This is a genomic window from Candidatus Neomarinimicrobiota bacterium, from assembly GCA_036476315.1.
Classification (GTDB): domain Bacteria; phylum Fidelibacterota; class Marinisomatia; order Marinisomatales; family S15-B10; genus JAZGBI01.
Genome location: JAZGBI010000063.1, coordinates 57,672 through 108,041 on the forward strand (window position 1 = coordinate 57,672; position 50,370 = coordinate 108,041).

Below are 50,370 nucleotides of genomic sequence, written 5' to 3' on the forward strand. Positions count from 1 at the left end.
GATCCCCATATCGTTATCATCGCTACGGGTTCAGAAGTCCATACCGCTCTGGAGGCACAAAGGGAGCTGTCCGGTCAAGGGATTGAAGCCCGCGTAGTTTCCATGCCGTCCTGGGAGTTATTTGAAAAACAACCCGTGGAGTACCGGCATGAGGTTCTGCCTTCCCGCATACCTAAGCTGGCTGTGGAGGCAGGGAGTCCTTTGGGATGGCACAAATACGTAGGCGAAACGGGAGTGGTGATTGGACTGGAGCGGTTTGGAGCTTCGGCTCCCGGCAGTGTCGTTCTGGAAAACCTTGGATTCAGTGGCAGTGAAGTCGCCTCCCGGGCCCGGGCACTCCTGGAAAAAACAGAGAAATTGTCAGCTTCCTGATCCCGCATCCCCCAGATCAACGTCTGTTGTCGGGGATCGCGTCGGGACAAATGCTTTTCCCAGTTCTAATAGTTTTCGTAACGTTCCGAAAACGTGAAAGAATTTGTGAAAGCAAGATGAATAAGGAGATATCATGCCCATCAGAAAAGGAACAGCTGTCTGGCGTGGAAACCTGAGGATGGGAAAGGGTACCGTTTGAAGAGGGAACGAGTTTAGAGACACCGTAGAATATGGCGGATATTCTGGCGAAATGGTGGAAGCCTCTGGAGAAGGACAAAGTTCTCTGCACGCTGTGTCCCCGGTATTGCAAGATAGGGGACGGCCAGAATGGATTTTGTTTCATCAGGAAGAACAAAGGCGGACGATTGTATCAGACGGGATACGGTACGTCCACGGGATTCGCCATTGACCCCATCGAGAAGAAACCTCTTAATCACTTCTTGCCCGGGACTCCCGTACTAAGTTTTGGCACGGCAGGATGTAACCTCGGGTGTCGTTTCTGTCAGAATTGGGATACTTCAAAATCACGGTTGGATGAAACACGATCACTCCGGGATTTGACGGCGGAACAGGTCGTCCAACTCGCCGTTGACAAGAAATGCCCCAGCGTTGCCTACACCTATAACGATCCCACCATCTGGGGTGAATGGGTCATCGATATTGCGAAAATTTCGAAGGAGACCGGGATCAAGAATGTGATGGTAACGGCAGGATATATCACGCCGGAGGCGAGGGAAGAAATCTATCCTTTCATCGATGCAGCCAATGTGGATCTGAAGGCGTTCACGGAAACCTTTTATCACAAACTCACCTTCTCTCGCTTGGCGGATGTTTTGGACACCATAAGCTGGCTGGCGAATGAAACGGACGTGTGGATTGAATTGACCAATCTGGTTATTCCTGAACATAACGACAGCACGGACGAAATCGGGAAGATGGTCGATTGGGTTCTGGAAAATGTGGGCGATGAAATCCCCATGCATTTCACGGCATTCCATCCAGATTTCAAGATGATGGATATACCTCCCACTCCCCCTGAAATAGTCACAGAGGCGAGAAATCTAGCCGTTGAGAAGGGATTGAAATACGTTTACGTGGGAAACGTCCACAATCCCCATGGTCAGACGACCTATTGTCCCAGTTGTCACGCGTCGGTTATTGTAAGAAATTGGCATTCGGTCGTCTCCATGAACCTCACAGATGGTCGGTGTGAGTGCGGGCAAAGAATACCCGTGATCCAGGCCTAATCCCATTCAAATCAACCCTCTTTTCAAGAAGAGAATCGATGCAAAACTCCGGTAAGAAAGTATATGACTTGATCATTGTAGGCGGCGGTCCCGCGGGCTCCACCGCAGCGATATATGCTGCCAGAAAGGGCCTGAAAACGCTTCTACTTGAAAAGGAGCGGTTTCCCCGGGACAAGGTATGCGGCGATGCCCTGTCGGGGAAGTCGGTGGCGGTGCTTCGGGACTTGAATCTCATGGAAAGTGTCCGGGAATTACCGGGAGCGCTCATTCGCACGGTTACTTTTGGAAGTCCCAATCACACCGAAGTCAACGTGGAACTGAGGAGTTCCAACCCCGGGGATCCACCCATAGGTTTTGTTATCCGGCGTGAGATTTTTGACAATTTTCTCTTTCAAGAGGCACGGAAGGTGGTTCATAACTGTGTGGAGGAATTCTCTGTGCGTGATATCCTGACGGAGAATGGACAGGTACAGGGTGTGAGGGGAATTGGGCCGGACGGCTCCAAAGGGACTGAATTCAGAGGCCGTATGGTGCTCGGGGCGGATGGCTTCAATTCCGTGGTGGCCAGGAAAATGGGACTTTACAATCATGATCCCCTTCACCAGGTTGTGGCCTTACGATGCTATTTCAGGAAAGTGAGAGGTTTAACCGACCAGATTGAATTACATTATCTCAGGGAAGTTGTGCCCGGGTATTTCTGGATTTTCCCCCTGGAGGACGATTATGCCAATGTTGGCATCGGGATGCTTCACGCATACATTCGCCGCAGGCAGATAAATCTCAAGGTCGCTTTGAACAACGCCATCCACAGTTCAGCGTTTGAACATAGATTCAAGGGATCGGAGCAAGTGGGGACACCCGTGGGATGGAATCTTCCCGTGGGGAGCATGCATCGCAAGATATTTGGAGCCGGTTTTATGTTGCTGGGGGATGCCGCCGGCCTCATCGACCCATTTACGGGCGAAGGGATAGGGAATGCCATGTATTCAGCACGTGTGGCCGTCGAGACGGCAGCGGAAGCCTGCCGGGCAGATGATTTCAGCGAGAACTTTCTGTCCAGATATGATCATCGCCTGTGGGATGCCATCGGGGGCGAATTGAGACTGAGCACAAAATTGCAGCAGCTCGGCCGGTTGAAATTTCTTCTGAATTTCGTTATTGCCAAAGCCGCGCGCAGTGAAGAAGTGAGAAATGTGATTGGAGGGATGATCGTGAATGAGCATCCAAAGGAAAACCTGGTCAATCCCATGTTCTACTTGAAGCTTTTGTTTGCGTGAAGCAGGTTTTTTTGGACTATTCAGCCGGAAGAACTTTCTTGAGAGGATAAAGAGATGACCCTTATTAGCCTCACGGGAAGGCCAAAGGACGAGGGTTTTTCCGAGTTGGAGATCAACGAACAATTGCTGAAAATGTTAGGCAAGGAATGGTTGAAGTCATTGGGCGAAGGGGCTATCATTCTTCCCGGGAAAGTCCTGGGAGTAATTGAAGAATTACAGGGTGGCGACGGGGCGGACTGATCCCTGGAGTCTGCGATGTGGGAGAGTCAATCATGAAACAATTGCTTCAAATGAGATGTGTGGCCTGCCGCAGGGGTGCCCCCACGGTGACCGAGGAAGAAATCGTAGATTTCAAGCCTCAGGTGCCAGACTGGGAGATCATGGACAGAGAGGGCATTCAAAGGCTGGAACGCCTCTTTCCTTTCAATAATTTTTCTGATGCCTTGCGCTTCACTAACACCGTGGGTGAAATCGCCGAGGAAGAGGGCCATCACCCCTCTTTGTTGACCGAGTGGGGAAAGGTGACGGTCATATGGTGGACGCACAAAATTCGTGGTCTGCATCGCAATGATTTTGTCATGGCGGCCAGAACGGATCAATTGTATTCACGTGGCAGGGCGTGATGATCCTTCTGTGGGGTGGGAAGAATCAGCCCCCCCCCCTCGGCCATTTTTGTATCATCTGCACCGCCCGATCTTTCCAGTTTAAAACCGATTGATATTTAAGAAAGTTGGGGGATTCACATAACGGGTGCACGCGGAGTTGATTCCGGCGGAAGAGAGCGGAGTATCTGTTTGGAATCGCTTATGTCTGGTCTTAAATTTGCGCACGCCTTTATGTTCTTCCGTCCTGCGCTTTTCTACGCTGCTCCAACCATCTAATGGACGATTAACGGAATTGTGAGATGACAGACGTTCACATTACCGATCCTGAGCCACGGCCGGAAGAACTCGTCGAGGAACAGACACTTCGTCCCAGCTCTTTTGATGATTTCATCGGTCAGAAGGATGTGGTGGAGAATTTGAAGCTCTTCATTGAAGCTGCTCGCAAAAGGAATGAGGCCTTGGACCACGTTCTTCTTTTCGGGCCTCCTGGATTGGGGAAAACAACTCTGGCACACATTATCTCCAGGGAACTGGATGTCAATCTGAAACAGACCTCCGGGCCGGTATTGGAACGGGCCGCTGATTTGGCCGGGTTGTTGACCAATCTACGCTTTCGGGATGTTCTGTTCATAGATGAGATACACCGCATGAACAGTGTGGTGGAGGAATATCTCTACTCGGCCATGGAAGAATTCAAGATTGACATCATGATCGACCGCGGACCAAGTGCCCGCAGCGTTCGATTAACCCTGGAGCAATTCACTCTGGCAGGAGCCACCACGCGTATGGGGAGCTTAACCTCGCCCATGCGGGACCGTTTCGGGGTCGTCCTGCGCATTGACTTCTACAGCCCGGATGATCTTCGCATGATCATCCTCAGATCGGCAAAGATTCTGGGCGTGGAGATTGATGATCAGGGGGCAGTGGAGCTGGCCAGGCGGTCCCGTGGGACTCCCCGGGTCGCGAACCGGATTCTCCGGCGGGCTCGTGACTATGCCCAGGTAAAGGAAGACGGCCATATATCAAAAGGGGTGGCGAAGAAGTCACTGGACAAGCTGGGCATCGACGCAAAGGGGCTCGATGATCTCGACAGGAAAATACTGGAGGTGCTCGTGGACAAGTTCAACGGCGGTCCCGTGGGAATCAACTCACTCAGTGTCGCTGTGGGGGAGGATGCCCAGACTATCGAAGATGTCTATGAACCGTTTCTCATCAAGGAGGGATTTGTGCAGCGCACGCCCCGGGGAAGAATCGCTCAGGACGTGGCATTTGAGTATTTGAACTTGAAGAAACCCATCAATCAGGAGTCTTTATTCTAGTTCGAGGGATCGCATGTTTCAGAAAAGAGTAAAGCTGAGATTGGCTGATTTTGACTACAATCTGCCAAAGACGCGAATCGCCCAGTATCCCGCAAGGCGGCGTGATTACGCCAAGCTAATGGTCGTTCGCAGAGATGGCAAGACGGTCGAGCACAAAAAGTTTTTTCATATTGTTGACTATCTGAAAAAGAACGATCTGTTAATCCTGAACAAGACAAAGGTGTTCCCCGCCCGCCTGTTTGCTGTGAAGGACCGCACGGACGCAAGGGTGGAGGTATTTCTTCTGCGTGAACTGGAGAATGATCTCTGGGAAGTTCTGGTTAAACCGGCCAGAAAGGTTCGCATCGGTAACAAACTCCATTTCATAGGTAATGTCTACTGTGATGTCATTGACAACACTGTTTCCGGTGGCCGGGTAGTTCGGTTCGAGTACGAGAGTGATGACTTCTACAAGATAATCGATAGGATTGGCCATTCTCCTCTTCCCCCATATATTAACCGGCCGGCGGAACCGCGTGACAAGGAGAGATATCAGACCGTCTTTGCCGAAAGGAGAGGTGCGGTTGCCGCCCCCACCGCAGGACTTCATTTTACCGAGAGCCTTCTTAAAAAGGCGGAGAAGAAGGGCATCAAAATTGGCCATATTATTCTGCATATTGGTCTGGGAACCTTTCGCCCCGTTCAAGTGGAAGATCTGACGCGGCATCAGATGGATTCAGAATACTTTGAAGTCCCCGCTGAAACCGCTATTGCAATTAATGAAGCACGGGCGAAGGGAAAAAGAATTTTTGCGGCGGGCACCTCAACAGTCAGGGCCCTGGAAACGGTGGTTGTTTCTGGATTCCAGGTGACTGCCAAGCGCGGCTGGACAGACAAATTCATTTACCCCCCCTACGACTTCAAGATGACCGATGCTTTGTTGACGAATTTCCATCAGCCCAAATCGACCCTCCTGATGCTCATATGTGCTTTTGCCGACAGGGAATTCATTTTTAAGGCGTACAGGGAGGCACTGAAGAGCGATTACCGGTTCCTAAGCTACGGCGACGCCATGTTGATTCTTTGAGACAAGATTCGAGAACCAAGAACCAAAAACAAGGATCAAGTGTCAAGGAACAAGTATCAAGTATCAAGTGTCAAGGATCAAGTCACCAGTCACCAGTTGGCAGTTTCACGCATTACCCATCATTTTCTCCATTATCAATAATCAATTGTCAATAGTCAATCGTCAATGTTCTCCATCTCTCCGTTCCTCCACTTCCTCAAGTTTCCCGTCTCCCCGTCTCCGGTTTTCAATAATCAATTGTCTTCACGCGTCACGTCGGAGCGCAGTTGAGCGGAGTTGAGCAAAGTTGAGCAAAGCGAAATCCCGACGCTCTCTCGGGGCGTAGATCCCGATGAACATCGGGGCATCACGAGTTAAGATCAATCTATTCCCTGTTGAAACTTTCAACTTTGTCTCTTAGGATGACGCCTAATGTCTGGAGTTGACCGAATGCGTGTTTCGGCCCTTATCGCGGGGGCGGGGAAAAGTGTTCGGTTCGCCGGGGACACGGAGTCATCTTCCGAAGAGCACCGGAAGCAATTTCAGCATCTTGGGCAGGAGCCTCTCATCTTTGTCACTCTGCAGCCGTTTGTGGAATCGAGCTCCATCGATTCTATTCTGGTGGCAGTTCCCCCCAACACGGTTGAATGGATGGAAGAGATGGTGAAGAGTCGTGGTTTCGAGAAAGAGGTCAAAGTAATCCCTGGGGGCAGGGAACGGCAGGACACTGTCTGGCAAGGTCTGAAAGAAGTTGCCCATAGTTGTGATGTGATTGTAGTACATGACGGGGTGCGTCCTTTCTTCAAGGGGCGGTGGATTAGAGAGACTGTAGATCTCTGTTCAAATTTTGACGGGGCCATTGTCGCCGTCCATGCGACGGACACCCTTAAGAGGGTGAAAAATGAAACGATCTTGGAAACCCTGTCTCGTGGTGAAATCTGGCAGGCTCAAACGCCTCAAACGTTCAATGTGGACGTGCTCGTTGCCGGGTATGAACACGCCCTGAGCCTGGGCCTGCGGTGTACAGACGAAGCCCAGCTCGTTGAGCTAAACGGGGGTCGTATCGCCATCGTGGAGGGGAGTCCTCAAAACATCAAAATAACGAGGTCTGAGGATTGGAAGCTGGCCGAATCCATCTGGCACGGGATGAACCGTGATTAGAACCGGTTTTGGATACGACGTTCACCAGTTGAAGGCAGGGGAACAGCTCATTCTTGGGGGCGTGTTGATTCCCTTCTCAAAAGGGTCCGTGGGACATTCGGACGGCGATGTGCTATGTCACGCAGTGGTGGATGCCCTTCTTGGGGCCGCCAACCTGGGAGACATAGGAGACCACTTCCCCAGCGAAGATAGCCGGTGGAAAGGGGCATCAAGCCTGACATTCGTACAAATGGCCGGAGAAAAGATCCAGGCAGAAGGGTTTGACATTCTCCACGTTGACTGCACTGTCATACTGCAGGAAGTGAGGGTCAAACCTCATATCCCGGAGATGAAATCCCTGGTGAGAGACAAGCTTCAGATAGGGGAGGACAGGATTTCCATCAAGGCCACCACAACCGATTTTCTCGGTTTTACCGGTCGCGGGGAGGGCGTTGCTGCTATGGCTTTGGCTACCCTGTCCGCTGTCAAATAGACGCTCTGCACGGGGAATCATTCTGCCACTGATCTCCAGCTGCAAAATCAACGTTGGTCTGAAGGTAACGGGTAAGAGACACGACGGTTATCACACGATTCAGACTATCTTCCAGGAACTCGATCTGACAGATACGGTCATTCTCGAATCCGCGGATGAGGGGTGGGAAATTAGATGCAACTCAAAGAGCGTCCCACGGAATGAGTCAAATTCGTGCGTGCGGGCCTATTTGAGCCTGAAGGAGCTGTTCCCGGATCTTGGGGGCATTCGTATAGGTCTTGAAAAACGTATTCCTGTCGGGTCGGGACTGGGTGGCGGATCCAGTAATGCCGCGACGGTTTTGAGGGGGCTCAACGAACTTTTCGGACTGGCTCTTTCTGACGACCGGTTGGAGGAAATGGGCGGTACTATCGGGGCGGATGTCCCATTTTTCATTCGTGGGGGAACACAATTCGGAGAGGGTTTGGGAGACATCCTTTCCCCCGTGACACTTCCCTACGTGGGTGCAGTGCTGCTCGTGGTGCCTGAAACTTCAGTATCTACAGAATGGGCGTATGACAGAGTCAGAAAGCACTTGACTGGCGGTTTCAAGTCCGGTAAGTTTGGCGCCGTCCTCCAGTCGAGGGGCGAAGAGCGTTTTGTCTCCTCCTGGGCTGTGGCGGACAGGTTTCTTGAGAACGATTTTGAATCTCTGGTGTTTCAGACATATCCAGAGATTGGTGACATCCGGGACCGGTTGCGGGACGCGGGGGCATTGTTCGCCAGTCTGTCGGGTACGGGCTCGACTGTGTTTGGAATCTTTGGAGATGAGATCCGGGCGCGAAGAGCCCAGGCCGTCCTCTCCTCACCTCTCCAAACCTTTATCACCCACCCGATCAGAAAAGTCCATTGACCATTGACGATTGTCTAAGGAATATTGACGCCTGAAGGCTTTCTGCTGAAATCACTGTAAATAGTCAATAATCAATTGAAAATTATCAATTGGATGCCGGGTCGTCCAAGGGCAGGACAGCGGCCTTTGGAGCCGTTAATCGTGGTTCGATTCCACGCCCGGCAGCAATGAGTTTTGTGAAATCCTTCGGGGAAAGGGAGCCATGAAAATATTCAACGGTAGATCGAATCCCACCCTGGCGGGGGAGATTGTGGATCATCTTGGTGTCTCGCTGGGGCAGGTAAAGATCCGTCAGTTCAGTGACGGGGAAATATGGGTCAAGTTCGAGGAAAACATCCGGGGTGAGGATGTGTTTCTCATTCAGTCCACGCACGCCCCGGCGGAGAATATCATGGAGTTGATTCTCATGATAGATGCTGCCGTGCGGGCATCGGCCCAGAGGGTAACGGCGGTTATCCCGTACTACGGATACGGGAGGCAGGACCGGAAGGATCAGCCCCGCGTCCCTATTTCCGGGAGAGTCATGATGGATTTGATTGGCAGTGTGGGGGCTGGCCGGGTCCTTACCATGGATATGCATTCGCCACAGATTCAGGGATTCACGCACATCCCGTTTGATCACCTCTATGCCAGGCAGGTCATTTTTGACAGGTTGAGGCAGTTCGATCTTTCCCGGGAGAGTACCGTCATTCTGGCTCCAGATGTAGGAGGCGCACCCATGGCCCAGGCATTTGCCAAGCATCTTGGAGTGGGCTTTGCTCTTGGGGATAAGCGCAGGCCGGCCCCAAACAAGGCAAAGATTGTTCATCTAATCGGCGACCTGGAAAACAGGGATGTCATCATTGTCGATGACATGATAGATACGGGCGGTACCATTGTAGATGCGGGCAATGCGGCGAAAGATAGCGGAGCGACCTCGGTGATAGCCCTTGCAACTCACGGTCTGTTAACGGGTGACGCGAAGGAAAAAATCATGAATTCAGACCTAGATCGAGTCATTGTATCAAACACGATTCACATTCCACCTGAGCGGAGATTTGAAAAGTTGGAGATTCTGTCCGTTGCGCCCCTGTTTGCTACAGCCATTCGATGTATTCATGATGGCGAGTCTATCAGTGCTCTTTTCGAATTCTGATCTCAGCCATGAATTATCCACAGGATCTTGAGATTAACCACGGAGCCACAGAGGACACAGAGAGTAATTTTGGATAAGAACTTAGGAACTTGATGGAGAACAAGGTTGCAAAGATACAACTCTGGAATACATCACCATTAAAGTATCTTATTTTGAATGGACATGCTCTGTGCTCTCTGTGGCTAACAGGTAGACCAGGGTAGGAGGAAGAAATGACGCACGAATTCAAACTGGACCTGGAGAAGCGGAGTCAACTCGGCAGAAGGGCGGCAAAGAAGTTGAGGGGAGAGGGGAAAATCCCTGGGATATTCTACTCCGGGGGTAGGAAATCCGCCCCCTTCTATATCGATCGACGTCATCTTCATGAGGCTCTTCAGTCTGATTCGCACGTATTCGAAGTAAAAGTTGGCGGGAAAAGGCTCTATGCTATTGTGAGGAAAATGCAGTATCACCCCGTGACGGATGAGATCCTTCATATTGATCTGTTTGGAGTCCGGTTAAAGGATAAGATCGATCTGATGGTACCCATTGTGCTGGAAGGAGAAGCGAAGGGCGTCAAAGAGGGAGGGATTCTAACCCAGAATCTCACCGAACTACAGATTCAATGCCTTGCCACGGAAGTCCCGGATGCGGTGCATCTTGAGGTGTCGGAATTGACCATCGGCGACAGTATTCATGTAGGAGACCTCAAACTGGAAAATGTTGAGGTGTTGACCCATCCGGAAGTCACGGTTGTTACAGTGCAGGCGCCAAAAGAAGAAATTGTGGAAGAAGAGATTGAGGAAGAAGTTGAGATTGAAGGCGAAGAGGAGGAAGAGGCCGAAGTTCCCGACGAGAAAGAGGGAGCCGGTGAGGAGGAGGAACCCTCATCCGGATGATCGCTTTTGTAGGTCTTGGAAATGTCGGTTCAGAATATGCCAGTACCAAACATAATCTCGGCTTCTGGGTGGCGGATGAACTGGCGCAAAGGTGGCGTATTCCCTTCCGTCCAGGGAAGGGGGACTATCTTATGGCGGAAGCCACTCCTGCAGGCTCATCCCGTGTGCTTCTGGTAAAACCCACATGCGGAATGAATCGAAGCGGGAAAGCGCTCAAGGAGATCGAGGAAGGTTGGAGTTTATCGAGCAAGGAGCTACATGTGATTGTCGATGATGTGGATCTTCCTCTAGGCACAATTCGGATTCGTCCCGGTGGGGGCAGCGCATCTCACAAGGGTATGGAATCGATCATCTACACTCTCGGAACCACTCAATTTCCCAGAATCAGGGTGGGCATTGGGACGGACGAACAGATGCGTCCTGCGGAACGCTATGTCCTTAAGCCTTTTCTCAAGAAGGATAAGGCCCTGGCCCAGGAAATGGTCATCCGAGGAGCGGACGCCGCGGAAGCCATTCTGTCTGTTGGCCTGGAGAAAGCCATGGCTGGCTATAATCGAGCTGAAAGGGAAGCATGGAGCTGATGAACAGTTTCTTTTGGATCCCCGCCACGGGATTACTGGCTCTTGTCTATGCAGTGGGAAGGAGTATGTGGGTCAACCGGCAGGATCCCGGAAACGACAGGATGATTCAAATCGGGGCTGCTGTGCGGGAAGGTGCCATGGCGTTTCTCCTGAGGGAATACAAGGTAATCTCGGTATTTGTCGTAGCCGTTACGGTACTCCTCGTGTGGGGAAATGCTTCACGGGGAACGAGTCTTGTGGCCCTTTCCTTTTTTGTGGGTGCCTTCTGCAGTGCTCTGGCAGGGTTTTTCGGAATGTGGGTGGCGACAGCGGCCAATCACCGGACGACACAGGCGGCCAGGACGGGATTGAATTCTGCCCTTCGCGTTGCCTTCGCGGGGGGTTCCGTCATGGGCATGAGTGTTGTGGGTCTCGGCATCATTGGATTGTCCGTCTTGTTTTACCTGTATGGCGGTTTGGATGAGGGTGCAGATCTGAGGAGCGTTATGGCCGTTCTATCGGGATTTGCCATGGGGGCATCCTCCATCGCCCTTTTCGCCCGCGTAGGGGGAGGTATCTTTACCAAGGCAGCGGATGTGGGTGCGGACCTCGTGGGGAAAGTTGAGACCGGTATTCCCGAGGACGACCCAAGAAATCCAGCCACTATTGCGGACAATGTTGGCGACAATGTGGGTGATGTGGCAGGGATGGGCGCTGACCTGTTTGAGTCCTACGTGGGATCCATCATCGGTGCCATGGTCCTGGGCGCGGCAGCGAATCTTGGAAACCTGGTCATTCTTCCCCTGGTTCTGGCGGGAACCGGGATCGTTGTTTCTGTGGTGGGCATGTTCTTTGTAAGCACGAAAGAGGGGGGGAATCCCCAAAATGGACTGAACATTGGTACCTACGGAGCCGGGGCATTGATGGTTATCGCCAGCTATTTCATCATACAGGTATTCGTACCAGAGACCGTGGTCATTGGAAATAAGAATGTGGACGGGCTGCACATATTCCTATCAGTGATTTCAGGACTGGTTGCGGGGACTCTGGTGGGAGGTATGACCGAGTACTACACATCGGAAGGGCGGAGGCCAGCCCGGCGAATTGCCATCGCAAGTGAAACAGGATCTGCCACGAACATCATCGCAGGTCTTGCCAACGGCATGGCATCAACCGCCTTTCCAATCGTGGCAATTGCCGTTGCGATCATTGTCGCTCACCATTTTTCCGGTCTTTATGGTATTGCCGTGGCTGCCCTCGGAATGCTGTCCACCACCGGGATTCAGTTGGCCGTGGACGCCTACGGTCCCATCGCAGACAACGCCGGTGGCTGTGCGGAAATGGCGAAGCTCCCTCCCGAGGTGCGGAGCCGAACCGACAGGCTTGATGCCGTGGGAAACACCACGGCCGCTATCGGGAAAGGATTTGCCATCGGTTCTGCGGCACTCACGGCACTGGCCCTGTTTGCGGCTTACCGGGAGACCGCCGCTGCCGCCCTGGGAATCGATCATCTTTCCCTCAACCTGAATCGACCCGACATCATGGCAGGCCTGTTAATCGGGGGCATGCTTCCTTTTCTGTTTTCCTCTTTTGCTATGAGAGCCGTAGGTCAAGCTGCAATTGAAATGATCGGCGAGGTGAGGAGGCAGTTCAAAGAGATCCCCGGACTGCTGGAGGGGACGGGAAAGGCGGATTACGCCCGGTGCGTCGATATCGCCACCAAAGAGGCGATAAGGCGGATGATTGCTCCCGGTCTCCTGGCTGTGTTGACACCCGTATTCTTTGGACTGGTTCTCGGAAGGCCACATATGTTGGGAGGAGTTCTCGCGGGGGTAACCGTCAGTGGTGTGTCGCTGGCAATCTTTATGGCCAATGCGGGGGGATCGTGGGATAATGCCAAAAAGTATATTGAAGCCGATAACCTTGGGGGCAAAGGTTCCAATACCCACAAAGCAGCCGTGGTGGGTGACACCGTAGGTGATCCATTCAAGGATACGGCGGGCCCGTCCTTGAATATTCTGATCAAATTGATTTCGGTTGTGTCCCTGGTGATTGCCCCCATGTTTTGAGAAATGGAGGACTGGAGCTATGCAGAACTGTCCAAAGGATCCTGCGGGGAGAATTGGGAACAGGACTATCTTCCGGGATAAAGGTGGTTCCATTCTCCACTGCTCTATTTCTCCTATACTACAGTTCATTGTGAGGAGGTGATTGGAATTGAGATACTACGAAACCCTCTATATCGTTCATCCTGATTATGAGGAAGAGAGGCTGATAAATGTGAAGCAGTCCGTGGACCGATGGATATCGGACCGGGGTGCAAGCATCATCAATTCTTACGTCTGGGGGAAGCGAAAACTTGCCTATCCGGTGGATAAGCAGATGTATGGCACATATATGCTTCTGAATTATGGGACAGAGAAGCCGTTTTTTCCAGAGCTAAACGAATGGTTTCAACTCAACGAGGCCGTTCTGGCCTATTTCACCGTCCTGCTGGATCAAGAGCCGGGGGCCAGGGCGGAGGAATCGTGATGGAAAACGAGCACCTGACCAGGAATCGGGTGGGAAGGAGATAGGGATGGCCTTAATGACGAGACGCCGAATCTGTAAGTTCTGTGAGGACAGTGAGCTTGTAATCGATTACAAGAATGTGAAACTCATCCGGAAGTTTGTTACGGACCAGGGGAAGATCATCCCCGGTCGCATAACGGGGACATGCGCGAAACATCAAAGACGACTTACAAGCGCTATCAAGCGGGCAAGAAATATCGCTCTGCTTTCCTATACCGGGGATGAGTTTTATCAGTAAAGCTGAAGGGGTCAGAGACTATGTCCAGGCAATTTTGTGAAGACGTGATTCTACTCCAGGATGTCCAGAAGCTGGGCAGCCAGGGTGACGTGGTGCGGGTGAAACCGGGATACGCCCGGAACTATCTTCTTCCCCAGGGATTGGCCAAGGAGGCTAATGCGCGAAATCTGCGCCTGCTGGAGCTAGAGAAGCAACAGGAGGAGGTTCGCCAGCAAAAGACAGAGGAAGAGGCGAAAGAAATGGCGGAGAAACTGAAGGGAATTTCACTCACGGCACCGGTTCAGGTGGGGGAGGAGGATCGTGTCTTTGGATCCGTCACCAGCATTACAATCTCCAAACTGTTGAAGGAGCAGGGGCATGACATTGACAAGAAAGACGTCTTGTTGCAGGAACCCATCAAGGCTCTGGGCCTTTTTTCCGTTCCGGTGAGAGTTCACGGAGATATTCAGGCAGAAGTTAAGGTTTACGTCATCAAAGAATAGATCGCAACCACGTTCTCTGTAGAGACCTTCATTGGAAGGCCCCACCTGGTGAACACGTGGGTTCCAGATGGGGTTTTTTGTTGCACTTTCATGGGTCCCCGTCTATCTTAACGCAGTATGTTTGCAGATGTATCATTTCCAATTTCTACCTATAGAGTATTTACCTATTCCGTTCCCAGGAATCTTGAAGACAGGGTGAAAATAGGTGTGCGTGTCTCGGCTCCGTTCGGGGCCAGGAAGAAGGTCCAGGGCGTTGTTGTTGACCTGCGCCGGGAAAAGAGATTCAAGGGCAAAACCCATCCCATTTCCGCTGTAGTTGACGAAACACCCATTTTTGACAAAGCGCTCTGGGACTTACTCAACTGGGTAAGCCGTCACTATCTAACCCCAATGGGCCAGGTAATGAGGACGGCTGTCCCATCCCGGCTTACCTCCTCCTATTCACCTCCGGAACAGTTGATGGTAAGAGCCGTGAACGGCTTAGGAGAGAATCTATCCGCGTTGGCTGAAAGCTCCCCCCGGCAGCACAGGGCGATGAAGTTTCTTAAACAACGGAGAGATTCTATTCCCGTCGCCGCCTTGACCAGTGTGATAAAGAACCCATGGGATGCATGCCGGGCTCTGGAGCGGAAGGGATACGTGACTCTCGCCCGGGTGCCCAGAATCCCGGATGTTTCCGATCTTAGTTTTCTTCCGATACAGAGGGAGATACACTTCACCCCTGCTCAGGAAAAGATTATGAAAGGACTTGAGGCCTGGCTTGAGAAAAAGAAGTTTACCCCCTGTCTCCTGCACGGCGTCACGGGAAGCGGCAAAACGGAGATCTATATCCATCTTGCGCGGCGGGCAGAGCTACAGGGCCGGCGGTCCCTGATCCTGTTACCCGAGATCTCATTAACACCGCAGATTGCTGGGCGATTCCGGTCGGTTTTCGGAGATCGAGTGGCCATCTGGCACAGCCGGATGACATCTGCCGAGCGTGCATGGACCTGGAAACAGATTTGTGAAGATCGCTACGGGGTAATCGTGGGCGCCCGCAGCGCCATATTTTCGCCGGTGAGAAGCGTGGGACTCATTGTGGTTGACGAGGAGCAGGAAAGCGCCTTCAAACAGGAAAGTCCAGCGCCCCGGTATCATGCCCGTGATGTGGCCCTCATGAGAGGAAAATTGTGCGGGGCACTCACAATTCTGGCAGGGGCGACGCCAAGTCTTGAATCCTACTACAATCAAGCAGTGGGAAAACTCAGTTCCATCCGGTTGAAAACGCGGTACGGCGGGGCAAGCTATCCCCAGGTAGACGTAGTTAACATGACAGAAGAGAGAGGCGAGACGGGAGACTATGATTCTGTTCTTTCCCGGTTGCTCATTGAAAAAATTGGGGAACGATTGAAAAAGGGTGAACAGGCAATTCTCCTGCAGAACCGCCGCGGGTTCTCGTCTATCCTCTACTGTGGTGACTGTGGGCATGTGGAAATGTGTCGCAATTGTCGCATTTCTCTGACTTTTCACAAGGCGGAGAGCGTACTGAAATGCCACTACTGCAATTTTCAGAAGTCCTTGCCCAGGACGTGCCAGGAATGTGGGGGCACAGAGCTGCTTCTCCTGGGAGCCGGGACGCAGAAGGTGGAAGAAGGATTGAGGGAGCGATTCCCCGGGTTGCGCCTGGTTCGAATGGATCTTGACACTACCAGAAGAAAAGGGGCATACACCAGAATTCTCACGAAATTTGCCGAAGGCGATTATGATATTCTGTTGGGAACACAGATGGTCGCGAAAGGGCTCCATTTCGAGAACGTGACCCTTGTTGGGATCATCAATGCGGATACGGGTCTTTATTTACCCGACTTCCGGGCCGGGGAAAGAACGTTTCAGTTGATCTACCAGGTGGCGGGCCGGTCAGGTCGAGGAGAAAAACCGGGTGAGGTGGTTATCCAGACAAGCAATCCCGACAACCCCGCAATCAGCTGCGCGTCTCGTCTTGATTTGGAACGGTATTATAATATTTGTCTTAGTGAGAGGGAAGAACTAACGTACCCCCCGTTCAGCTGGCTGGCCAAGATTGAGTTCTCCGGGAGGGAAAGAGAGGCGGTAGAGAGAGAGGCCATCCGTTTCGGAGGGAGCATGGTGAATAAGCCGGAGCATATCTCCGCACTGGGGCCAGCTCCCTGTCCCATCGAGCGAATCAAGAACAATTTCCGGTATCAGATCATCTTCAAGTCTCCCAAAAAGAAAGACGAGAACGGAAGCAAGCTCCATCGCTTCCTGGAGAACGTTTTTGTGAATTCTTCCTTCTCTTCCAGAGCCAGGGGAATGGGCACATATGTGGATGTGGATCCGGCATCACTTCTTTAGGACATTCGTAACCCTGTCGGTGATTGTGGCCGTGGGGATGGGTTTGCCATTCCTGCAGGCTGAGGGAAGCTACCCGGGACTGGAGATTCTGTATCATGTCCGTTCGTTGAGTATGGCTTCTGTTGGGACGGCGGACGGGTCGGGGATGGACATGACGGTTACCAATCCGTCGCTGCTTCAATCCGCCAAGGGGGGACTTCTTCTGTCGGTGATGCGATATCCTGCAGATATTCAGACGGAAATGGTGGAATGGCGCATACCGTGGGGAAGGCGAACAACGGCCGTCTCCCTCAGACACCTAGGTTTCGGCACATTTGACGAGCGGGATGAGGAGGGCGTGAAAACGGGACAGTTTTCCGCGTCCGAAACCTGGATGTCCGTCTCATTCGCCCAGTCCCTTTTCCGGTCTTTGGACGTGGGCATGACGGGGGGCCTGTTCTTGAGCAGGGTTCAGGATGTCACGGCAACACTCGGCGTTCTCACGGCAGGGGGGGTGGTTACCCTCAACCGGTATGATATGCGTGTGGGCATCAGCGTTCGCAACCTGGGGGTAACCCTCAATTCCTACACAGAATATGGTGAACCCGTTCCCTCGAGTCTTCATGTGGGGCTGACGAAAAAGCTTGCCTACCTGCCTCTGGAACTTTCCGTTGACGCTGGCTGGTGGGACAAAGGTCACCGGAATATCGTTCGACTGGGAGGCGAATTCACGTTTCCGTACAATCTGAGGTTGAGGTGGGGGACGAGTTCGAATCGGTTTGACCTGGAGTCGAATCGCCTATGGCAAGATATGGCGGCCGGGACGTCTCTAGGTGTCGGTTTTCTGACGCCAAACCTGTCGGTTGATCTGGGCATAGAGTACCGGGGTGTTGGCGGAACGGTCCTGGGTGTCGGGTTTTCAAGCCACCCGTGAAGTATCGTCCACTCGGTAGGTCCGGGCTGTCCGCATCGGAAATCAGTCTAGGGGGTTGGCTGACATTGGGAGGCTCGGTAGATGAAGCCGTGTCGGTCCGGCTCATACAATATGCCTTTTACCGGGGTATCAACCTATTTGACGTGGCAGATGTCTATTCTGATGGACGGGCGGAGGTGGTGTTGGGAAAGGCAGTGAAGGAGCTGCCCCGGGAACAGGTAGTCCTTGCAACAAAAGTTTTTGGACGAATGCATGCGGGGCCCCACGGCTCAGGTCTCTCCAAGAAGCATATCCTTCAGGCCTGCGAGGCAAGTTTGACGCGGCTCAAGGTTGACACCATCGATCTTTACCAGTTTCACGCTCCCCATGAGCGAGTGCACCTGGAAGAAAGCCTTGAGGCCATGGACATTCTTGTGAGGCAGGGAAAAGTCCTTTATGCGGGGTGTTCAAACTTCAGTGCGGAAGATATCCTTCATGCTCTTGATATTGCCACTCGTCTGGGATTTCCGCGATTCATCTCCAATCAGCCGCGCTACAACATGTTGGATCGGACAGTTGAAAATGATCTATTTCCCCTGTGCGAGGCAGAGGGCATAGGGAATATGGTGTATTCACCACTGGCCCATGGGATCCTAACGGGCAAGTATAAGACAGGAGTGGCGCCTCCCGATGGAAGCCGGCTCCGTCGTCTCAACGGAGCTATTCAGTCGAGATATCTGACCGGTGAGAATCTGGGCAAAGTGGAAAAAATAACATCGATTGCGGATCGTTTGGGTACCACGACGGCGGCCATAGCGCTTGCCTGGATCCTCCGGCGATCAGAAGTTTCTTCTGCCATAGTAGGCGCCACATCTATTGAGCAGCTGGATGAAAACATAGAAGCGTCTGATCTTGAACTTTCCGAAGAAGTCATGAGAGAACTTGAACGAATAGTCGCCTGACCTTTTCTATGAATCAGGTCGCCGAAAAAGGACCCCGTGTTGACGAATTCGTGGAGAATCCACGAAAAGCATTGTGGAGTCTTGCCCTTCCCATGATGGTGGGGATGATGGTGCAGACCATCTACAGTGTTGTGGACATGATTTTTGTTGGACGTGTGGGCGGTGATGCTCTGACCGCCCTCGCCTTTAACGTGCCCCTTGTGTTCTTTGGACTGGGTATGGTTTTCGGTCTGGGATCTGGAGTGACTGCGGTGGTGGCGCAGTATATAGGTTCGGGAGACAAGCGGAACGCCGACAACAGTGCCGAACACGGTATTGTCATTGGAGTGATCCTGGGCGTCGTTTTCACGGGAGCAGGATTGACGTGGGGGAAATCTCTTCTGGCCGCTCTCGGTGCCCCTCCTCACATCGTACCCCTTGCCTGGAGCTACTTTCGTGTCATTGCCGTAGGATACATTTTCATGGTGTCATCCATCTTCTTTCGATCAATCTTATCCGGCGAAGGAGACATGAAGACGCCTTTGATTATCCAGGGAGGAGGGACAATTCTCAACATCATCCTCGATCCCATTTTCATTTTTGGACTGGAAATGGGCGTGGAGGGTGCAGCCGTTGCGACGGTTCTGAGTCAAGCGTCGGTGTCGCTTGTTTTTGCTTATTTCATGTTGGTAAAAAAGCGTGCATACATAACATTCGCGCTGAAAGACTTTGCTTTCTCTCGCGTCGTCCTGGGGAAAATACTCAAGGTCGGGATTCCCGCCTCATTTTCTATGCTGATCATGTCCATGGGCGGGGGAGTCTTCAACAAGATCCTCGTTTCGTTTTCAAGTGACGCCGTGGCAGGATATCAAGTGGGAATGCGGATCGACCACGTTTATCTCATGCCTCTCATTTCCATCGCAACGAGCCTTGTGACTCTCGTGGGTATGTTCTATGGCGCGAAAAGGTTGGATTTGGTGCGGGCCATCACTCAATACGCCATATCCCGGGGTATCCTCATCGGACTGGTCGCTGGCTCACTCTTTTTTGCATTTGCCGAACCCCTGGTTTCCGTGTTCACCCAGGACCCTGAGATTTACCAGACTGGGGTCCAGTATCTGAAATATTTCGTCTTTGCGTACCCGTTTATCGCCGTGGGAATGATAGGAGGACGGATGCTTCAGGGACTGGGGTTTGGGATTCCCATGCTGGTTCTTACGTTTTTGAGAGTGGTTCTTATCAGTGTTGTCCTTGCCTATACGTTCGTCTTCGTCGCGGGAAAGCCGGTACAGTGGGTCTGGATTTCGCAGGTCATCGCTGTTATCTGTTCTGCCGGCATCGCTCTTCTCTGGCTCAGGTCAAGTCTCCGAAGACTCGAGAGGGGTGATGTCCGAAAGGTGAAGGGTGTGCCCCATGGTGTGGTTTCATCTGATCCCCTTCGTCAGGCCCAGGAAGTGTAGCATGATGGTCGTCATCGTCATGGTTCTGGCCGTTTCCCTGATGAGTGGCCAGGGAAAGAAGGCGCTGACTCTCGAGGATATCTTTGCATCCGATAAGTTCCGGGGAAAGGGGATCAGTGACATTCAGTGGAGCCGTGACGGTTCCAGCTTCACCTACACCAAGGGAGATGACCGGGAGGAGACTAAGAGGGGAGACACGATTTATCGTCACGATGCGAAAAGGGGAACCGATACAGTGGTCCTGGACGTGTCTGCCCATGAATATGATGGAAAACCGATTGAAATGGGCGGGTACGAAATCGACCATGACCAGAAATACATTCTCGTTACCGGGAAACGTAAGCAGATCTGGCGGCATTCTTTTTCAGCCCCTTATTACCTCTATGATGTGGAAGAGAAGGTATTAACGGCGCTTGAGGATAATAACCCAGGACTGCAAAATACAACGCTTTCTCCGGATGGCCAGCGGGTTGCCTACGTTCTCAACCATAATCTGTTTGTGGCTCCCGTGAAGACGGGAATCCCTCACCCACTGACGGCGGACGGCTCCGATGATCTACTTTACGGACAATTTGACTGGGTGTATGAAGAAGAGTTTGGACGAGCTGACGCCTATCGCTGGTCCCCGGACAGCGAGAAAATCGCCTTCTGGCGTACCGACCAGTCGAGGGTCAAGACCTTTGTATTGCTGGATGAACTGTCGCCCTACAGTGTGCCCATCCGGATTCCTTATCCCAAGGTTGGCGAACAGAATGCCCGGGTAACTATCGGTGTGGTTGATGTGAGAACCGGTGAAACGACCTGGATGGATTTTGGGGATAATGAGGATATTTATGTTCCCAGGATTGATTGGGCAGACTCATCAGAAACAGTCGCAATTCAAAGGCTGAACCGGAAACAGAATCGTTTGGAATTGTTGATTGGCGATGTCGGTACGGGACAGGCAAAGGTGGTTATGACGGATACCGATTCGGCATGGGTGGATGTTACCGATGACATTATCTTTCTGGCAGATGGACAGCAGTTCGTATGGACATCCGAGAAGAGCGGGTTCAGGCATATCTATCTGACAAACCGTGAAAGTGGAGAGACAAGACAGGTAACCCGAGGTGACTGGGAAGTTTCTTCCATCATCGGCCTGGATGAGGTGAGGCAGTGGGTATATTTCTATGGGAAAAAGGATTCACCCTTGGAGCAACACATCTACCGGGTAAAATTGAGTGGAAGGAGACTTAAGAAAATGTCCCGGGAACCGGGGTGGCATACGGGTAAGTTTTCAACTGATTTTGGGTACTTTATCCATTTTCACTCCAGTGTGAGAAGGCCCACCAGGATAGTTCTTCGAGAATCTGACGGTACGGAAGTGCGTGTTCTGGAGGAAAATGTCGTTGAGGCCTTTGAGGAGTACACTATGGTCCATCCCGAATTTGTGATTATCAAGACGGGTGACGGAGTCCACTTGAACGGTTCCATCATGAAGCCTCCTGATTTCGACCCGAACAGGAAATATCCCGTTCTGGTTTACGGCTATGGGGGACCGGGATCCCAGGTGGTGGTCAATCGGTGGGGCGGCAATACGCGACTGTGGTACCAGTTGATGACCGAGAAAGGCTATATTGTCTTCTCCCTTGACAACCGGGGAACAGGCGGAAGGGGGAAAGGGTTTAAGAATCTCGCCTATGGTGATATTTCAAAGTGGGCGGTAGCCGATCAGATTGAGGGGGCGAAATTCCTGGCCAGTTTGCCCTACGTGGATTCAGGCCGGATTGGGTTTTGGGGATGGAGTGGAGGCGGGTACCTTGCGTGTATGCTCATGACCCGTGGCGCTGACAACTTCAGAACGGGCATCGCCGTAGCACCAGTGACCGATTTTCGAAATTACGATACCATCTGGACAGAACGGTATATGGGACTTTTGTGGGAGAACGAAGAGGGATATGACGCGGCAAATGTAATCAACTATGCCGAAAGGCTAAAAGGAAACCTCCTCATCATTCACGGTACGGCAGATGACAATGTACATCCTCTCAATACCATCCAATTTGTGAATGCGCTGATTCAGGAGAACAAGCAGTTCGACCTTATGTTATATCCCAATCGCAGTCACAGCATTAGAGGGGAAGGTACGAGACTTCACCTCTTTACGCTCATTACAGATTATATCTTGGAAAACCTGTAGCCCGTTTACCTCACAAAGACGGTTTTGATATTGACGAACTCCTTGATGCCGTAGTGCGACAACTCACGTCCGTAGCCACTCTCCTTGATCCCTCCAAACGGAAGGCGCGGATCCGATCTTACGAACGCATTCACGAAGCAGCATCCCGCCTCAATGTCTTCGGTCGCAATTCTCTCTCCACGATCGATATCCTCTGTGAAGACCGCAGCTCCCAGCCCAAAAACCGAATCATTGGCCACGCGAATCGCCTCTTTCTCGTCCTTCACGGGGATGATGGCCGCAACAGGTCCGAATAACTCTTCGTCATACGCGGGCATGTTCTTCTTCACATTTGTGAGGATAGTAGGAGGATAGAAGGCTCCTTTGTCTTCGGGAATTTCGCCCCCGAGGAGGCATGTGGCACCCAGGTCGATACTCTTTTGAACCTGACGGTGAAGGTCGTCCCTCAAATCGTGCCGGGCCTGAGGGCCAACCTCCGTGTCCTCTTCCATGGGGTTCCCCATTTTGCGGGCTTTCATCTGTTGTGTGAAAAGCTTTTCAAACTCGCTTTTCACCGATTCGACCACAATGAACCTCTTGGCAGCAATGCAGCTTTGTCCCGCATTGATGAGCCTGCTGGTGACACAGGCGGAAACAGCTTCTCCAATACTCGCGTCTTCAAGAATGACATAGGCATCACTTCCCCCCAACTCCATAACGGTCTTCTTAATCATATCACCTGCTTTTCGAGAAACCGCCCTGCCGGCGCCTGTGCTTCCAGTCAGGGTAGCGGCTCTCACCAGCCCGTTTTCGATGACCGCGTTCACCTGCCCGCTGGCGATGAGGAGAGTGCGGAAGAGATTCTCGGGGAAACCGGCTTTCCTGAACACATCTTCTATCATGAGGGCACAACCAGGAACGTTGGATGCGTGTTTCAAAACACCTGCATTGCCAGCCATGAGAGCTGGCGCAGCAAATCGAAAAACCTGCCAGAACGGGAAATTCCAGGGCATAACGGCCAACACAACCCCAAGAGGTTGAAATGTGACAAAGCTCCTGCTCGCTTCCGTTTCCACAACCTCCGGGCTCAGAAACGTCTCTGCATTGTCGGCATAATAGTCGCACACCCAGGCACACTTCTCAGACTCCGCCCGCCCATCCTTGATGGGCTTGCCCATTTCCTTCGCCATCAACGCACCGGCCTCATTTGCTTCTTCCCTCAGGGTTCTGGCGGCATTTTTCATGAGTTCCGCCCGGTGGCTCATTGCCGTCTGTTTCCAGCTCAAGAATGCTTCGTGGGCTTTCCGGATGATTTCCTGCACCTCTTCTGGGGACATTTCCCTGTACGTTTTTGTCGTTTCCCCCGTTGCGGGATTGATCGATTCAATCGGCATAATGTTTCCCCCAGTGATTCTTGAGTTTGTTGACAAGTTCGTCGTTAACACGCGTATCGACTGGAATTTCAACGACCGCGAGTTCCCTGGACTTAATGGCTCCCTTCAGCTGATCCTGAAGTTCAGCAAGACTCCCGGGTTGATATCCACGGATGCCGAAACTCTCTGCGTAGGCTTTGAAGTCCGGATTGTGGATGCGTGTGCCCACCGACCGGTTCCTCGTCATTCGCTGTTTCCAGCTGATGAGTCCGTAGTCGTTATCGTTAAAGACGATGATGATGAACTTTGTACCGAGACGCTTCGCTGTTTCCAATTCCTGAGAATTCATCAAAAAGCCGCCATCTCCCATTGCAGCCACGATCTGACGGTCTGGATCAACCAGGGAGGCGGCAATCGCCCCGGGGAGTGAAATTCCCATGCTCGCGAGACCGTTGCTCATAATGCAGCCGTTGGGACAGTAGGTGGGGAAATTTCTGGCGATCCACATCTTGTGACTTCCCACGTCGCTAATGAGCAGGCCATCGTCATGCAGGATTTCTCTGATGAGGTTGAGCACTCCTGGAATTGTAAAGGAATCGCCTTCTTTCAATTCATAGCTCCTGATGTCTTCCAGAATCTGCTTCCGGATCGACTCATACCACCGGGTATCGAAAGAAAACTTGGTGTCAGTCAACTGCTGATTCAGTTCCCAGAGTACCGCTGAAATATCGCTCACTACTTCGATCTCGGGATTGTAGTGTGCGTAGACTTCCGCGGGCACAAAGTCGATGTGGATGATTTTCTGATCGCCTTTTGGATTCCACTTTTCCGGGTCGTACTCCGCGATGTCGTATCCCACGGTGATAATGAGATCTGCCTTCTCCACGGCCTCCATGACGAAATCCTTAAAACCGAGTCCTATGCTTAATAAGGAGCAGGGCATGCCGTCGGATACGGCACCTTTTCCCATGAACGTGGAGACCACGGGCAGCTTGTGCCGGTCAGCGAGTCTGGTGAGGTGCTTGCTGGCGAGCTTCCTGATGGCGCCGTTGCCGGCAATGATAAGTGGTCGCTTCGCCTTTTGAAGGAGTTCAATGGTACCGCGGATAGCCTTATAATCGGGCCCCGGCCGCCGTACACGTTTTGGTGGTATGGGGGTGAGTTTCCGCGTTGCGTCCAGTTTTGCCACATCTTCCGAAAGTTCGATGTGGGTCGCCCCCGGTTTTTCAAGTTCCGCGATCTTAAACGCCTTGCGCACGACCTCCGTGACACTGGCCGGGGAAGAAACCGCCGTGTTCCACTTGGTAATGGGTTTGAACATGGTTTCAATGTCCAGATACTGGTGACTCTCGTGATGGAGGCGGCTGGTGCCCCCCTGGGCCGTAATGGCAACAACGGGCGCCTTGTCCAGGTTTGCATCGGCAATGCCAGTAAACAGATTAGTAGCCCCGGGCCCGAGTGTGGATAGGCATACACCCGCCCTGCCCGTCAGCCTTCCCCAGACGTTTGCTATAAAGGCAGCCCCCTGTTCATGCCTCGTGGGGACAAACTGGATGGGAGAATCCTCCAGCGAAAAAAGGAGGTCCTCATTCTCCTCCCCGGGGATACCGAAAACATACTCTACCCCTTCATTTTCCAGGGAGCGAACAAATAGATCCGAAACTTTCATGTAGGGTTTCTCCTGAAATCAGCTGAGACGGTGCTATCCGATTTTAATCGACTATCCGGTCCCAGTTGGGAACGGTTCGGTTAAGATAAACTCCAGGTGAAAACAATACAACGGTGTCTTCGTCTGTGGGGAGAGTTTTCTAGTCTTCAGGTTCGTGGACCATGGGAACAAATCGGACGGGAATGGAATCGCTTTTGGATATGTTCCCTTTTTCATCTTTTTCAATGATGATGAGATCCTGTCCCCACCACTGAGGTCCCACGGGGAGAACCATTCGGCCGCCCGGCTTGAGCTGTTCCACGAGCTTTGGAGGAATTTCTTGGGGAGCCGCGGTCACAATAATCCGGTCGAAAGGAGCTTCCTCCGGCCACCCTTGATATCCGTCTCCCACCCTGACAGTGATGTTATCGTACCCGAGTCTCTTGAGCCTTTTTTCAGCTTCAAGGCCGAGCTCCTCGATGATTTCGATGGTAAAGACGTGATGCACAAGATTGGAGAGGATCGCTGCCTGATACCCGGATCCGGCGCCGATTTCCAGAACGACATGATGAGTGTCTGCCTGGAGCAGTTCCGTCATGAGTGACACGATGTAGGGCTGACTGATGGTCTGGCCATGACCGATGGGCAGGGGGCCGTCTGAATAAGCCACAGGCCAGAGTGATTCGTCTACGAACAGATGACGGGGGATATCCTCCATGGCCTTCAGGACTCTCGGATCTTTCACACCTCGCGGCAGGATCTGGCGATCTATCATGGCTTTCCTCAGGGACCGGAATTCCGGGGGGTCCTGGACCTGGGCTCCACGGGAAGCGGAGGACCACACAATAATGGCCAGGAGCAGGTACCGGCTGGATTGCCACGTATACATGTCATTACCGCTCCGAAAGCGAAGGTAGGACATATTTCAGTCTCCGTCAAGTCTTTCAATCCTCGGTGGTTGGGTGGTTCCTATTGTTCCCGGTGATGAATGGTTCATTGTTTTTCAGCGCGATTGGGTGGCGAGTAAGACGGGCTAATGATTGAAAACAAGACCGAATCATCCTAAGTTTCAGTCGATTATCGGCGTCTTATTTATCCGGTATAGACTTTTATCGGAGTGGACAAAAACTCCAGACAAGCAATCTGAAAGGGAAATAGTCATGCCTGTTGAAGATCAGATCATTGCCATTATTGGCGGAGCCGTTGCAGGGTCGGAGGCTGCACATGAGTTATCGGAGCGCGGGATGCGGTGCGCGGTGATTGAGCAGAATGATCTCCCTTACGGCAAGATAGAGGATGGTCTCCCGAAGTGGCACGAAAAACAGCGCAGGAAGGAAATGGATCTCATCGACTCCAGAATGGGCAGCGATCTGGTGGATTTTGTTCCCCTGACGAAGGTTGGAAAAGACATTTCATTTGAGGAACTCCATGGTATGGATTGGAGTGCCATTCTGTTGGCAAATGGGGCCTGGAAGGACAGGTCCTTTCCCATTCCTGAAGTTGAGGAGTACGAGGGGAAAGGTTTCTGGTATCAAAATCCATTTGTCTACTGGTTCAATCACCACGAGGAGCCTGCTTATGGAGGTGAAGATATTCTCATCCTGGACGACGCCCTCGTCGTAGGGGGTGGATTGGCTTCCATTGATGTGGTTAAGATCCTACAACTTGAGTTGGTAACGCGCACGTTGAATCAGAAGGGCAACGATGTCACGCTCAGAGAAATGGAACACAAGGGGATTCCCAGGATGCTCGAATCGCTCGGTGTTACATGGGATGAACTGGGACTCAAGGGATGTTTTCTTCTTTACAGACGGGACATCACCAACATGCCGCTGGTAACCATCCCTCCCGATGCCGGTGAAAAGAAGGAAAAGGCCATCCGGAATACAAGGCGGAAGATTCTCAATAATGCGATAGAGAAATATCTGTTCAGGTTTCAGGACCATCGCCAGCCCACGGGTATTCTGATGGAAAATGGACGACTCGTGGGTCTTCGGATGATTGAAACGGATGTCATTGACCGGAAGGCTGTGCCAAAAGAAGGAACCGAACACGATGTCCGGGGATCCATGATCATCAGCTCAATCGGGAGTATTCCCGAGCCCATTGAAGGGATTCCCATGCAGTGGAACTGGTATGACATAGAGAGCGAAGAGACGGGAGAGGTCAACAATCTGAAACGTGTCTTTGGCATGGGGAATGCCATTACGGGGAAGGGAAACATCCGTGTATCGCGGGTTAATGCCCGCGGGATCACAAACTATGTTCTGGATAACCATCTCCCGGAAGAAGGAGTAGATGTGGTATCTACCCGGGAGAAGATAAAATCGATGCAGGTCGCGGCTGGCTACGACGGTAACTACAGCAAGTGGGCGAAGGCTCACAGAAGGGGCTGATTGCAGCCACGCCCCAGACTTTCATCTATCCACCTGACGCTGTCGCCACGATTTTCACCAGTCATTGGAGATGCGCATACCAGGGCTAAAGGTGATATGTCCCACTCCTGCCAGTATTCTGAGATTCTTCCGTTGGTTCAGAATGAGGGTGACAGAAAATTCCGTAACTCGGTTTGTTGAGCCCAGCTATTCACAGGAATAGATTGACCGTTTCATACAAGCAAGCCTATTTGAGCCGGCTCATCTATTCTCCGGAAGCAACGAGAGCTCCGTTCCTTTTCATTTCTGTTAATGCCTTTTCGGAATCGCCGGGTTTCACATTCACACCCCGGATTCCATTTTCCACTACTGTGACTTTGAAACCTTCACTGAGTCCATCCGACACTGTCCCTTTCACGCAATAGTCTGTAGCCAGGCCACAGACGGTGACGGTATCCACTTCCGCCAATTTCAAGCGTGAGGCCAGGTCCGTTCCGTCAAAGCCCGAATAGGCCTCCCTCTGAGCTGACGTGGCCTTGCTGATGACAGTAGCGCCCGGTGGAAGTTTCAAATCTGGATGGAATTCAGCGCCTATAGTATTCTGGACACAATGAGGGGGCCAAGGTCCCCCCTGGTCCTGGAAACTACAGTGATTGGCGGGGTGCCAATCCCTGGTAGCGAAGATAGGCTGGCCAGCTTCTTCGAACGTTCGAATCAATCTGTTTACCACGGGAACGATCTTGTCGCCGTCGGTGACAGCGAGCGAACCCCCAGGACAGAAGTCGTTTTGGAGATCGACAATGATCAAAGCATGTTTAGTCATGACTCAACCTCAATACCTGATGCGTGAAGAGAATTGACCATTGATTATTGACCATGGGAGACTGTTCCGCAGGAACTCCTTTGACCCGTAGGGTCTCCTGTGGAGGAGGAGATGGACCCACATTTGTATTGCCAATAACCTCTAACGTCTAACTCCTAACCCCGAACTCTTAACCCATAACTCATAACGCATAACGTCTAACAGCTTCTAGAGTTCGATTCTTTTCATCCGATCGTTGGGCAGATGTTCCCGCCCCACCTTTGCACACGGCTTGCCCTCCACCATCACCACGTCGGCCGTGAAATCGCATTGTCCCGCAAGGAGAGCGGAACCCACTCCGTAGGCGTCGGCAGGAACACGGTCGCGTTCGAACTGAGAAATTCTTTCCGCATTGAATCCTCCAGACACGATAATTCTCACGTGGTTGAAGCCTTCCTTATCGAGAGCTCTCCGCACGTTCCAGACGAGTTTTGGATTAACCCCGGCAGGATTTATCCGTCCCATCTGTGAAACTACCGACTTGTCAACAATGGTACTGGATGTATCGAGGCGGACGCCCCACAGGCGTTCCCGCAGCTCACGAGCAACGGCCAGGGAAGTCCGCACGCTGTCGTTGTCGAAGTCCACGAGGGCGATAAGGTTCGTTTCGGGGAAATTGATATTAAACAATCTCGCGGCCGAGACCGTGTCTCCTCTACACGCAGCAATCAGGGCATGAGGGATCGTTCCAGCCCCGGAAGCACCCCACCATTCGCCCTGGGCGTCGGTGGAGACCGACGTCGCCCCTCCTACCTTGGCAGCGTAGCCATCGCCACCCTGCATGAACCAGTGGTCGAACCGGGCTGGAAAAAAGAGAATGGGTTTTTCACCGGCGGCTTCCGCAACGCTGCGAACATTGGTGGCAACCTTTGTTCGTCGACCGAGCACACCGAGGTAAATCGTTTCGAGGTGAACAAACTGATACAAGGGTCCTTCAATAGTCATCACGGTTTCCCAGGGAGAAATGGTATCCCCGTCCCTTAGAGTATTAACGGAAAGTTCTTTTGACGTGTCTTCCCACAGTTCGTCGAGCGCTCTCTGAAGGTCCAGCCGCCGTCTCTGAGCCTCCAGCATGTCTTCCTTGGAGTCATAGTAGAGGGCGCGAATTCTCTTCTTCAGGTCGATGTACTCATCAAAAAGTTCGTAAGCCTCTTGCCGGTTCTTGTAGTAGCCAGAGCCAAGTTTCAGTATTGCAACAGCTTCATCAACACCACAGAGAACCGCGTCCTTCTTTTGGAAGACCTGCATAAGGCAGGAGGTCCTTTGGTGGGTGTTCTCCAGCGCGACTTTGCCCCGCCAGAAGTAGACGTCACTCCGATAACCCCGCCGGATTTCATGAACGGGTATATCAAAGGTTTCGGGGGGAAGGGGCTTCCATTTCCGCTGACTCATACGTCTATCTCTCCGTACGATTTCTTAATTTACGGGGACTCACGGATATTTCTCAACTTATCACTGATAATGTACAGAAAGTGAAACAATCTCTCGATTCTTCATGACTTCAGGAAGCCACCGTGGGAAAATGTGGTGACCATGAAATGTCATATCATTGAACGCGAGGAAGGATTGGAGATTACCGTTCACGATGCGGGGCCAAACGCGGGGAAGTTGCTCGAAGCATTCGGCGTTTGTCAGGAAAGGAAATGCGAATGCTCCGCAACGCAGCGTGAGAAACTGGCATCTATTGACGTGGCCTCCCACAGAAACAGCGTTGTGCTGACACTCAAACCGAAAGAGGGCGAGACGCTGGATAGAGACGAGATTGAAGACTGCCCGGACTTTACCCTGTCGGCGGTCAACTGACGGATGTTAGAAGGTCAAAGGGAGTAGTTTTCTGAACCCCAATCCGAGGTAGACGGCTCGCACATTCCGAAGATCTGTCTCGAGGTAGAATTCATCTTCATATCCTACCGTTATCAGGAATCGATTTCCCACATCCGTATTCAGTTCCGCTGACAGCTCGTACCTTGTCAGGTTATCCTTTCCAGGGATAACATCGCTGATCTGATAGAAATATTCAAAATCGACGGCGAGGGAGGACCTCTTTATGTCCACGTCCCAGAACAATCCTCCTTTTAGATAGGATGTTTTCTGAGTATCGTGAAGATAATCCGACATGTCGTAGGATAAGGCGAGTTCCGTGGTAAGGTGAGTTTCAGGGACCTGGAACAGGAAAGCACCCACACCCTGATTGTAGTGGTAGCGGATGGTGAGTTTTGACCCGGAACTGTGACGCATAGATACGATGGTAAACGTGTAGAGTCTGGGGAATGCGTCGAATTTACGGCTCGACTTGTACCGAAGGGTGGCAAATGTCTCGCGTCTAATGAAGACTCCGAGAAGCCTCAAGTCATAGAACGTGTTCTCCCGGACCCGTTTTATTCGATAATAGCCCAGTCCACCCCACTCATCCAGGTGAGCCGTTCCGGCCCGACCATAGTGGGTCCAAACCGGCAATTCTTCCGGGATGTTGTGTGGAAATATGACCGCGGGCAGAAATAGAAAGGTGAGAATAAGTTGGCTTCTTTTGGCCAAACGGATACGACGCCTAGCTCTTGATCCGGTATCCTTTGTGAAAGAGAAACACACCCACGGCAGAAAAAAGAATTGTCATGGCCAGTGCAGCCATCAGGGAGACATGAAACGGTGAGTCTCCAACTCCCAGATCTGAATACCGGAGCCCATTGATGACATAATAGATTGGGTTGGCAAGCGAGAGGTTTCTCCAGAACCCTGGAAGCATGTTAATGGAATAGAAGACACCGCCCAGGAAGATAAGAGGTGTGATAAAGAAGTTGCCCATTGACGCAATGTTATCCCAGCTTTCCGCGACGATTCCCAGAATCAATCCGGCGCCGGAGAAGGCCCACGATACCATGAAAATGAAGAGGAATACGTAGATGGGGTGCTTCAGCGGCATCCCCACAATAATGATTCCCAGAAGCATCACCAGAATTCCATTGATAAAACCGCGAACGGCCCCACCGATGATAAAGGATAGGGAAAGCTCAAGACTGCTCAATGGGGTAATGAGGAGGTCCTGCATCTGCTGAAGAAGTTTCATCTGAAGAACGCTGGAGGAAGTGTTGTTGTATGCATTCGTAATGACGTTCATCATGATCAGCCCGGGGAGGATATAGACAGTATACGGAACTCCGTCAATGGATGAAATTCTTCGCTGAAGAGTGAGCCCGAAAATGATGATATAGAGTGACGATGAAATAAGGCCCGGAATCACCGTCTGGCGGTATACGGCAAGAAACCGGGTGATTTCCCTGACCATGAGTGTCCGAAATCCTATCCAGTTGACGTATCCCAGGAAGGATGACATGGTGGCTTTCTTATTCATTAATCGCTCTCCCCGTGAGGCTAACAAAGACGTCCTCAAGACTTGATTTGGCGATCTTTACCTCATGAATATGGCAACCGTCAGCGCTGAGAGCTTCAACGATCCGGGTGAGTTCTTTCGCCGGATTTTCCACGGTGAAAATGAGCCGTCCCCTATCCATTCCCGGCTCGTAGACAAAGTCGAGTTCAGACAGACGTGATTCCTGGTTGGTGTTCCACCCCGAAAGCTCCACTTCAATACTTCCTTTTCCAAGAGACCTGACAAGTCTTTCGGGTGTATCCTCGGCCACGATGGACCCGTCATTGATAATGGCCACCCGTTGGCACAATTGCTCCGCTTCCTCGATGTAGTGTGTGGTGAGGAGAATGGTCTTCCCTTCCTTATGAAGTCGCCTCAGATAGTTCCAGAGCATCCGCCGAAGCTCAACATCGACGCCAGCGGTAGGTTCGTCAAGAATGAGAATTTCGGGGTCGTTCACGAGTGATTTTGCGATCTGGAACCGCCGTTTCATGCCACCGGAGAGATGGCGAATCTTCGAATGACGTTTTCCATCAAGTCCGAATTGTTTCAAGACTTCATCAACTTTAGGCTGTGCCTGCTTTTTGGGAATTCCATAGTAGCCCGCCTGGAAAGAGAGGAGTTTTTCGATAGAGAAGAACCAGTCAGAAGTAAACTCCTGAGGTGATACCCCGATTTTGGATCGCGTGAAACGGTAGTTGCGTACAATATCCTTTCCCAAGACGTTTACCGAGCCCTGTTGGAGTTTCACGAGTCCCGTTATGATTCCAATGGTGGTGGTTTTCCCCGCTCCGTTGGGACCCAGAAGTCCGTAAAACTCTCCCTGTTGAATGGACAGACTGATCCCGCGGAGGGCGACCGTTTCTCCATACGATTTCCGCAGGTCCCGTACTTCTATGGCTGGCAGCATGGGGCCGAATTTAACGGTTACGAGTACGGAAATCAGGAGAAAATTCCCCTGAGGCATTAGGCGTTGCACAAACATGGTGGTGATGGTACATTAAACCTTACAGGTGAAAATCATCGCTGAATGAGAACGCGGTGGTGCTTAGACACGAGGGGTCATAAATGGTGCGAAGGATTGTCAGAACGCGTCTGCCTGCGCGGGGAGGCGCGTTTGAGCTCTACGCTTATGAGGAGGATACCGGTGGAAGAGTTCATCTGGCGTTGGTGAAGGGAGAAATCGGCACGGCTTCTCAAGTTCTTGTTCGAATCCATTCTGAATGTCTCACCGGGGATGTTTTTCACTCACTGAGATGTGATTGCGGGGAACAGTTGGATACCGCCCTGAAGAGGATTCAAGCCGAAGAGGCGGGCATTTTCATCTACCTGAGGCAGGAGGGTAGAGGCATCGGTCTCGTGGAGAAACTCCGGGCATACGAGCTCCAGGACAGGGGACTGGATACCGTTGAAGCGAATGCGGAATTGGGGTTCCAGGCCGATCAGAGAGATTATGAAGCGGCTGTTTCTATTCTCCATGATCTCCAGGTGACCTCTGTACGCCTGTTGACCAATAATCCGATGAAGGTGTCGGAATTGCAGTGTTCCACCATAAAAGTCAGTGAACGGGTTCCCCTGGAAACTCAGCCCAATCACGAAAACGCAAATTATTTACGTACAAAGCGTGACCGGCTGGGTCACCTGTTAGACTTGAGAGACTAATCATTCCGGACTTCCGGTCGGCGCCTTCCGACCTTATCAATAGTTGCTGGCTCTCCCTTCTCAAGCTGAAAAAAGAACTGCGATCCTCGAATGAGCCGGTGGAATTTTGCTCCTTCAGGTTCGGCGCAGACGAATCTGTCCGAATCAATTCTTTTGTCGACCTGCATCCTGACTGTCATCATGTTCTCGTGGTTGGCAGCGAAAGTGACACTCACCCGCCGGAAAGACGAAACAGGTATGAAGCCTGTTTTCAAACAGGCGTTCTCTCGGACCTGGAAGAGAGTGACAGTGGGAATCTTCCCCAGGAACTACTGCAGTTCATCAAGCTCTACGGACCTTACTGCTTTGCGGCCCAATCTTCGAACCGGCTTCGTCGATCTGTCGCCATCGTTCATTTTGCCCAGTCCCTGGACGGCCGGATCGCCACGACGACCGGTGCTTCCCGGTGGATCGGAAACAGGGAGAATCTGCATCACGCTCATCGCATGAGGGCACTCTGCGACGGTGTGCTGGTGGGCTCAGCGACCTTTTCGCGGGATAGGCCCAGGCTGACGGTTCGTCACGTTTCCGGCCGGAACCCCGTGAGAATCGTTGTCGGTTCCTCCCCCAAAGGCTTGAAGGGTGCGATGGATATTTCTCCCGACCCCGTGTGGCTCGTGGGCTACGAAGGAGAACCTATAAACGGGGATATTGAAGCAGTGGACGCCGGGAGATCGAAAAACGGAATCATCCCAGGAAAGGCAATTCTCAGGGCGCTGTACCGGAAAGGGCTCCATTCCGTCTACATTGAAGGGGGTGCCACGACTGCCTCTCACTTTATAAAGGATCATACTGTTGATGTTCTCCAACTGCATATCTCCCCCATGATTGTGGGCTCTGGTAAGGCGTCCTTTTCCCTCCCGGCGATTGAGGAAATTGCCGAAGCAAAGCGGTTTTCCGCCCATCGATGGTTCTCCATGGGTGACCATATCATGTTTGTGGGCTGGTTCCCGCACAATGAAGAGGGAAATTCCGAATGAGGCGGGCACGGGCATTTTGGCACCGGAGTGGCAAGAATTCTGCCATCGTGGAGGAAGATCTGAACGAGCCGGGGAGAGGTTGGTGCGAAATCGCAACTCTCTTTTCGGGTATCAGTCCAGGTACAGAAATGCTGGTTGCCCAGGGTCTCGTTCCTGAGGATCTGCGCGAAGAAATGGCATGTCCTTACATGGGCGGTCAGTTTCCGTTTCCCGTCAAGTATGGTTATTCCCTCGTGGGGGAAATTGTTCGCGGTGCCAAGGATCTCGTGGGCAAGGTTGTACATGTGCACCATCCCCATCAGGACTGGTGTGTTGTCAGGCGGAGCGACACGTTTGTCATCCCCGATGGAGTGCCCCCCAGGCGGGCAGTCCTGGCGAGTAACATGGAAACGGCGGTGAACGCCATATGGGACTCCAGGGTGAGCGTGGGAGATCGCGCTCTGGTGGTCGGCTTTGGGGCTGTCGGATCACTCGTCGCCAGGTTGCTGACTCTCATTGCGGAGGTCAGAGCCCAGATGGTTGACATAGATCCCGCCAAAGTGGATCTTGCAAGAACGATGGGGTTCAACGCACAGGTCCCAGAGGACGTCCACCCGGGTTTCGACGTGGCGTTCCATACGAGTGGAAACGGCGAGGGACTGCAAGTTGCCATTGACAAAACAGATTTCGAAGGTCGCGTAGTGGAAGTGAGCTGGTACGGATCCCGCTCCGTGGCACTCCGCCTCGGTGGAACGTTTCACAGTCAGCGCAAGAGAATAATCAGTTCCCAGGTGTCCGTTATCCCACCAGACCGCCACCGTCGTTGGGACACGCGTAGGCGGAAGAAACTAGTGTTCTCATTACTCGAGAGAGCTGAATTCGATGCTCACATCACTGATTCAGTTCCCTTTGTCGAACTGCCCAAAATCTTCCGGGACCTCCGTGGGGCCTCGCAGGTGGGGCTGGGGTACGCGGTTTGGTATGATCAACAGGAAGGGGTTTAAAGGATGTTCAGTGTAACCGTTCGGGATCAGATGCTGGTGGCTCATTCCCTCAAGGGACAGGTATTTGGAAAGGCCCGAAATCTTCACGGCGCCACCTATGTCGTGGAGGCTGAGTTTAAAAGGTCTGAATTGGACGAAAACAACACGGTCATCGACATGGCTTTGGCTTCGAAGATCCTGAGAGAAGTGATTTCTCCACTCGATTACCAGAATCTGGATGATCTTGACCAATTTCGCTCCCAGACCACCACGGCCGAATTTCTTGCTAGCTATATTCACGATGAGATGGTGGGTCGAACCAGGCTGCATTTTGACGGCAGACTAAAGATTACGCTTCGTGAATCCTCTCAGACCTGGGCCAGTTTTGAAGGAGAAGTCAAATAAGTGGCCGTCAGTTTTCTCGTTCCATATATGCATAAACTTCCGACCGGGGGCAATATCTACAACCGGCGGATCATAGAGTATTTGACTGAACAAAGTGATTTGGATGTGAAAATCGTGAAGCAGAAATCAGGCGGTTCGATTGCCTATGGGCCAGAATCTGGTGCGTCACGAAATTCTCTGAATGTTGTTGATAGCCTTCTCATGAAGGAGGGAGACAGTCTCAAGTTGGCCAGACGGAAGAATGACTATTCAAAATGGATCCTCATGGTTCACTATCTGCATCTTCTGGATCCGTCGAGAGCCGGTTCGCGGCAGGCCAAACGGGAAGAGACCTTTCTCCCCATATTTGACGGGTTTGTGGTTACCAGCCGATACTCCAGGAGACGTCTCGAAGGGGCGGGCATCCCTGAAGAAAAAATCGCCGTGATCCAACCCGGTCTGGAATCCCGATACAGGAATTCCGTAGAATCTCGTGCAAAAACCGGCAGATGCCGTCTCCTCACGGTCTCCAACATTCTGCCTGGGAAAGGACTCGTTGAACTTGTTGGGATTCTCGAAGGCATGACTCGCGTCCCCTGGAGATGGGATCACGTGGGAGACGCCTCACTTTATCCAGAGTATGGGAAAAGCTTTTACCGTCGACTGCAGACTTCGTCGGTCCGGGAACATATTCGACTTCACGGTTCGCTTCCACCCGGCAGGCTTCTGGAAAGATATGACAGGAGCCACCTTTTCGTGGTGCCCTCAACGTTTGAATCCTGCAGCATGGCAACCATGGAAGCTATGGCAAGGGGCCTGCCGGTTATCGCATTCAGGGTGGGGGGCCTTCCGGAGGTTGGGGACGGAGCGGCACGGCTGATTTCCGCAGGTGATCTTTCGGCGTTTTCGCATGCTGTGTGTGAACTGATAAAGAATGAGGACGCACGCCGCAGTCTGAGCCGGAAAGGGTTGAACGCCAGCAAGGATTTCCCTTCGTGGCGGGAGACAGGAGAGAAGTTTGTGGAGTTCATCTCAACGTTTCAGTAACCGGATTCCTGCGCTGGGGCGGGAGTCATATGATGGACGCAGGTGTGGAACGGGAGCGGATCAAGAAGTGGTTTGACCGCAGATATGCCGAAAAAGGTTTACGGAGCATGCGGTCCTATGAGGCGTATCCTGTATTCCTGGATCATTTAAGCGTGCAAAGTGAGGAAAGACTTCTGGACATGGGTTGTGGAACGGGTTTTCTTCTCAAGGAGGCGTGCGACAGGGGACTGGAAAGCTACGGTGTCGATCTTTCCCCCGAAGCCATTAGGCTCTCAAAGGGAGTTTCCCCCCGGGCACACCTTTCCCTTGGCATGGGAGAACACCTCTGTTTTGAAGACAAATCCTTTGACTATGTGACCTGTATCGGCACTCTGGAGCATTTCGTGGATATGGAGAAAGGTCTTCGGGAGATAAGGCGGGTGGCAGGAGAAAATGCCAGGTTTTGTTTCATGATTCCCAACAGCGATTCACTGCTATGGCGGATTTCATCGTTCCTGGGAACTTTGAACGATGACAGTAACGAAAATGGTTGCTCCCTGAAGAGCTGGAGCAAGTTGTTCTCCGATAACGGTTTTGAGATAATCGTCGTACATCGCGATCGATGGTACATAAGGAAAATATTGAGTCTCATGTCTCCCGCGTCCTTCTCAAGGTTTGAGGAAATACTCCTGCGCCTGTTCAAGTTGTCCGTACCTCTGAAATTTGCGAATCAGCTGGTGTTTCTTCTCAAGAAGAAGAATGTCCGTATGCGGCTGAGACCTGCAAAACAACCGGACGGCATTAATGAGATTGGCCGGATGTACGACCGTCTGACTCGATTCACACTGTTGACAAACCTGGTGAGATCCGGCGACCTTTACGCAGGATTCGGCATGCACAAGATCCTGCGACCGCTCCGTGATTTTCTACAGGGTGGGGGTAAAACGTCAAGACTCACCTATCTTGAAGATCTCGCGCTGTCTCTCGTTGATTTGCCACCCGACCCTACTGTACTCGATGCGGGGTGCGGTTTCGGTGGAACTATATTTCGCTGGCATGAGCAGGTAGGAGGTGAATACGACGGGATCACGTTGAGCCCGGTCCAGGTGTCCATTGCCAGAAGGGAGGCTCGTCGCAGGGGCATCGATTCAAGTTGTCGATTTTACCTGAGAGATTTCGATGATCCGCTTCGGTCTCAATATGACGCCGTTATTGCGATTGAATCACTGATACACAGTCCGAACTTCGAAAGAACAATCGGATCAATCACGGGAGAATTGAAACCTGGAGGATACCTGGTGGCCGTTGATGACGTGCAGGCAGACGGTGGAGAAACCGGTTCCCACGGCGACGTGGATGCGCTGAAACAGTACTGGCAGCTTTCTGAGATACCTTCTGAGAAGGAATACCGGAGGGCATTTGATGAGAACGATCTGCGCCTGGTTCATGAGTTCGATCTGTCGGAACAGATTGAATTCACGGGCCCCCGATTAGTTTCAATTATTGATGCCATCTGTCGATTCCTGCACGCGACTGTTCCTGTCCTCTCAGTGCGATCGGTGCTGTCGGCCCAACTTGGGGGGTTCGCCCTCCAGCGTCTGTATGGGAGAAAGTTCATGCACTACAAACTCTTTGTGGGTGAAAAGCTGTCTGGTGTGTCGACGTCCGGGTAAGGTTTGCTGCCAGAGGCGAGAAGACCCCCCCGGAGGGCATTCAGATTGAAGATTCTTCCTATGGCGTCAGCTACCTGAAGTCCCATTCCTGTCAGCAGATGCATATCTCCCTTTGGAATGAATGTCCAGCAAGCGATGGAGACGCGCTCGAATCCTGCGTTGAGGAGAAAGAGCAGAAGTTCCTCACGGGTGAGAAATCTGTCGGTAGACAGGTGTCGCGTCTCTTTTCCCAATGCCGGAGCAATCCGGCTATACCAGACGTAGTCGCTGTTTGGCGTAAGGCAGAGAAATCTCCCGCCGGGCTTCAGTACCCTGTGAACATTCTTCAAAACCTTTGACTGGTCAACCATATGTTCCAGGGCTCCGACACACAATGCCACGTTAACAGATTGATCCGGAACCGTTCTCAACTCTTCACTATTGTCGAGTTGAAAAGTAACGTTCGGTCTGGGAAAAGAGGCAGCCAATCGCCGGTTTGCCGCTTCAATCATCGCGGGTGAAAAATCGATTCCCACACCTTTAGCCATGCCGTTACAGATGGCAAGGAGATGATGACCGGGACCACAACCAATATCCAGAACCACCCTCCCCGGGCGGATATTGGCTGCGGACTTGATGAGGGTTATGCGGTACCTGAGCAATTTCTCAGCATCCCCGTGTTGTTCCGTATAATTCCGGGCAGTGCTATCGAAGAAGGCACGTATGTCGGCTGGCGTATGGGCCGGCGTGGTTTTCAGTCGGTGCCGCCTACCGTTCATTGGCGAAGGACGGAGAGGGGAAGACCGTCGGGGAGATACTCAACGGTGCCGTTATGATTGACGAGCGATCGAATCACCATTGAGAAGACCGCTTCATGCTTGATGGACCCTGCCTGGTGAGGATCTTTGTAACCGCCGGGCACAAATCCGTAAGCCCCAAAAGAATTGATGAATCCCCGGTCCCTGGAAATAATGTGTATCGGGGTTTTGTGCCCGCTATCCGTCCCGGTTAATACGGGGGGCTGGTGATCTCCCATGATAAGGACAATGCTATTTTCTGGCGCCTTCTCCACCACGTAGTTGCCTATGACCTGGAATTGATAGCTTATGTGATCCACATAGTCCTCAGGCTCGAAGAGATCTTTGACCTTCAGAGTTTTCTTCACGTGACGCGCAACGCCTCTCCAGGTTCTCGGCCATTCGTAGTCGAGATTTGGAAATGGAACGTAATCACTGTAGCGAAATTCGGAATCGTTCAACACCGTCCAGTCGTCGAGATACGGGGGCAGGTCATACCATGGGGCGTGGGAGGTAACTGTCATGAAGGAAAAGAAGTAAGGCTGTTGAACTTCTCTCAGGTACTGTTCATGGGCGTAATTCAGGCTGTACTGGTCCGGAATCATTCCCCAGCCGTACTCCTCCGCGCCATAATTCAGGCTATCGTAGTATATCCACCTGTCGTAATCATAGAAGTTCTCATACATGTCAAATGAAAATCCCGGCCGGGGGCGCATGGTGGGTTGAAGGACAAGGGTCTGGTATCCCTGGTGTCTCAAAAAGCGAACGAGATGGTGATAATCAGGAATCCGGCGAATCAGTAGCCGGTAGAGAGCTTCACTGTCTATCCTGATCCCGCTTAGTACGGTTGCCATGCTGAGCCAGGATCTGCCCCCGCTGACGGGAGCGGCACTGTAGTTGGTGGTTGTGTACCATCCGTTTTCTGAAAGTTGTGTTTCCATACTTTTCATGAGTTCCAAGTATATGTTCCGGAGATCCGGGTGACTGGCCAGAATCTTGCCGTACGATTCCACCATAAAGAGATAAACATTTGGCTTTTCTTTTAATTCAAGTGCTTCAAAATGATAACCATCTGGTACCAGTGAATCACCCGACAATGGACTCAGCCCCCTTTTCGATTCCCAGACGTTCTGGACCGCACCTGGGGTGATGTACCGTGCAATGGGCCTGGGATCCTGAAAATCGTATCTGAAACCCATGAGGAAGATAAGGACCCAGAGCAACACCCCAGGGATGAGTGCTGGATATCTCAAAGGGAAACGGCTCAGGTTCTCACCTATCGATTTGAACGCGTGGTGAATGAGGGTTATCAAAAGCGATCCCCAGAATAGTGTTCGTACCATGGAATCGAAAAGCTTCCAGGACCAGATATCTGACACGAGATAAATGCCATCCTTGAGGAGCAATATGTCGCTGTAGATGACAGGCTCCTGACCGAAAATTACCAGGGACGCGGCTGCATAAACCTGATATGCAAGAAGCAAGAAATACCAGACGGTAAACATCCTTCTGATGGGATGATACCATCGTGTACGCGCAAGCAGGGCCAGAACTGTTATCATGAAGTAGAAATCCACGGAAACACGAAAAAAATCCGGATTCTCTCTGATCAAGAAAAACACGAGGAGATCGTACCACCCTCTTGGCCGGTCGGAAGGAAGAGCGGGGATAACGGTCCCACTTTTTGCGATGAGCAAGGGCAAGAACAGGAGCGTATTGAGAAGAATGACAGATCCCCAGAACGCCGCCCCACGATTCCTATACCGCCCAAGCCTTTTCCCTTGATCCCGTATCCATCCCAAAAAGCGGCCGAGCGGCGTGTTCTTCAGAGTTACAGAGGGATTTACGGTCTTTCCCAGAAGGATAAAGACGGCGGTGAACAGGATGGGATTGCGTAACTGTGTGGCGGAGACTTGCAGCTCACCAAGGTGGAAACGAAAGCCACCCAGAAGAAGGATGTGGACAAAGACCGCGAAGTAAAGAAGCGCGAGAATATGGAAGACGGCTGCGACCCGCTGTCTCATTTGTTGCTGCGGACTGCTCGTGCTATTCCGGTGAGAAGACCTGCCTGAAATCGCCTGCAAAAGAATAGATAAGGATGAGTGTAGCCAGTCCGGCAATGGGATCCCTTATGGGGGGAAGGGGGAGGAAACAAATGAGCAGTCCCACCATGGCCATAATGTAGATGACGCGGGCCGTCTGGGATTTACGTGCTGTGAGAATCTCGGGCCTGACCAACCACCGCAGGACAACCAGAGCGTAGCGAAGCATTCCCGCCACCAGGATCCAGGGTGCAAGCAATCCGTGAGATATGGCCAGCAGACAGAGGATCAAGAGAAAGAAGGCATCTGTCTCCTTATCGAAGTAGTCGCCGAAATGGGACCTCCGGTCGAGGCGTCTGGCAATCCACCCATCAAAGCCGTCTGCCCCCACCAGCAGGAGGCCGATTACGGTGATCAATGAGGTGGGAACCATCGATAAGAGTAATATCCCAATGAGGCGGAGGAGGGTCACCGCGTTGGCCATGCCCAGAGATTTCCTTTCGGTCCATCTGTTCCAGTGCAAAAGGATTAACGCAAAAAAGGAAACACCCCCGGCGGCAAATACGAGCCACGGTTGATGGATCGACAGCGCAAGCAGTGCGGTCAGCGAGAGAAGTGCAGCATGGTAGTTGGTCCATCGTAGGAGGAGATCACGTTCCCTGGACGTGGCGAACCCAGCCTCGGAATTGTGAGTAGTCTCCAAACCTGTCTTATGGTGTCACTGTCGACGGGTTACTGGCTGGGAGGTAAGGGGTTCGAGGTAGGCGGCACCGAAAACGCCCGCGGAGTCTCCCAGTTCGTTTTTTACAATAGGCGTCTTAAGAGTCTCGTTAAAACAGTACTTTTCCACATATTTGGGACCTTCAGAATAGAGAAAATCGATATTGGAAACACCCCCACCAAGAACGATAATATCCGGATCCAGGATATTAACGACATTGGATACCGCCATGCCGAAGTCGTCCAGGAATTCTTCTTTCCACTGTCGTGGAGGATCTTGTGCAATTTCTTTCAGGGGCTTCTTTTCTCCTGCTAGTTCGGCATACCGCTTCTCAAGAGCCGGTCCGGATATGTATGTCTCCACACATCCAAGCTTGCCGCAGTAACATAGATTGCCTCCCGGGTGGAGAATAGTATGTCCCCATTCTCCCGCAAGATACTGATGTCCCTTGTGGACTTTCCCATTGAAAGAGATTCCTCCTCCCACGCCTGTTCCCATAATGACTCCGAAGACCACAGAGCAGCCTCTGGCCGCTCCCAGGGTTGCTTCTGCCTGTGCGAAACAGTTGGCGTCGTTACCCAGAAGGACCGGTCGACCTACAATGGCTTCGATGTCCTCCTTGATGGGTTGACCGACGAGGCAGGGCGTGTTACTGTTTTTCAATCTGTCCGTGGCGGCTGAGAGCGCCCCCGGCGTACAGACTCCCACGAAGATATCATCGTTGAAGCTGCCGGTTAGTTCGGCGAACAGATGTCTAATCTGATCCATGATATGCTTGTACCCAAGTGAAGCTTCCGTGGGAACTCGCTGGCGCTTCAAGGACTTTCCGTCACGGTCGATGATGACCCCTTCAATCTTGGTCCCACCTATGTCAATACCCATGCGCATCTTCTGCAGGCTGTATCAGCAGGTAGGGAAAATACGGTGACGCCTGTCGTTTGTCAATGATTCCTCCAGCTGGCCGCTGCGCGTAGAATGCTGTGGAGATTGTCAGATCTGAACAATACTTCCGGAACTACCGTTGCTTGCAAACCCGGTCCCTCGAAATTCTCCTCGTGAAATCATCCAGGCCATTTCTTTTATTCTTTGTCTCTTCTTTGTCGCATATTTCATCAGCGACGATTCTCCACAGGATCTTGAGATTTTCGTCTCCCGATCAAATCGGGAAAAGGGACAGTAAGAAAAAATTAAAGTTGTCTCTGACCGTGTTCCCTATTCCCGCGAGGATGAACGAAACTCGCCGCCCATTTTCCGGGTGGCAGTCGTTCTTATTGAAAACTCATGAACAAATTGGGTACTAAACCACAAACTTTTATATGCCTCCCCAGCTGACGCCGGGGGAGTGTGAATACGGGTGGATGGCGATAAATCAAGGAGTGTTCCGCCTGGGTTAGGAGTCGAAAACGGAGGGGATGAGACACCGAACGTTGCAGGAGAGGATTTGAGGGAAAGTCAGTCTTTCTTTTCCTCTGTGGGAAAGCCGATCTTTCGTTCGAATGGGGAGGGGAAATCGAACCCTTCCCTTTTGGGGAAGTGGATAAGGGTGGCCACGTTCCGCCACGGAACGTGAATAGAAGCATCGAATCGCTCTCTCCTGACCTTACTCGCAGGCAGAGGTTTGCCCTTTTGGTCCTCTGAAACTACTATCTCAAAATTGGGATGTTCAAGCCAGACACCGAATTCATCATATCCCAGAATTCTGCTGTAGAACATATTCTTTGAGATTCCCACGTCGGTCAGGAGTCCTTTCTCATTCAGGACCACCAGGACAATGTCATTGATCGTGTCTTCAATCGTCATCACTTCCATGACTTCCTCCGCTGATGGGGCAATTTAGAAATAGATCTCAGGAAGATCAGCTGTTTTCTGATGTGCGACGGGAGGCGTTCCAGACGCCATCCAGGCCAATGCCCCAGCCGCTCCGGTATTCGGTACGGGGCATGCAGAACAACGCTCACCATCAGAGGGACGATTTCATTCCGTCGTCTCATCAAAGAACCAACTTCCCCACGAGGACGCCCAGAAGTATTCCACCCAGCGCGTCGACGACGTAATGATTTCCCACATATACCTGACTGTAGGCAGAGACCAGGCCAAAAACAGCGGCTGGGATGGTCATTTTCGGGTAATGAGTACTCACCCACGTGGCAAAGAGGGCGGAAGATGCAACATGTCCCGATGGGAAGGAGGGCGTTATTCGCGTGTTCCAAAGACGGGGCCGATAGCGCCTCTCCGGACGCTCTCGCCCGATGGTATACTTCAGCACACCGATGGTCGTATAGGTCATGACAGCGGCCAGGGCGGCACGGTTGAGAGACAGGTCACCGGATTTCCCCAGGCCATAGGTTAAGGCATATTCGAAGACAGGAGTGGTTAGGGCGACGGTTTCCATGGCATAGTCGAGCAACGGACGCGTGTTGTCCCCCTGAATTCTCTTCGACATTTGAGCATCCCCGCACTCGATATCTATGGCCGCGCAGAAAGACGTGAAGATCCAGATGAGTGTCATATACTTGGGCAGACTCATTACACCTCTATCATTCTCAAGAAATCTTCTTCTGACAGCACATCAATTCCCAATTCTCCTGCCTTCTTCAGTTTCGTACCGGTACCGGGTCCTGCCACCAGATAGTCGGTTTTCTTGCTCAACGAATTGGATGCTTGTCCTCCCAGTTTCCGGACCCGTTCTTGTGCCTCCTGTCTGGTGAAGTTTTGGAGAGCCCCGGTGAAAACAAACGTTTTGTTCGACAACTGAGCTTTTCTTTCTCGTTGTTCAGGAGGTGCCAGTTGGACTCCTCCATCGAGACAGTCTTGAATCACTTTCCGGTTTTCCTCGTTTGCGAAGAAAGTGAGGATGGATTCCGCCACGATAGGCCCCACCTCGTCAATGGACTCCAACCGGTCAAAATCGGCCTTCATTAGAGCGTCCAGGGTCTTGAATTCCCTGGCGAGTATCCAAGCCAGGTGTTCCCCCACATTGCGGATCCCCAGTCCGTAGACAAAACGGGCCAGTGTGGTTTTACGGCTTAGATCGATGGCGCTGATGAGATTACGCGCAGATTTCTCCGCCATCCGTTCCAGCGAAGCGACATCGTCCAGTTTCAGGTAGAACAGGTTGGCAAAGCTCTCTACCAGTCCCGTCTTTACCATCTGATGAACAAGTTTTGTTCCCAGGCCGTCGATGTCCATGGCCAGTTTGGAGGCGAAGTGCTGGATTCGTCCCCGCACTTGCGCGGGACAGGCGACATTCTGGCAACGCATTGCAGCTTCCTCCTCGAGTCGGACCACCTTCCGTCCGCAGACAGGGCATGCCGTGGGGAGGCGATACCGCTTCGTGCGGTATGGCCGTTTGGACCTGATGACCTTAACCACTTCCGGAATCACGTCTCCCGCCCGTTGAACGAGGACCGTGTCCCCGATGCGGACGTCCTTCCTGTCAATTTCATCCTGATTATGGAGGGTGGCCCGGCTCACCATAACGCCTCCAACATTAGCGGCTCTCAGGTGGGCAACGGGCGTGATCGTCCCCGTTCGCCCCACCGACGCCTCGATACTTTCCACAACGGTAGTGGCCTGTTGAGCCTTGAATTTTCCGGCGATCGCCCACCGGGGGGAGCGACTTCGAATGCCCAGCCGTTCCCGTTGGACGAAACTGTCCACCTTCACCACCACACCATCAATTCCGTATGGAAGTGTTTCCCGTTCTTCCTCCCACTTCCGAAAGTATTGAATCACCTCATCAACGCCGTGTTTAACTTCAATGTTGGGGCTAACGGGCAGCCCCCATGCTCTGACCTCCTGGAGGGCTTTCCAGTGCGTGGAAAATGAAAACTCTTCCATCTGCCCCAGTTCATAGCAGAGGAATCTCAGTGGACGCCTCGCTGTAATGGAGGAGTCGAGCTGACGGAGGCTTCCGGCAGCAGCATTGCGGGGGTTGGCAAAAGGGGGTTCTTCCTTCTTTAACCGCCTTTCGTTAAGTCGGAGAAATCCCCCCTTTTCCATGAAGACCTCCCCTCGGACCTCCACGAGCGGAGGGACAGGAGAGCTGCCAGCGGAAGGAACAAATCCTTCCCTCAACCCGAGTGGTATCGATGGAACGGTGCGAAGATTCTGCGTAATGTCTTCACCCGTGATGCCGTCTCCCCTTGTGGAGCCGGTGGTAAGCAATCCGTCTTCGTACACAAGTTCCACCGCCAGACCATCCAGTTTAGGTTCAGCAACGTAGGATACGTCCCCTTTAATCCCGAGCCCCCTTCGAATTCGGTCATCGAAGGCGCGGAGTTCCTCTTCATTCATAGCATTTTCCAGGCTGAGCATGCGGAGTTGGTGGGTAACGTTTCCGAATTCGTCGAGGGGACGTGCTCCCACCCGCTGGGTTGGGGAATCTGGAGTTATCCACTCCGGGTGCTTCTTCTCGAGCTCCTGGAGAGTTCGGAAAAGTGCATCGTATTCGGAATCGGAAATGTCCGGATCGTCGAGGACGTGGTATTGATAATTATGATACTCAATCTGGCGTTTCAAGTCCTCAATTGTTTTTCTCGTGCGCGTCATCGTTCACGATCCCGCGCTTCGTAGTATTTTATGGGATCCACGAGGCGAAGGGTCACGGGCACGATCTTGCCTGACGTATCCAGAGGAGTGGCATGGAGACCAAAGTTCTTTTCTGTGGCTGTGAAGAAGTATGTGATGGTATTGGAGGGAAGATTCTGGGGATCGTACCGGAAGCGAAACCGTCCCCTGTATTTCTCCAGCGGGAGGGCCTGAAATTGCAGGGAACTGTCCGTTTTGAAAAATATGGAAGCAGATTCCAGTGAATCCGGAGGAATATCGATGAACAATTCAAGGAAATAGGGACGGCCCTGAAAGAAAGGTGAGGGGGCCACGTGAAAAAGCTTGCCTGTCAAAGGAAATGTTCTGAGAAGAAGACTGTCCGTGGATTGGGGAAGAAGTGTGGACAGCAAAAAAATGACGGAAATCAGATATCCTGGCACAACAGCTGGGGAAGAAACTCTACGTTGTCAATTCTGATACGCAATCCTCAATGGAGAAATCGACTCTATGATCAAAGTGAAATGTGTTGTGGACGTAGTCATCATGATCGCCGGCGTGATAAAGGGAGCGGTAATAGTCTTTCCGCCTTGAAATGTCCTCAACGGCTTCAATAAGGGTCACGACATCTTCTGCGGTGGAGTAGATAGCAAAGCTTGCTCTCACCATTCCCCGTTTCCGGTGGAAAACCTTATCCATATCCTCCAGGGCCGTTTCATCAGCCATTTCCAGGAGATCCTCCATGATCATTTCCTTCACGTACGGGTGGGCACAGAAGCAATGATTACGGACAGAGATATTGAAATAGTCATTCAGGATAGCAGCCACAAGACCGTGATCCAGCCCCTTAACGTTGAAAGATACGGACGCCACCCTTGCACACAGGTCAGGATCGGGTTCACCATAGATGCTTACGTCAGGAATCTGCCCCATTTTTTCCAGGACCTCGCATATGATTTTGTCTTCCTCGTTTCGGAGGAGTTCCATTCCGATGCGATCCAGCACATCCACGGCGGCTGCCAGGCCGATGGCTCCCGAAATGTTCGGCGTTCCGGCTTCCTCCCTGTCGGGAAAAGTTTCCTTTACTTCGTACCGATCCACAAAGACATGTTCAACCATTCCTCCCCCCACTTCCTCTGGTTCCGTCTCACTGAGAAGGTCTCTGCGGGCGATGACGACCCCAGGTGATCCCGGCACATATATTTTGTGCCCCGAAAAAACAAGAGCGTCAATGTTCTGACTTGGTTTTCCGGGAATTTCCATTGCAACGGGTGTATGGGCGAGAAGCTGAGCCCCATCCACCAGAATGAGTGCCCCGTAAGTGTGGGCGAGTTCCGCAGCCTCGTGGATAGGATTGATGATACCTGTGACGTTACTGACGCCGGTGAGTGCAACGTAGTTTATCTGCCCTTCGTTTTCTTTGAGAATTCTCTCGAGAGCTTCCAGTGAAAGACATCCCATTCCTCCGGGGCTTTCCTCCACAGGAACGTGAAGGATCTTCTTCATGTGTTTTCGGTGAGGCAGGTCATTGGAATGATGCTCCATAATGGAGACCACAGCCGTATCACGGTCGGGACGAATATCTCTGAACACGCGCGCCATTCGATTAATACCCGCAGTCGTCCCACTGCCGGTAAAAAAGCAGGTGTAGTTGTCTGGACTGGCACCCGCAAACGACAGAATGCGGTCGTGGGCCCAGGCATATTCCCGTGTGGCAATCTTGGCACCGAAGTGCAACAGGCTGTGAGTATTGGCGTAGTGACTATAGAAACGTTCAATGACATCGTGAGCCGTTCTCATCATAAGGGTCGAGGCTGACGAATCGAGATAGATCCGGCGGGACTTTTCTCCTGTCGCCAGGATATAGGCCGTGTCTAGCCCTATGAAATCTTTACGGATCTTCCGGTACAGAGCAGCGCTGGAGAGAGCTGCCTTATTCATGATTTCGCAATTTAAGGGAGAGCCCCGTCAGGAGCAATTCCAAAGGTCCACGATTTTTCAAATGCTATGCACTTCTTGTACCACTGCTCGTAGGTGATGCGACGGTGAAGGTAATGATCGGCGGTGCATTTGGCATTTCCTGTACAGATGACAGGCGACGTGCCGCGGACTGTGGAATGGATGACGGCAACGAAAAGTTCGGGACCTTTCGCAAAATATTGACTCAGGTTGAGCATGGCGCTGAAAGCCAGAGCAAGTCCCTGAGTCTCCTTGTTCCGGTTTACCCGGATATCCACCTGGAATACTTTTCCCCGCTGAGGATGGTGGTAAATGTTAGCTCCAAGGAATTGGGACTGGAGCCCCTCTGAATTGACAGGCTGCATCCGTTTGAAATAGTGTGGAGTCATGGCCATAATCTGTTGGTCGGAAAATCTTGGCCGGCCGGCAGACGCAGGGCATAGACTGACCAAGAGAACCGCGGTGAATATGGAGTCTCTAATGATCGATTCTTGCATCAATCTTCTTCCCCCAGACTAAGAACAACGTTCCGGTAATCACCCCGGAGATGGCGTCAATTACGTAGTTGAAGGTACACAGAACCGTTGAGATTAGAATTACGAAAAGCCATAGCAAGAATACAATCCTCAATTCAGGGAAAAAGCGGATACCGTAACTGGTGGCAATGATGGATGCTGCGGCGTGGGTACTGGGGAAGGCCGCTCCCCCCTGGTCCATCGTTGCGTAAAGAAAGTTCATGAGGGGGATGAAAAGGAATCCGGGAGGTATAACCTGTCCCCTGAGGGATGTGGGTCCCGAAGCAGGGAAGAGGATGGCGATCCAGAAATGGACGAACAGGGTTATCATGAGAACAAAGATGTATTCCCCGACACTTTCTCGATGTTTTGTGTGAGCTATCATGGCAGGGATCCAGAGCAGGAAGAAAAAACTGAAATACGCACCATGCAGGAATTCGAGACTGGGTACGGACAAGCCCAGAGGTACGGTAAAGTAGAATCGTTGAGGAAAGAGGGCTGTTTCCCATAAAATGAGTGAGCCGTCCAGGCCGGTGGGAATAACGCTATGCCGCAGCATCCCTGTTTCCGGATAGAACCACAGAAGCAGGATGAGGGGATACCATCGGTGCAACCACCTCACGTCCCTTGACGACACGAACCAGGTCACGGCAGAAATGAAAAGATGGATCCCGAGGAGTTCCGGCCAGTTCGGGAGTTTTCCATGGGACAGCGCGATGTGAACGGTAATGGTGGTATTGTAGAGGAGCACGACTCGATCCGTGTTGTTGAACGAGGGAGCCATTACTGGATCCACCCCGTCTCCCGATACCATCCAATGGCCTCATGAAAGCCGTGCTCCAGGGTTTTCCCGGGAACGAATCCCAGTTCCTGCTGCGCCTTCGTTCCGTCGCAGAGCCAGGCACGCTGTGACAATTTTTTGTACTCTTCGAGGTTGATCCGAAATTGGCGCTGTGTGAGTCGCTGACTTACTTCCATTGTCAAGGCAACCGGAAACGCGATACTCAAGGGGATCCGGATTCTTAGAGTCTTCCTGTCCAGAATTTCTGCCACCGTATCCTGAAGTTCAAACCACGTTCGTACCGGCGTTCCATCGTCCGCGTAATACAGTTCGCTTGTTCCCGACTCTTTTGTGGCCGAAAGCAGTAATAGTTCAACCAGGTCAGAAACATTGATGACCGTAACATACCGGTCCCTGGATCCCAGATTAATCTCTATCCCTTTTGCCACCAGACGGACAAAGTTGAGCACGCCCCTGTCCCTGGGCCCGTACACCAACGGGGGGCGGATGGCGACAACGTTGAGTTTGTCCTTTGCAGAAAGTACGGACTGTTCCCCGGCGTATTTCGATTTTCCGTAGGCGTTGATGGGGAGACTCGGATCCTCTTCCGTTAGAGGGTG

50 protein-coding genes and 1 tRNA gene (1 of these 51 cut by a window edge) are annotated in these 50,370 nt (G+C 52.1%); 31 read left to right on the forward strand and 20 right to left on the reverse strand.

From position 1 onward, the window contains the following. The 23 genes from tkt to V3U24_06275 form a co-directional block, all read left to right on the forward strand. A protein-coding gene (gene tkt / locus V3U24_06165; protein ID MEE9167027.1) for a transketolase crosses the window boundary here: on the forward strand, positions 1-372 show its 3' portion. It extends 1,647 nt beyond the left edge of the window; 372 of the gene's 2,019 nt are visible here — the last part of the coding sequence; its start codon lies off the left edge, out of view; the stop codon is at positions 370-372. 230 nt (positions 373-602) lie between these two features. Then, positions 603-1,619, forward strand: coding sequence for an AmmeMemoRadiSam system radical SAM enzyme (gene amrS, locus V3U24_06170; GenBank protein MEE9167028.1), 1,017 nt, complete (start codon positions 603-605; stop codon positions 1,617-1,619). A 38-nt stretch (positions 1,620-1,657) separates the two neighbouring features. Then, positions 1,658-2,896 (forward strand): geranylgeranyl reductase family protein, encoded by a 1,239-nt coding sequence (locus V3U24_06175; GenBank protein ID MEE9167029.1) that lies wholly within the window; start codon positions 1,658-1,660, stop codon positions 2,894-2,896. Positions 2,897-2,950: 54 nt separating this feature from the next. Further along, entirely contained in the window at positions 2,951-3,136 is a 186-nt protein-coding gene (locus V3U24_06180) for a hypothetical protein (protein MEE9167030.1), read from the forward strand. Between the two features lie 32 nt (positions 3,137-3,168). Then, a complete protein-coding gene (locus V3U24_06185) occupies positions 3,169-3,519 on the forward strand; it encodes a 4a-hydroxytetrahydrobiopterin dehydratase (GenBank protein ID MEE9167031.1) in 351 nt (116 codons plus the stop codon). A 281-nt stretch (positions 3,520-3,800) separates the two neighbouring features. After that, complete coding sequence (gene ruvB / locus V3U24_06190) at positions 3,801-4,820, forward strand: Holliday junction branch migration DNA helicase RuvB (protein ID MEE9167032.1); 1,020 nt, start codon at positions 3,801-3,803, stop codon at positions 4,818-4,820. Positions 4,821-4,854: 34 nt separating this feature from the next. Then, on the forward strand, positions 4,855-5,886 hold the full coding sequence (queA, locus tag V3U24_06195; GenBank protein ID MEE9167033.1) for a tRNA preQ1(34) S-adenosylmethionine ribosyltransferase-isomerase QueA: 1,032 nt from the start codon (positions 4,855-4,857) through the stop codon (positions 5,884-5,886). Positions 5,887-6,297: 411 nt separating this feature from the next. Beyond that, positions 6,298-7,026 (forward strand): 2-C-methyl-D-erythritol 4-phosphate cytidylyltransferase, encoded by a 729-nt coding sequence (gene ispD / locus V3U24_06200; GenBank protein MEE9167034.1) that lies wholly within the window; start codon positions 6,298-6,300, stop codon positions 7,024-7,026. Then, on the forward strand, positions 7,019-7,498 hold the full coding sequence (gene ispF, locus V3U24_06205; GenBank protein ID MEE9167035.1) for a 2-C-methyl-D-erythritol 2,4-cyclodiphosphate synthase: 480 nt from the start codon (positions 7,019-7,021) through the stop codon (positions 7,496-7,498). The genes ispD and ispF overlap by 8 nt, the downstream gene beginning before the upstream one ends. Further along, on the forward strand, positions 7,458-8,390 hold the full coding sequence (ispE, locus tag V3U24_06210; GenBank protein MEE9167036.1) for a 4-(cytidine 5'-diphospho)-2-C-methyl-D-erythritol kinase: 933 nt from the start codon (positions 7,458-7,460) through the stop codon (positions 8,388-8,390). The genes ispF and ispE overlap by 41 nt, the downstream gene beginning before the upstream one ends. A 94-nt stretch (positions 8,391-8,484) precedes the next feature. Next, positions 8,485-8,555 (forward strand) — tRNA-Gln (locus V3U24_06215). Positions 8,556-8,592: 37 nt separating this feature from the next. Beyond that, positions 8,593-9,525 (forward strand): ribose-phosphate pyrophosphokinase, encoded by a 933-nt coding sequence (locus tag V3U24_06220; GenBank protein MEE9167037.1) that lies wholly within the window; start codon positions 8,593-8,595, stop codon positions 9,523-9,525. Between the two features lie 212 nt (positions 9,526-9,737). Beyond that, positions 9,738-10,403 carry a 50S ribosomal protein L25 gene (locus V3U24_06225; GenBank protein ID MEE9167038.1) on the forward strand — a complete coding sequence of 222 codons (666 nt, stop codon included), beginning with the start codon at positions 9,738-9,740 and terminating at the stop codon, positions 10,401-10,403. Next, positions 10,400-10,984 (forward strand): aminoacyl-tRNA hydrolase, encoded by a 585-nt coding sequence (gene pth, locus V3U24_06230; GenBank protein ID MEE9167039.1) that lies wholly within the window; start codon positions 10,400-10,402, stop codon positions 10,982-10,984. The genes V3U24_06225 and pth overlap by 4 nt, the downstream gene beginning before the upstream one ends. Continuing rightward, complete coding sequence (locus V3U24_06235) at positions 10,975-13,032, forward strand: sodium-translocating pyrophosphatase (GenBank protein MEE9167040.1); 2,058 nt, start codon at positions 10,975-10,977, stop codon at positions 13,030-13,032. The genes pth and V3U24_06235 overlap by 10 nt, the downstream gene beginning before the upstream one ends. 148 nt (positions 13,033-13,180) lie before the next feature. After that, positions 13,181-13,495, forward strand: coding sequence for a 30S ribosomal protein S6 (rpsF, locus tag V3U24_06240; protein ID MEE9167041.1), 315 nt, complete (start codon positions 13,181-13,183; stop codon positions 13,493-13,495). 46 nt (positions 13,496-13,541) lie between these two features. Next, positions 13,542-13,772, forward strand: coding sequence for a 30S ribosomal protein S18 (gene rpsR, locus V3U24_06245; GenBank protein MEE9167042.1), 231 nt, complete (start codon positions 13,542-13,544; stop codon positions 13,770-13,772). 20 nt (positions 13,773-13,792) lie between these two features. After that, positions 13,793-14,254 (forward strand): 50S ribosomal protein L9, encoded by a 462-nt coding sequence (gene rplI, locus V3U24_06250; protein MEE9167043.1) that lies wholly within the window; start codon positions 13,793-13,795, stop codon positions 14,252-14,254. 117 nt (positions 14,255-14,371) lie between these two features. Next, positions 14,372-16,606: a primosomal protein N' gene (gene priA / locus V3U24_06255; protein MEE9167044.1), complete on the forward strand. Its 2,235-nt coding sequence runs from the start codon at positions 14,372-14,374 to the stop codon at positions 16,604-16,606. Continuing rightward, entirely contained in the window at positions 16,581-17,519 is a 939-nt protein-coding gene (locus V3U24_06260) for a hypothetical protein (GenBank protein ID MEE9167045.1), read from the forward strand. Before priA ends, V3U24_06260 begins: the two co-directional genes overlap by 26 nt. Further along, positions 17,516-18,460, forward strand: a complete 945-nt coding sequence (locus V3U24_06265) for an aldo/keto reductase (protein MEE9167046.1) — start codon at positions 17,516-17,518, stop codon at positions 18,458-18,460. Before V3U24_06260 ends, V3U24_06265 begins: the two co-directional genes overlap by 4 nt. An 8-nt stretch (positions 18,461-18,468) precedes the next feature. Then, complete coding sequence (locus tag V3U24_06270; protein ID MEE9167047.1) at positions 18,469-19,899, forward strand: MATE family efflux transporter; 1,431 nt, start codon at positions 18,469-18,471, stop codon at positions 19,897-19,899. 1 nt (position 19,900) lies between these two features. Then, positions 19,901-22,078 carry a DPP IV N-terminal domain-containing protein gene (locus V3U24_06275; protein ID MEE9167048.1) on the forward strand — a complete coding sequence of 726 codons (2,178 nt, stop codon included), beginning with the start codon at positions 19,901-19,903 and terminating at the stop codon, positions 22,076-22,078. Positions 22,079-22,083: 5 nt separating this feature from the next. On the opposite strand, the gene V3U24_06280 is transcribed toward V3U24_06275, so the two are convergent. The 3 genes from V3U24_06280 to V3U24_06290 form a co-directional block, all read right to left on the reverse strand. Next, positions 22,084-23,451 (reverse strand): NAD-dependent succinate-semialdehyde dehydrogenase, encoded by a 1,368-nt coding sequence (locus tag V3U24_06280; protein MEE9167049.1) that lies wholly within the window; start codon positions 23,449-23,451, stop codon positions 22,084-22,086. Continuing rightward, positions 23,441-25,099: an acetolactate synthase large subunit gene (locus tag V3U24_06285; protein MEE9167050.1), complete on the reverse strand. Its 1,659-nt coding sequence runs from the start codon at positions 25,097-25,099 to the stop codon at positions 23,441-23,443. The genes V3U24_06280 and V3U24_06285 overlap by 11 nt, the downstream gene beginning before the upstream one ends. 139 nt (positions 25,100-25,238) lie before the next feature. After that, on the reverse strand, positions 25,239-26,000 hold the full coding sequence (locus V3U24_06290; protein MEE9167051.1) for a protein-L-isoaspartate(D-aspartate) O-methyltransferase: 762 nt from the start codon (positions 25,998-26,000) through the stop codon (positions 25,239-25,241). Between the two features lie 238 nt (positions 26,001-26,238). Here V3U24_06290 and V3U24_06295 point away from each other — a divergent pair, with 238 nt between their 5' ends. Next, positions 26,239-27,474, forward strand: coding sequence for an FAD-dependent oxidoreductase (locus tag V3U24_06295; protein ID MEE9167052.1), 1,236 nt, complete (start codon positions 26,239-26,241; stop codon positions 27,472-27,474). A 244-nt stretch (positions 27,475-27,718) separates the two neighbouring features. Here the strand turns inward: V3U24_06295 and pncA are convergent, their stop codons facing one another. Both pncA and V3U24_06305 read right to left on the reverse strand, forming a co-directional pair. Further along, positions 27,719-28,276: a bifunctional nicotinamidase/pyrazinamidase gene (pncA, locus tag V3U24_06300; GenBank protein ID MEE9167053.1), complete on the reverse strand. Its 558-nt coding sequence runs from the start codon at positions 28,274-28,276 to the stop codon at positions 27,719-27,721. A 207-nt stretch (positions 28,277-28,483) separates the two neighbouring features. Then, positions 28,484-29,707 carry a quinolinate phosphoribosyl transferase gene (locus V3U24_06305; protein ID MEE9167054.1) on the reverse strand — a complete coding sequence of 408 codons (1,224 nt, stop codon included), beginning with the start codon at positions 29,705-29,707 and terminating at the stop codon, positions 28,484-28,486. A gap of 141 nt (positions 29,708-29,848) precedes the next feature. Here V3U24_06305 and V3U24_06310 point away from each other — a divergent pair, with 141 nt between their 5' ends. Then, positions 29,849-30,118: a hypothetical protein gene (locus tag V3U24_06310; protein ID MEE9167055.1), complete on the forward strand. Its 270-nt coding sequence runs from the start codon at positions 29,849-29,851 to the stop codon at positions 30,116-30,118. A gap of 6 nt (positions 30,119-30,124) precedes the next feature. On the opposite strand, the gene V3U24_06315 is transcribed toward V3U24_06310, so the two are convergent. Genes V3U24_06315 through V3U24_06325 form a run of 3 tightly spaced genes read right to left on the reverse strand, consistent with a single transcriptional unit; the run spans position 30,125 to position 32,649 of the window. Next, complete coding sequence (locus V3U24_06315) at positions 30,125-30,850, reverse strand: hypothetical protein (GenBank protein MEE9167056.1); 726 nt, start codon at positions 30,848-30,850, stop codon at positions 30,125-30,127. 13 nt (positions 30,851-30,863) lie between these two features. Beyond that, on the reverse strand, positions 30,864-31,664 hold the full coding sequence (locus tag V3U24_06320) for an ABC transporter permease (protein ID MEE9167057.1): 801 nt from the start codon (positions 31,662-31,664) through the stop codon (positions 30,864-30,866). Then, complete coding sequence (locus tag V3U24_06325) at positions 31,657-32,649, reverse strand: ABC transporter ATP-binding protein (protein ID MEE9167058.1); 993 nt, start codon at positions 32,647-32,649, stop codon at positions 31,657-31,659. The genes V3U24_06320 and V3U24_06325 overlap by 8 nt, the downstream gene beginning before the upstream one ends. Before the next feature lie 101 nt (positions 32,650-32,750). Here V3U24_06325 and ribA point away from each other — a divergent pair, with 101 nt between their 5' ends. The 6 genes from ribA (at position 32,751) to V3U24_06355 (ending at position 38,408) form a co-directional block, all read left to right on the forward strand. Then, positions 32,751-33,344: a GTP cyclohydrolase II gene (gene ribA, locus V3U24_06330; GenBank protein MEE9167059.1), complete on the forward strand. Its 594-nt coding sequence runs from the start codon at positions 32,751-32,753 to the stop codon at positions 33,342-33,344. Between the two features lie 98 nt (positions 33,345-33,442). After that, positions 33,443-34,363, forward strand: coding sequence for a RibD family protein (locus tag V3U24_06335; protein ID MEE9167060.1), 921 nt, complete (start codon positions 33,443-33,445; stop codon positions 34,361-34,363). Continuing rightward, positions 34,360-35,346, forward strand: coding sequence for a zinc-binding alcohol dehydrogenase (locus tag V3U24_06340; GenBank protein ID MEE9167061.1), 987 nt, complete (start codon positions 34,360-34,362; stop codon positions 35,344-35,346). Before V3U24_06335 ends, V3U24_06340 begins: the two co-directional genes overlap by 4 nt. A gap of 3 nt (positions 35,347-35,349) precedes the next feature. Then, positions 35,350-35,730, forward strand: a complete 381-nt coding sequence (locus V3U24_06345) for a 6-carboxytetrahydropterin synthase (protein MEE9167062.1) — start codon at positions 35,350-35,352, stop codon at positions 35,728-35,730. After that, on the forward strand, positions 35,731-36,756 hold the full coding sequence (locus V3U24_06350; GenBank protein ID MEE9167063.1) for a glycosyltransferase family 4 protein: 1,026 nt from the start codon (positions 35,731-35,733) through the stop codon (positions 36,754-36,756). A gap of 29 nt (positions 36,757-36,785) precedes the next feature. Further along, positions 36,786-38,408: a methyltransferase domain-containing protein gene (locus V3U24_06355; protein MEE9167064.1), complete on the forward strand. Its 1,623-nt coding sequence runs from the start codon at positions 36,786-36,788 to the stop codon at positions 38,406-38,408. Here the strand turns inward: V3U24_06355 and V3U24_06360 are convergent. From V3U24_06360 to V3U24_06415, 12 genes are all read right to left on the reverse strand, one after another. Then, positions 38,357-39,166 carry a methyltransferase domain-containing protein gene (locus V3U24_06360; protein MEE9167065.1) on the reverse strand — a complete coding sequence of 270 codons (810 nt, stop codon included), beginning with the start codon at positions 39,164-39,166 and terminating at the stop codon, positions 38,357-38,359. The two genes, V3U24_06355 and V3U24_06360, sit on opposite strands and share 52 nt — an antisense overlap. After that, complete coding sequence (locus tag V3U24_06365; protein MEE9167066.1) at positions 39,163-41,208, reverse strand: sulfatase-like hydrolase/transferase; 2,046 nt, start codon at positions 41,206-41,208, stop codon at positions 39,163-39,165. Before V3U24_06365 ends, V3U24_06360 begins: the two co-directional genes overlap by 4 nt. Positions 41,209-41,230: 22 nt before the next feature. After that, positions 41,231-41,929, reverse strand: coding sequence for a CDP-alcohol phosphatidyltransferase family protein (locus V3U24_06370; GenBank protein ID MEE9167067.1), 699 nt, complete (start codon positions 41,927-41,929; stop codon positions 41,231-41,233). A 15-nt stretch (positions 41,930-41,944) separates the two neighbouring features. Then, complete coding sequence (locus V3U24_06375) at positions 41,945-42,835, reverse strand: ROK family protein (GenBank protein ID MEE9167068.1); 891 nt, start codon at positions 42,833-42,835, stop codon at positions 41,945-41,947. A 564-nt stretch (positions 42,836-43,399) separates the two neighbouring features. After that, the gene (locus tag V3U24_06380; GenBank protein MEE9167069.1) at positions 43,400-43,756 is read right to left on the reverse strand and encodes a hypothetical protein; all 357 of its coding nucleotides are present in this window, start codon (positions 43,754-43,756) and stop codon (positions 43,400-43,402) included. Between the two features lie 181 nt (positions 43,757-43,937). Next, positions 43,938-44,474, reverse strand: coding sequence for a phosphatase PAP2 family protein (locus V3U24_06385; GenBank protein ID MEE9167070.1), 537 nt, complete (start codon positions 44,472-44,474; stop codon positions 43,938-43,940). Continuing rightward, complete coding sequence (gene ligA, locus V3U24_06390; protein MEE9167071.1) at positions 44,474-46,498, reverse strand: NAD-dependent DNA ligase LigA; 2,025 nt, start codon at positions 46,496-46,498, stop codon at positions 44,474-44,476. Before ligA ends, V3U24_06385 begins: the two co-directional genes overlap by 1 nt. Further along, a complete protein-coding gene (locus V3U24_06395) occupies positions 46,495-46,938 on the reverse strand; it encodes a hypothetical protein (protein MEE9167072.1) in 444 nt (147 codons plus the stop codon). The genes ligA and V3U24_06395 overlap by 4 nt, the downstream gene beginning before the upstream one ends. Positions 46,939-46,957: 19 nt before the next feature. Next, positions 46,958-48,436, reverse strand: coding sequence for an aminotransferase class V-fold PLP-dependent enzyme (locus V3U24_06400; GenBank protein ID MEE9167073.1), 1,479 nt, complete (start codon positions 48,434-48,436; stop codon positions 46,958-46,960). A gap of 11 nt (positions 48,437-48,447) precedes the next feature. Next, positions 48,448-48,951 carry a hypothetical protein gene (locus tag V3U24_06405; GenBank protein MEE9167074.1) on the reverse strand — a complete coding sequence of 168 codons (504 nt, stop codon included), beginning with the start codon at positions 48,949-48,951 and terminating at the stop codon, positions 48,448-48,450. Then, complete coding sequence (locus tag V3U24_06410) at positions 48,932-49,765, reverse strand: phosphatase PAP2 family protein (protein ID MEE9167075.1); 834 nt, start codon at positions 49,763-49,765, stop codon at positions 48,932-48,934. The genes V3U24_06405 and V3U24_06410 overlap by 20 nt, the downstream gene beginning before the upstream one ends. After that, positions 49,753-50,370, reverse strand: a 618-nt coding sequence (locus V3U24_06415; GenBank protein ID MEE9167076.1) for a sugar nucleotide-binding protein, incomplete at its 5' end; no start/stop codon positions are given. The genes V3U24_06415 and V3U24_06410, both read right to left, overlap by 13 nt.

What these genes read in the sequence shown, in the direction of transcription:
- V3U24_06275 (MEE9167048.1), top strand. Translation starts at nt 19,901, where the DNA reads ATGATGGTCGTCATCGTCATGGTTCTGGCCGTTTCCCTGATGAGTGGC.
- ruvB (MEE9167032.1), top strand. Translation starts at nt 3,801, where the DNA reads ATGACAGACGTTCACATTACCGATCCTGAGCCACGGCCGGAAGAACTC.
- V3U24_06175 (MEE9167029.1), top strand. Translation starts at nt 1,658, where the DNA reads ATGCAAAACTCCGGTAAGAAAGTATATGACTTGATCATTGTAGGCGGC.
- V3U24_06355 (MEE9167064.1), top strand. Translation starts at nt 36,786, where the DNA reads ATGATGGACGCAGGTGTGGAACGGGAGCGGATCAAGAAGTGGTTTGAC.
- V3U24_06320 (MEE9167057.1), bottom strand. Translation starts at nt 31,664, where the DNA reads ATGAATAAGAAAGCCACCATGTCATCCTTCCTGGGATACGTCAACTGG.
- V3U24_06365 (MEE9167066.1), bottom strand. Translation starts at nt 41,208, where the DNA reads ATGAGACAGCGGGTCGCAGCCGTCTTCCATATTCTCGCGCTTCTTTAC.
- V3U24_06285 (MEE9167050.1), bottom strand. Translation starts at nt 25,099, where the DNA reads ATGAAAGTTTCGGATCTATTTGTTCGCTCCCTGGAAAATGAAGGGGTA.
- ligA (MEE9167071.1), bottom strand. Translation starts at nt 46,498, where the DNA reads ATGACGCGCACGAGAAAAACAATTGAGGACTTGAAACGCCAGATTGAG.
- pth (MEE9167039.1), top strand. Translation starts at nt 10,400, where the DNA reads ATGATCGCTTTTGTAGGTCTTGGAAATGTCGGTTCAGAATATGCCAGT.
- pncA (MEE9167053.1), bottom strand. Translation starts at nt 28,276, where the DNA reads ATGACTAAACATGCTTTGATCATTGTCGATCTCCAAAACGACTTCTGT.
- V3U24_06235 (MEE9167040.1), top strand. Translation starts at nt 10,975, where the DNA reads ATGGAGCTGATGAACAGTTTCTTTTGGATCCCCGCCACGGGATTACTG.
- V3U24_06380 (MEE9167069.1), bottom strand. Translation starts at nt 43,756, where the DNA reads ATGGAAGTGATGACGATTGAAGACACGATCAATGACATTGTCCTGGTG.
- ribA (MEE9167059.1), top strand. Translation starts at nt 32,751, where the DNA reads ATGGTGCGAAGGATTGTCAGAACGCGTCTGCCTGCGCGGGGAGGCGCG.
- V3U24_06400 (MEE9167073.1), bottom strand. Translation starts at nt 48,436, where the DNA reads ATGAATAAGGCAGCTCTCTCCAGCGCTGCTCTGTACCGGAAGATCCGT.
- V3U24_06310 (MEE9167055.1), top strand. Translation starts at nt 29,849, where the DNA reads ATGAAATGTCATATCATTGAACGCGAGGAAGGATTGGAGATTACCGTT.
- V3U24_06270 (MEE9167047.1), top strand. Translation starts at nt 18,469, where the DNA reads ATGAATCAGGTCGCCGAAAAAGGACCCCGTGTTGACGAATTCGTGGAG.
- amrS (MEE9167028.1), top strand. Translation starts at nt 603, where the DNA reads ATGGCGGATATTCTGGCGAAATGGTGGAAGCCTCTGGAGAAGGACAAA.
- V3U24_06295 (MEE9167052.1), top strand. Translation starts at nt 26,239, where the DNA reads ATGCCTGTTGAAGATCAGATCATTGCCATTATTGGCGGAGCCGTTGCA.
- ispD (MEE9167034.1), top strand. Translation starts at nt 6,298, where the DNA reads ATGTCTGGAGTTGACCGAATGCGTGTTTCGGCCCTTATCGCGGGGGCG.
- V3U24_06305 (MEE9167054.1), bottom strand. Translation starts at nt 29,707, where the DNA reads ATGAGTCAGCGGAAATGGAAGCCCCTTCCCCCCGAAACCTTTGATATA.
- rplI (MEE9167043.1), top strand. Translation starts at nt 13,793, where the DNA reads ATGTCCAGGCAATTTTGTGAAGACGTGATTCTACTCCAGGATGTCCAG.
- V3U24_06340 (MEE9167061.1), top strand. Translation starts at nt 34,360, where the DNA reads ATGAGGCGGGCACGGGCATTTTGGCACCGGAGTGGCAAGAATTCTGCC.
- V3U24_06290 (MEE9167051.1), bottom strand. Translation starts at nt 26,000, where the DNA reads ATGTCCTACCTTCGCTTTCGGAGCGGTAATGACATGTATACGTGGCAA.
- V3U24_06260 (MEE9167045.1), top strand. Translation starts at nt 16,581, where the DNA reads ATGTGGATCCGGCATCACTTCTTTAGGACATTCGTAACCCTGTCGGTG.
- V3U24_06280 (MEE9167049.1), bottom strand. Translation starts at nt 23,451, where the DNA reads ATGCCGATTGAATCGATCAATCCCGCAACGGGGGAAACGACAAAAACG.
- V3U24_06385 (MEE9167070.1), bottom strand. Translation starts at nt 44,474, where the DNA reads ATGAGTCTGCCCAAGTATATGACACTCATCTGGATCTTCACGTCTTTC.
- V3U24_06180 (MEE9167030.1), top strand. Translation starts at nt 2,951, where the DNA reads ATGACCCTTATTAGCCTCACGGGAAGGCCAAAGGACGAGGGTTTTTCC.
- rpsR (MEE9167042.1), top strand. Translation starts at nt 13,542, where the DNA reads ATGGCCTTAATGACGAGACGCCGAATCTGTAAGTTCTGTGAGGACAGT.
- V3U24_06185 (MEE9167031.1), top strand. Translation starts at nt 3,169, where the DNA reads ATGAAACAATTGCTTCAAATGAGATGTGTGGCCTGCCGCAGGGGTGCC.
- V3U24_06360 (MEE9167065.1), bottom strand. Translation starts at nt 39,166, where the DNA reads ATGAACGGTAGGCGGCACCGACTGAAAACCACGCCGGCCCATACGCCA.
- V3U24_06220 (MEE9167037.1), top strand. Translation starts at nt 8,593, where the DNA reads ATGAAAATATTCAACGGTAGATCGAATCCCACCCTGGCGGGGGAGATT.
- priA (MEE9167044.1), top strand. Translation starts at nt 14,372, where the DNA reads ATGTTTGCAGATGTATCATTTCCAATTTCTACCTATAGAGTATTTACC.
- V3U24_06325 (MEE9167058.1), bottom strand. Translation starts at nt 32,649, where the DNA reads ATGCCTCAGGGGAATTTTCTCCTGATTTCCGTACTCGTAACCGTTAAA.
- V3U24_06225 (MEE9167038.1), top strand. Translation starts at nt 9,738, where the DNA reads ATGACGCACGAATTCAAACTGGACCTGGAGAAGCGGAGTCAACTCGGC.
- V3U24_06345 (MEE9167062.1), top strand. Translation starts at nt 35,350, where the DNA reads ATGTTCAGTGTAACCGTTCGGGATCAGATGCTGGTGGCTCATTCCCTC.
- V3U24_06375 (MEE9167068.1), bottom strand. Translation starts at nt 42,835, where the DNA reads ATGCGCATGGGTATTGACATAGGTGGGACCAAGATTGAAGGGGTCATC.
- V3U24_06405 (MEE9167074.1), bottom strand. Translation starts at nt 48,951, where the DNA reads ATGCAAGAATCGATCATTAGAGACTCCATATTCACCGCGGTTCTCTTG.